We start from the raw sequence: 47,751 nt of genomic DNA on the forward strand, positions 1-47,751 counted from the left end.
CCCGTCGAGAACGCGCGCGAGCGGGACGCCGACGGCCCCGGGGATCGAGACGATCGACCGCTCGCCCGGCTCGCGCACGTCCACGAGCACGAAGTCGTCGCCGCCGCCCGCACGCACGGCCAGCCGGTCCGCGAGGGCGCGCGCCGTCGTCGTCCGCACCACCTCCGAGCCCGCCCCTCCGGCCCCGCCGCGGCCGTCGTCACCGTCGCCCCCGTCAGCGCGCGTCGCGCACGCCTGCACCGGCGTCTCCGTTCCCGCCCAGGCACCGGCCGGGCGCCCGACGAGCGGCACCTCGGTCCACCGCGCCGCGAGCGCGTCGAGCACCAGGACACGGCCGAGCAGGGGCTCCCCCGCACCCGTCAGCAGCTTCACGGCCTCGGTGGCCATGAGGGAGCCCACCTGGCCGCACAGGGCCCCCAGCACGCCTCCCTCGGCGCACGAGGGCACGCTGCCCGCCGGCGGCGGCGCCGGGAAGAGGTCCCGCAGCTGCACCGGGGCGACGCCGCTCCCCGCGGGGGGTGCCCCCCAGAACACGGCGACCTGCGCGTCGAACCGGAAGATCGAGCCCCAGACCTCCGGCAGGCCGAGGCGCACGCACGCGTCGTTCACCAGGTACCGCGTCGGGAAGTTGTCGGTCCCGTCGATCACGAGGTCGTAGCCCGCGAGCACCGCGTCGACGTTCTCCGTGCCCAGCCGCACGTGGTGGGTCACGACGTCGACGCCGGGGTCGAGCGCGTGGACGGCGTCGCGCGCGCTGTCCACCTTCGCGCGCCCGACGTCGTCCCTGCCGTGCACGACCTGCCGCTGGAGGTTGCTCAGCTCCACGGCGTCGGCGTCGACGACCCCGAGGCGCCCCACGCCCGCCGCCGCCAGGTAGAGCAGGACCGGCGCGCCGAGCCCGCCCGCACCGACCACGCACACGCGCGCGTTGCGCAGCCGACGCTGCCCCTCCTCGCCGACCTGGGGCAGCAGCAGGTGGCGCGACCAGCGCTCGACCTCCACGCGCGTCAGGGGCGGTCCGGGCTCGACGAGGGGCGGCACGGGCGGCATGCCCCCCACGGTACGTGGGCCCGCACAGCGTCGACCGTGCGGCGCCGCAGGGCACCTCGGCGCGTCCGCCCCCGAGGCACCGGCGACCGCTCGCGAGCGCGGGTGCGCGACCGCTCGCCGGCGGGCGCCGACCGCACCCGCGCCCGTGCCGCAGATGCGGCCCATCGGTCGCCTCGGTGCCGCATCTGCGTACACTCCCTGCATGCCGCAGTACCGCATCCGCGAGGCCGCCGACCTGCTCGGCGTGAGCACCGACACGGTGCGTCGCTGGTCCGACGCGGGACGCCTGACGACGGGGCTCGACGCCTCGGGACGCCAGGTCGTCGACGGACGGGTGCTCGCCGAGCTCGCGCAGGAGCTCGCCCGCGAGCCGCGCGAGCACGGTGCGCCCGGCGTCGTCGTCGGCCGCTCCGTGCGCAACCGCTTCACGGGCCTGGTGACGCGCGTCGTGCGGGACACGGTCATGGCGCAGGTCGAGATCCAGGCCGGGCCGCACCGGGTCGTCTCGCTCATCAGCCGGGAGGCCGCGGACGAGCTCGGGCTGGAGCCCGGCGTCCTCGCGGTGGCGGCGGTCAAGTCCACCGACGTCGCCGTCGAGCGCGTGGCGCCACGATGACCAGGCCTTCGCGCCGGGCGGCGCTCGTCGCGGGGCTGGCCGTCCTCGCCGCCGTCGTCGGCGTCCTGGTCTGGTCCGACGCGACCGGTCGCGGCGACGCGGCACCGTCGAGCGCACCGTCGGGCCGGCCCGACGAGAGCTCGGCCGCCACGGCCACGCGGACGCCGGAGGGCGACGACGCCGATGACGAGATCAGCGGCGAGATCACGGTCCTCGCGGCCGCGTCGCTCACGGACGCGTTCACGGTCATCGTGGACCGGTTCGAGCTCGACCACCCGGGCGTGAGCGTGACCCTCGGCACCGGCGGGAGCGCGAGCCTCGCGGCGCAGGTCGCCGCCGGTGCGCCCGTGGACGTCCTGGCCACGGCCGACGAGCGCACGATGCGGCTCGCGCTCGACGGCCTCGCGACCGCCGGCCTCGCGTCGCCGTCGACCGACGGCAGCAGCACCGGGGGCAGCGGCACCACGGGCGGCGACCCGGACGTCGAGGTCTTCGCACGCAACACGCTCGCCCTCGCCGTGCCCCTCGGCGACCCCGGTGACGTCGCCTCCCTGGAGGACCTCGACCGCGACGACGTGACGTTCGCGGCGTGCGCCGTCGAGGTGCCCTGCGGCGCCGCGGCCCGCGACGTCCTGGCCGCGGCCGGGATCGACCGTGACCCGGTCACGTACGAGAGCGACGTGACCGCGGTGCTCACCAAGGTCCTGTGGGGCGAGGTGGACGCGGGCCTCGTGTACGCGTCCGACGTGCGTCCCGGCGCCCCCGCCGTGCGCGACGGGGGCGTGCGCACCGTCCCCATCCCCGACGACCTCAACGTCACGACCTCCTACCCCATCGCGGTGCTCCCCCGCGCACAGGAGAGCCCCGCGGCGCGCGCCTTCGTCGACGCGGTGCTCTCCGACCGCGGCGTCCAGGTGCTGCGCGACGCGGGGTTCCTCGCCCCGTGACGGCGCCCGCCCGCCCCGGGACGGCGCCCGCCCGCCCCACGACGGCGCCCGACGGCGCCGCCCGTCCCGTGGCGGCGGTCGCCCGCACCGGCCGGCCCGCGGTCTCGCGCGCCGCGCTCGTGCCCGCGCTGCTCGGTCTCGCGTTCCTCGTCGGGCCGCTCGTCGGGCTGGTGGCGCGCGCGCCCTGGGCGGACCTGCCGGCGATCCTCGCGGCGCCGGCGGTGCGGCAGTCGCTCGTCCTGTCGTTGTGGACCTCGACCCTTGCCACGGCCGTCGCCGTCGTCCTCGGCGTCCCGCTCGCGTGGCTCCTGGCACGCGCCGCGCTGCCCGGCATGCGCTGGCTGCGTGCGCTCGTGACGCTCCCGCTCGTGCTGCCGCCGGTGGTCGGGGGCGTCGCGCTCCTCACGGTGCTCGGCCGCACGGGCCCGGTGGGCGGGCTGCTCGACCGCTGGCTCGGGATCACGCTGCCCTTCACGCCCGCCGCCGTCGTGCTCGCCCAGGCTTTCGTCGCGATGCCGTTCCTCGTCGTGACCGTCGAGGGCGCGCTGCGCAGTGCGGACCGACGGTTCGAGGAGGCCGCAGCCTGCCTCGGCGCGTCGCGCTCGACGGTCCTGCTGCGCGTGACGCTCCCCCTGGTCGGGCCGTCCGTCGGGGCGGGGGCCGTCCTCGCGTGGGCACGCGCGCTCGGCGAGTTCGGGGCGACCGTCACGTTCGCGGGGAGCTTCCCCGGGCGCACGCAGACCCTGCCGCTCACCGTCTACCGTGCGCTCGAGTCCGACCCGGACGCGGCGATCGCCCTGAGCGTCGTCCTGCTCGCCGTGTGCGTCGCCGTCCTCGTGGGGCTCAGGGGCCGGTGGCTCGGGCCGGGCAGCCCCACGGCGGTCGCGCGATGAGCCCGGACGCGAGGCCGGCGTGACGGCGCCGAGCGGTCTGCGCCTGGCCGGGACCGTGCGGCGGGGCGCGTTCACGGTGGACGTCGACCTCGCCGTCGGCCCCGGGGAGGTGGTCGCGCTCCTCGGCCCCAACGGCGCGGGCAAGTCGACGCTCGTGCGAACCGTCGCCGGTCTGGAGGCTCTGGCGACAGGTCGCCTGACGCACGGCGAGGAGACCTGGGACGACGCCGCGGCGCAGGTTCACCGGCCCGCGTCGCGGCGTCACGTGGGCACCGTGTTCCAGGACCACCGCCTGTTCCCGCACCTGACCGTCCTGGAGAACGTCGCGTTCGGCCCGCGCGCCCTCGGGACGCCGCGCGCGGGTGCGACGGCCACCGCGCACGCCTGGCTCGATCGTCTCGGTGTCGCGGATCTGGCCCGGCGGCGCCCCACCCACCTCTCGGGCGGCCAGGCGCAGCGGGTCGCGCTCGCGCGCGCCCTCGCGACCGATCCGGGCGTCCTCGTCCTCGACGAGCCGCTGGCGGCGCTGGACGCCGAGGCGCGCGCCCACGTGCGACGCGCGCTCGCCGAGCACCTGCGCGAGTTCGCGGGGCCGTGCGTGCTCGTGACGCACGACCTCGGGGACGCGCTCGCCCTGGCCGACCGCATCGTCGTCGTCGAGGATGGCCGCGTCGTGCAGAGCGGGGAGCCGGCCGACCTGCTGGACCGTCCCCTCACCGCGTACGTCGCGCGGCTCCTCGGGGTGAACCTGCTCCACGGGACCGCGGGTGCGGAGGGCGCGGTGGTCCTCGACGGGGCGGCCGCGCCGGGAGGACCGGCCCCGGGCGCCCGCGGCTGGGACCTGCCCACGCCGGAGGGGCTCGCACCGGGCACCGCGGTGCTCGTCGCCGTCCGCCCGTCGGCCCTGCGGCTCGCGCCGGTCCCGGGGGGCGACCGGGACGACGCGCGGGCCGACAGGCCCGACGACAGGTCGGGCGACGGACCGGGCGACGGGCGTGCCGGCTGGACGGCGACGGTCACCTCGGTCACGCCGTGGGGCGAGCACCTCCAGGTCGAGCTCGCCGCCCGGACCGGCCCGGCGGCGGAGGTCCCGATGACGGCAGAGGTCGCCGTCTCGATGCTCGGCCGGCTCAGGGTCGGCGACCTCGTGGAGGTCCGGATCGCCCCCGACGGTGCGCACGCCTACCCCGCACCGCGGGACTGAGCGCGGCGCCCCCGCGCCGGGTGCACGCATGGCCCGGGGGGGCGCCCGCCCGGTCAGTCGGTCACGTCGAGGAACCCGTGCGCGCCGCGTTCGGCGTCGACCATGAGGTGCGACACGAACGGATAGCGCCCGGCCTCGGGCAGGCTCAGCTCGACGAACCCGCCCTGGGCGGGCAGCAGGCCGAGAACCTGCGAGCCGCCCGTGCCCGTCGCGTCGCCGGCCGCCGCCCGGTCTGGCCCGCCGAGGCGGTAGGCGCCCTCGAGGTACACGGTGTCGAACTGGCCGCCCACCACGTGGAACGCGCTGGACCGGTTGGGCCCCGCGTCGAGCACCCACACGCGGACGCGCTCGCCGACGCGCGCCGCCAGCGGGGCGTGGTCGTACTGCCCCGCGTAGCCGTTGAAGGCGACGGCGTCGGGCTGCTCGGCGTTGATCTTGTCGGCGTCCGCGATGCCACCCTGCTCGCCCAGGTAGAGCTCGGACTGGACCACGAGGTACTCCCGGTCCACGGGCGCGAGGTCGGGCGGGTCGATCACGACGGCACCGAACATGCCGTTCGCGATGTGCAGGGACATCGGCATCGTCGAGCAGTGGTACATCCAGATGCCGGAGCGCGTCGCCGTGAAGGTGTACGTCAGGGTCTCGCCGGGCTCGATCGTGCGCATCGGCTCGTCAGGCGCGAGCGCCCCGGCGTGGAAGTCGATGGAGTGCCCCAGCGAGCCGTCGTTCACCAGGGTGATCTCGAACGTGTCCCCGACCCGGCCCCGCAGGGCTGGGCCTGGCGCGGTGCCGCCGAAGGTCCACAGCGTCTGCCGGACGCCCGGGGCGACCTCCTGCTCGACCTCCTGGACCTCGAGCGTGACGCGGTGCACCGTCGTGTCGTCAGCCGGGGCGAGCACCGGGTCGTACGGCTCGAAGCCCTTGCCCGGCTCGCCCATGAGGTCCATGTCCGCCGCGGCGGACGTCCCGGCGGGCGCGCCCGCGTGCCCCGCTGAGCCGTCGGGGCCGGCGTGGCCGCCCGACGTCCCGGACACGTCGCCGGCCGCGCCGTCGGCGCCGGCGTCGACGACCGCCTCGCCGTCCCCTGCCACCACCACCTCGAACACCATGCCCATCTGGCGGTGTCCGGCGACGGAGCACCAGCCCTGGAGCCCGCTCCCGACGACGCCTACCTCGACGCGTGCGGTGGCGCCGGCCGCGATCCTCCCCGACGACGCACCGCTCTCGAGCACCAGGTCGTGGACGGTGGTGTCGGTGTTCGTCACGAGGAGCACGAGCTCGTCCCCCGCGGCGACCTCGACGGATGCCGGCGTGAAGCGCATGTCCTGGGCGAGCACCTCGACCTCGACCACCCGGCCGGTCGCCTCGACGGCCGCCGCGGGCGAGCCGCCGAGCGTGCTCAGGCCGACCGCCGCGGGGTCGGCCGCGACGCCGCCCGCGACGATCAGCGCCAGGGCGCCGGCGGCCGCGAGGCCGGGGCCCATGGGCCGACGCGGCGGGACCAGCAGGTCGACGGCCGGCATGGCCGCGGGGCCGGTCTGCGGCAGTGCGCGCATGCGGCGCGACACGACGGCGGCCCGGACGAGCAGCACGGGCGTCGCGGCCATCGCGCCCAGCACGGCCATCGACGTGCCGACGCGCACGAGGCTCGGCGCGGGCAGCAGGAAGAGGGCCAGGCCCACGTTCGTCAGGACGAGGCGCGCTGTGCCGCCACGCTCGGCGACGGCCCTGGCCGCCCGGACGGCTGACGGTCCGCCGCCGAGCACCATGGGACCGAGGTGGGTGAGCGCACCGAGCAGGACCTGCGCGGCGAACCCGACGACGACGGGCACGAGCATCCCGGCGAGCCGGGCCTGCGCGACGGCCCAGCCGTCCGCCGATGCGAGGGCGACCGCCCAGAGCAGCACGGTCAGGACGAGCCAGAGCCAGGACAGGCCGACCGAGCGGGACGCGAAGGCGTCGGGCAGTCGGCGTCTCGCCTCGACGACCAGGGGCCATGAGGTCCGCAGCAGGCCGAGCAGGTACACGACGAGGCCTGCGGCGCCGAGCGGCTGCACGCCCGTGGCCGCGCCGACGAGGACCACGGCGAGCCCGGCCACGAGCACCGCGAGCCCGTGCCGGGCAGCGACGTGTGCGTCGGGCGCGAGCTGGACGCGCAGCATCGTGGGCCAGAGCGTGACCATCGTGCCCACCACCGTGAGCCCCACCCAGCCGAGCATCATGACCACGACGTGCGCGACGTAGGCACGCGCGGCGGTGTCACCTGCCGCATCGGCCCGCGCGAGGAGCGCACCGAGCGCGGCGCCGACGGGCAGCGCGAGCGCGGCAGCCACGAAGTACCAGGCCGTCCACCCGAGCCTGACGCCCAGCGCACCGCGACCCTGGTCGACCAGTGCGGCGGCGTGCCACAGCGCTGTCGCACCGACGAGCGCGGCCCCGGCGACCACGAGCGGCCACGTCCCGCCCAGCAGTCCTGCCACGACCGCGAGCGCTCCGACGGTGTGACCGGCGAGCCGCACCGCCTGCGCGCGCAGACCGCCCCGGAGCGGTCGCCGGCGCACGGCCTCAGCGAAGTGCGCGCTCCAGATGAGGACGGCCGTGCTCACGGCACCGAGCAGGAGGAGGTGCGTCATGAGCCAGGGCGCGGCCGGGATCGAGCGGTGCCCGACGGCGACGACGGCAGCCGCGACGAGCCATGCGACGACGAGGGCGTTGACGCGCACGTGCCAGCGGGCCCTCATCGGACCGGCTCCGCGACGCGCGGGGCGACGGACGCCGTCGGGACATCGGCACGCCTGGCGCGTGCCCGAGGTGCCCGAAGCTCCCGACGCCGGCCGGTGACCGACGACCACACGGCGACGAGCACGAAGGCCAGGACCGCGGCGACGTTGAGCGCGCCGCCGGTCTGCAGCGCGGCCGCCGAGCCCCACAGGTCACCGCCGACGACGCGGACGGCCAGGGACGCGTGGAGCAGCGCGACAGGGGCGTAGAACGCGGGGTGGTAGGGCAGGGGCCGGCCGAGCACCGCGGGGAGGATCACGGGGGCGTGGGCCATGATCATCGACATGGTGAAGCCGAGGAACACGGCGTGGATCACGCCGTCGTACGCTGGCCCGCCGTCCACGCGCCCGAGCAGGAGCCAGATGCCGCCGGCCACGAGGAGCCAGGCGTAGCCGCCGAGCAGGCACCAGGCCATGTACCTCGGCAGCGCCGTGGACCGGATCGTGCGGCGCGCGACGTCGTACCGCACGAGCACGAGGACGAGCGCGAGCAGCGCGAGGCCGAGCGCGGGGTGCGCGACGCGCGGCCACAGCGGGGTCACGGCGACGGCCGCGAACACGGCGACGCCCAGGGCGAGGAGGGCACGCTCGACGCGGGGTCCGAGGGCGCCGACGCGGGCGAGCTCGAGCCGCTCCCCCGCGATGGTCAGCACGAGGAAGCCGGCGAACCACGGGAGCGACGTCGCGACGGGGGCACCGCCCCACCAGAGGAGCGCCGAGCCCGTCGCGAGGAACCCGCCGAGGACCTGCAGGGCCAGGGCGCCGGACTCCTGGCGCCGCCACAGGCCGGCGTACACGGCGAGCTGCCCGGCGGCACCGAGGACGAGGACGCCCTGCCCGACGGGCAGGGGTGCGGCGCTCAGCAGCAGGAGAGCACCGAGGCCGAGCCCCGCGGGTGCGGCGTAGCCCCACCAGCGCCGGAGCGCGACGGCCCGCTCGAGTGCGACGACGGTCCCGACGAAGCCGAGCACGAGCACGGGGCCGTGGACCTGGGGCAGCCGCTCGGTGGTCACGGGCGCGGGCAGGCCCAGGAGGAGGAGGGCAGCGTCGAGGCCTGCGAGCAGGGCGAGACCGCCGGGCAGCAGCAGGGCCACCCGCGCGCGAGTTTTCACACCCTCAACCGTAGAAAACCTCGCCTCGACCGACCGGGACCTTTGTCCCAGGCTCGCGGGCGTGAGACGCTGCCGAGCGCCGACGACGCGGTCGGCAGCGAGAGGAGCCCCCCGTGCCCGCACGACGCCTCACGACGGTCGCCTGCGCGGCCTTCGGCCTGACCACGGCCGCGCACCTCGCGGCACACCTCACCGGCCGCGACGCCCTGGCCGACGCGAGCCAGTGGTTCCTCATGCCGCTCCTGGGCACGGCCGTGTGGGCCGCGACACGTCCCGACCCGACGACCGGGCGGCGTCGGCGCACGCGTCTGACGCGCCTCACGCTCGTCGCCCTCGGCTTCTCGTGGCTCGGGGACACGGCGCCGGACCTCACGACCGGCGACGGGTCCTTCCTCGTGATGGTCGGCTGCTTCCTGCTGGCCCAGGTGACCTACTCCGTCGCCTTCGTCCCGTACCGCGGCTCCGGCGCGCCCGCACGCCCCGTGCTGCTGCTCCCGTACGGCGCCGCCCTCGCCACCCTGCTCGCCCTGTGCCTGCCCGCCGCGGGCGGCCTCGCGGTGCCGGTCGTCGTGTACGGCGCATGCCTGACGACCATGGCCGCGCTCGCCACCGGCCTGAACCGGTGGGCCGGCGTCGGCGCCGCGGTGTTCCTCGTCTCCGACTCGCTCATCGCCCTGGGCGCGTTCACGTCCTGGTACGCGCCGCCCGCGCCCGGGTTCTGGGTGATGGTCACCTACACGGCGGGGCAGGCGCTCATCGCACGCGGCGTCGTCGTCGCGGACCGCGCGTCCGCGCGCGGTGAGGCGACCGCCCGGGGCACGACGACCGCCTGGGGCACGACGACCGCCGCGAGCCGCGTCGGCGACGCGCGCGTGGCTGCCACCGAGCGGTCGTGACGACCGCCGAGCGGTCGTGACGCGCGGGGGCCTCAGGCCGGCTTGACCGCGCGCACGATCGCGCCGTGCAGGCCGGGACGGACCTCGTGCGTGAACCGCACGTCCGCGTCGACGAACCCCGCCGCGGCGAGGCCCTCCAGGTACTCGCTCCGCGACAGAGCCCCCGCGATGCACCCCGCGAAGTCGCCGCGCTCGGCACGCTCGGCCGGCGTGAGGTGATCCTCCGAGACGACGTCGGAGACCCCGACCCGCCCGCCCGGGACCAGCACGCGGAACATCTCCGCGAGGACCGCGGGCTTGTCGACCGACAGGTTGATGACGCAGTTCGAGATCACGACGTCGACCGACGCGTCGGGCAGCGGCACCGCCTCGATCCGGCCCTCGAGGAACTCCACGTTGGTCGCACCGGCCTCGGCCGCGTTGGCGCGCGCGAGCTCGAGCATCTCCTGCGTCATGTCGACCCCGTACGCGAAGCCCGTGGGCCCGACGCGGCGGGCGGACAGGAGCACGTCGATCCCGCCGCCGGAGCCCAGGTCGAGCACCCGCTCGCCCTCGTTCAGGTCCGCGACGGCCGTCGGGTTGCCGCAGCCCAGGCTCGCGAGCACCGCGGACTCGGGCAGCTCCCCGAGCTGGGCGCCGGGGTAGAGGGCGCTGCCGAAGTCGGCGTCCGCCGCGGCCTGCGTCCCGGTCCCCTCGCAGCACCCGGAGGTGCCGCAGCCCGCCGCGTCGTCGGCCGGCGCGGGACCGGACGACGTCATGGGCAGGAGCGCACGCGCCTGGACCTCGCGCGCCGCGCCGGCGTACCTGCGCCGGACCTGCTCGACCGTCTCCGCCTGGTCCTCGGTGACCTCGCTCATGGCGCTCTCCTACTCGATGACGACCCGGGTCGGGTATCGATGGATCTCGATGTCCCGACCCTGACGTACACATCGACAGTTGTCAATGCGTCGGTCATACTCATGGGATGCCCGTCCACGCGCCCCTCGCCGAACGCACCGACCCGACGCCCGTGACCGGGCCGCACGCGCCCGGCACCAGCGCCTCCGGAGCCCTGGGTGCCGCCGTCGGGCCGATCCCGGCCGTCGCGTGCTGCGCGCCGCTCGTGCGCACGCCGCTCACGCCCGCCGAGGCCACGGGGTTCGCCACGGTCCTCAAGGCGATCGCCGACCCTGCGCGGCTGCGGGCCCTGTCCCTCATCGCCTCCCACGAGGGCGGCACCGCCTGCGTGTGCGACCTCGTCGAGCCCCTCGGCCTGAGCCAGCCGACCGTGTCCCACCACCTCAAGGTGCTCACCGACGCCGGCCTGCTCACGCGCGAGAAGCGCGGCGTGTGGGCCTACTTCTCGCTCGTCCCCGGCGCGCTCGACGACGTGGCCCGCGTGCTCGTCGGCACCAGGGCCTGACGCGCCGACGGCGCGCCACGAGGGTGTCGTGGCGCGCCGTCGACGCGCTGGGCCCCGGGCGCTGCGGGCCGAGGCCCGCCGTCACTCCTGAGCGGGCGGCTCGTCCTTGCCTGCGGCCTCGAGCGCGTCGGCCTCCTCCTTGGTGCGGTGCACGGCACCCTCGGCGTGGTCCGGCGGGCCGTAGACCGTGTAGAGGATGAGCGGGTTCTCCCCCACGTTGACGAAGTTGTGCGTGCGCCCCGCAGGGACGACCACGAGGTCACCCTGGGACACCTTGCGCTTCTGCCCCGAGACGATCGCCTCGCCGACCCCGCTGACGAACGTGAGGATCTGGTCGGTGTCCTCGTGCACCTCCTCGCCGATCTCCCCGCCGGGCGGGATCGTCATGATCACCAGCTGGGTGTGATCACCGGTCCACAGCACCCGGCGGAAGTCCGGGCTCTGCTCCGCGACCGTCGCGATCGTGAAGTGCTCCATGCGCACAGCTCCTCTGGTCGTCACTCGTCCCGCGGACCGCGCCGTCGGCGCCCGCGGGCCTGCACCTCTGTCATACCGCGCCGGGCAGGTCCTCGCCCGACGAGCGGCCGCGCGACCGGCCGTCCGCGCGCCGGCCCGTGGCGTCCTCAGTCGGCGGCGCGCCTGCCGTGGGTCCCCGCAGCCCGACCGTCGAGCTCGTCCGGGTCGGCGTGCTCGCCGCGGCTCAGCCGCATGGCCCGGCCCGCCTCGACGTCACGCGCGTGCTTCTCCTGCTTCTTGGCGCTTGCCTTGGTGTCCCGCGGCGGCAGCTGGATGGTCTCCTCGGCCCTGATCCCCGCCTGGAGCTCGCGGCCGCGCTCGAGCTCGGCGTCGAGCTCGGCCCCGAACAGGAGCGCGTTGTTGGTCAGCCACAGCCACAGGAGGAAGACGATGACTCCAGCGAGCGCACCGTAGGTCTCGCTGTAGCTGGCGAACCGGGCGACGTAGACCCCGAACCCGGCGGTGGCGACCGCCCAGACGAGGATCGCGACGAACGCTCCGACGCTGATCCACCGGAAGCGGGGCTGACGCACGTTGGGCGTCCAGTAGTAGAGGATCGCGATGATCAGCGCGACGAGCAGCACGATGACCGGCCACTTGGCGACGTCCCAGACGGACACCGCGACGTCGCTCAGGCCCACGACGCCGCCGATGGCCTCCGCGACCGGGCCGGACAGCACGAGGGCCGCGCACACGACCGCGACGAGGACGAGCATCACGAAGGTCACGGCGAGCATCGCGGGGCGGAGCTTCCAGATGGGCCGGCCCTCGTCGATCTCGTAGATCCGGTTCATCGCGCGGCTGAACGCGTTGACGTACCCGGACGCCGACCACAGGGCCACGAGAAGGCCGGTCGCGAGCGCGAGGCCGGCACCCTCCTGGGACGCGAGGTTCTCCACGATGCCGCGGACGGTCCCGAGCTCCATGCTCGGCGCGATGCCCTCCGCGGTCTTCATGACGTCGTCGACGATCTGCTCGCCGTCGCCGAACACGCCGAGCAGCGAGACGAGGGCGAGCGCGGCGGGTGCGACGGCGAGGACCGCCCAGTACGTGAGCGCCGCCGCGAGGTCGGTCGCTTCGTCACGCTGGTACTCACGGAGCGTCTTGCGCAGCACGTAGAACCAGGACGGCTTCGTCATGTCGGTCGGCGAGGCGGGCTTGCGCGGGTCGTCCGGCTCGGGTGCCGCGGCCTTGCTCGTCGCGTGCTCGCGGTCGGTGCCGTGGTCGTTTGTCCCGCCGCGGTGGCTCATGGTCTCTCCTCGTCAGCACGGTCCGGTCTGCGGCCAAGCCTCGCCCCGGGCGGCCCGGTGCGCACGCGGGGAGCACGCGGGGAGCACGCGGGAACACGCGGGAACACGGCCGGACGCAGGTGCCGCTAGCCCCCCGACCGACGCCCCGGCCATGCGCGCCGGGCCTCGCGGTAGGCGGGCTCGCGCAGCGCCGCGACCCACGGGTACGTGTCGAGGCCGGGCGGTGTGCGCAGCGGGTCGAACCGCACCGGCAGGTCGACACCGGGCCCGACCGCCCCGCGCACGACGAGCCGCCCGAACGATCGCCAGGGTCCGAGCGGGGCGGCGTACGCGAGGTTCAGCGTCATCGGGGACCGCGCGAGCACGACCGCGAGCGCCTCCGGAGCCGCGGGCAGCGCACGCGGCGGCTCGGGCACGGCTGCGAGCAGGACCGGACCGCGTGGGGCGCGGAACGGTACGAGCGTGGTGAACGGCCCGCTCCCCCCGGCGCGCCAGGGCCGGAGCACGTGCCTGAGCACCGGGGCCGAGCCGGTCGTCGAGAGCAGCAGGTCCACGGGGAGCGCGTCGTCGTCGCCGACCCACCGGATCGCGAGGCCGAGCACGTCCGGGAGCGCCGGGGGGAGGCCGCCGCCGCGCGAGAGGCGCACGACGACGCCGTCCTCCCCGCGGGCGTCGAGCCAGGCGATCCCCGAGCGCGCGCGGCCGTGCCGCTCGAGGGTGCCCGCGAGGACGGCTCCTGCCGGGTGGAGGGCCTTCGCACGACGCGCGCGCCCGACGACGCCGAGCGCCGCCGCCAGCCCGGCGCCCGTCGCGGCGACGGGTCCGCGCGCGGCGGGCTCCCCCCGCACGGGACCGCGTGGAGTCGTCATCGTCCGAGCATCGCGTGCGTCCCGTGCGGTGTCGCGCCGAGCGCGTGGCGCCTGCGTGACGAACGCCGACGCCGCCGCCTCGGGCCGGCTCCCGGACGAGGCGCAGGAGCGCTCCTGAGGCGGCCTACCCGTCGCGAGCACCGTCGTGAGCCGCCGCGAGAGCGCTCCCACTCCTGGGACCTGGGGCCCACGGAGGCAGTCGGACGAGGTGCCTCGACCACCCGTACGGGTGGACGCGGGGTCACGTTTCGGTCACGAGGTTTGACACGCGAGCACCCCGGGCGCGACGGTGAGACCACCGCGATGAGACCGGTCCCACCATCTGGGGCACGCCTCGGCCGCCGCAAGGTGAGACCGGTCCCATCACGAAGCCACGACCGCCCCCGGGACATCCGGGTCGCGGTCTCGATCGGGGCGGCAGTGCAGCCGCCCGAGACGACGAAGGAGTCACAGTGCGCACGACCAGGAAGCGGGCGCTCGCGCTCACCGCCGGCATCGCCGGCATCGCACTCGTCGCCACCGGCTGCAGCAGCGGCTCGGATGACGAGGGCGGCGACGACGCCGGCAGCGGCGACAGCGACGAGAAGATCACCCTCACGATCTCGACGTTCAACGAGTGGGGCTACGAGCCCCTGCTCGAGCAGTACATGGACGAGAACCCGAGCATCACGATCGAGCACAACAAGTTCGGTACCTCGAACGAGGCGCGCGACCAGTTCAACACCTCGCTCGCCGCAGGCTCCGGCCTCGCCGACGTCGTGGGCATCGAGATCGACTGGATGACCGAGGTCATGCAGTACTCCGACCAGTTCACGGACCTGGCCTCCGACTCCGTCGAGGGTCGTTGGCAGGACTGGAAGGTCGGCCAGGCCACCACGCCCGACGGCAAGCTCGTCGGCTACGGCACGGACATCGGCCCGGAGGGCATCGCCTACCGCTCCGACCTGTTCGCCGCCGCGGGCCTCCCGACGGACCGCGCCGAGGTCGCCGAGCTCTTCGGTGGCGAGGACGCCACGTGGGACGACTTCTTCGCCGTCGGCGAGCAGTTCGCCGCCGCGTCCGAGGTCCCGTTCTACGACTCGGGTGCCGCCGTCTACCAGGGCATGGTCAACCAGCTCGAGGCCGCGTACGAGACGCCTGGCACCGACGAGGTCATCGCCACGGAGAACGCGGACGTCAAGGACATCTACGACACGATCATGGCGCACACCGAGCTCTCCGCTGGTCTCCAGCAGTGGGGCGAGGACTGGAACAACAGCTTCCAGACCGACGGCTTCGCCGTGATGCTCGCACCGTCCTGGATGCTCGGTGTCATCGAGGGCCAGGCCGAGGGCGTCGAGGGCTGGGACATCGCTGACGTCTTCCCCGGCGGCGGCGGCAACTGGGGCGGCTCGTTCCTGACCGTCCCGGCGCAGTCGAAGTACCCGGAGGAGGCCAAGGCTCTCGCCGACTGGCTGACCGCTCCCGAGCAGCAGCTCGTCGCCTTCCAGACGAGCGGCAACTTCCCGAGCCAGGTCGAGGCCCAGGAGTCCGAGGAGATCAAGGCGATCACCAACGAGTTCTTCAACGACGCCCCCATCGGCGAGATCTTCGCCACCCGCGCCGCAGCGGTCACGGTCGCCCCGTACAAGGGTGCGAACTACTTCCCGATCAACGACGCGATGGCCCAGGCCATCAACCGCGTCGAGGTCGACGGCACGGACGACGCGACGTCGTCCTGGGACAAGTGGGTCGCTGAGGTCGAGGCCATCGGCTGACCTCCGCTGCCGGGCCGTCGGCACCTGCCGGCGGCCCGGCACCCCGTCCACGTCGCAACCCCGAAGGACCGTCATGGCCACCCAGACCGCGCCGACCCGTGCCCGCCCCGCCAGCGACCCGTCCCGCAGCCCGCGCCGCGTCGGGTTCAGCCAGCGGCTGGGCAAGTGGGACGTCAAGCTCTCGCCCTACCTGTACATCTCCCCCTTCTTCATCATCTTCGCCATCACGGGCCTCTTCCCGCTGATCTACACCGGCTGGGTGTCCCTGCACGACTGGGACCTGCTCGGCGGCCAGGGTGACTTCGTCGGCTTCGAGAACTTCACGCAGGTGCTCGGCCAGGCGTACTTCTGGAAGGCCCTGCGCAACACGATCTCGATCTTCCTGTGGTCGTCGGTGCCGCAGGTCATCGCCGCGATCGTCATCGCCGCGATGCTGGACGCGAACCTGCGCGCCAAGACGTTCTGGCGCATGGGCGTCCTGCTCCCCTACGTGGTCGCCCCGGTGGCCGTGGCGCTCGTCTTCTCGAAGATGTTCGCCGACGACTCGGGCCTCATCAACACCGTCCTGGAGAACATCGGCCTCAGCCCCGTCGGCTGGCACTCCGAGGCGATGCCCGCGCACGTCGCGATCGCCACGATGGTCAACTTCCGCTGGACCGGCTACAACACCCTCATCTTCCTCGCGGCGATGCAGGCCATCCCGCGCGACCTCTACGAGGCGGCCGTGATCGACGGCGCGTCGAGGTGGCGCCAGTTCATCTCGATCACGATCCCGATGCTGCGGCCCACGATCATCTTCGTGGTGCTCACGTCGACCATCGGTGGCCTGCAGATCTACGACGAGCCGCGCATGTACGACCAGATGGGCCAGGGTGGCAACGACCGCCAGTGGCTCACGGTGACGCTCTACCTGTACGAGCTCGGCTGGCGCAACACCAACCTCGGTCGCGCCGCCGCCGTCGCCTGGCTGCTCTTCATGATCATCGTCGTGTTCGCCGTCGCGAACTACCTGATCACCCGACGCATCGCCTCCGACTCCGCGCCCAAGCAGCGCCGTGTCGCCGGAAGGAACCCACGATGAGCACGACGCCGTCCATCCCCGTCATCGCGCAGACGGCCGGCCGCGGGGCCGCCCGCTCGGCCGCCCGGCGGCGCCACCAGGCGTCCGGCGCCGGCTCGGACCGCAAGCCCGGCCGCCTCACGTACGTCCTCATGTCGGTCGTGCTCCTGGCGTCCGCGTACCCGCTGTACTTCGCGCTCCAGCTCGCGTCCTCGACGTCGGCCGACATCGCGCAGAACCCGATCCCCCCGCTGCTGCCGGGCTCGCACCTGTTCGAGAACATCGGCCGCGTGCTGGCCGCGGACATCGACCTGTGGCAGGCGATGTTCAACTCGCTGCTCGTCTCGGGTGCGACGGCCCTGTCGGTCGTGATGTTCGCGACCCTCGCGGGCTACTCGTTCGCGAAGCTCCGCTTCCGCGGTCGCGGCCCGCTCCTCGTGTTCGTCATCGGGACCATGGCCGTGCCGACCCAGCTCGGCGTCGTGCCGCTGTTCATCGTCATGCGCGAGCTCAACCTCGTCGGGAGCCTGTGGGCCGTCATCCTGCCCGGCATGGTCACGGCGTTCGGCGTCTTCTGGATGACGCAGTACCTCGAGGGCGCGCTGCCCTACGAGCTCATCGAGGCCGCGCGCGTCGACGGGGCGTCGATGATCCGGACGTTCTGGCACGTCGCGCTCCCCGCGGCACGGCCCGCAGCAGCGATGCTCGGCCTGTTCACCTTCATCGCGTCGTGGACCAACTTCTTCTGGCCCTCGATCGTGCTCGGCACGACCAACCCGACCCTGCCCGTCGCGCTCCAGCTGCTGCAGGCCGGCTTCTTCAAGGACATGGCCCTGATCATGGCCGGCGTCATCGTCTCGGTGATCCCGCTCATCGCCCTGTTCGCGGTCGCCGGTCGCCACCTGGTCGCGGGCATCATGCAGGGTGCGGTGAAGGGATGAGCGCGCCCCATACGCTCACCTTCCCCGAGGGCTTCGTCTTCGGAGCCGCCACCGCCGCCTTCCAGATCGAGGGTGCGGCCCACGAGGACGGCCGCACGGACTCGATCTGGGACACGTTCTGCCGGGTGCCTGGCGCCGTCGTCGGCGGTGACCACGGCGACGTCGCGTGCGACCACTACCACCGGTGGCCCCAGGACGTGCAACTCATGTCCGACCTGGGCCTGGGCGCCTACCGGTTCTCGGTCGCCTGGCCGCGCATCGTGCCCGGGCCCGGCGTCGTCAACCGCGCGGGCCTGGACTTCTACTCGAGCCTCGTCGACGGCCTCCTCGCCCGCGGCATCACGCCGTGGCTGACCCTCTACCACTGGGACCTCCCCCAGTGGGTCGAGGACCGGGGCGGCTGGGCCGAGCGGGACGTGGTCGGGTACTTCACCGACTACTCGCTCGCCGTCCACGACGCGCTCAAGGACCGGGTGCGTCACTGGACGACGCTCAACGAGCCGTGGTGCGCGGCGTTCCTCGGCTATGCCGGAGGCCAGCACGCGCCGGGACGTCAGGACCCGCAGGCGGGTGTCTCCGCCGCGCACCACCTCCTGCTCGGGCACGGGCAGGTCACGCGCGCGCTGCGCTCGGCCGACCCGACCGCCACGCTCGGGATCACCCTGAACATGAGCGTCTCCGACCCGGCGGACCCCGCCGACGAGGCGGACGTCGCCGCGGCCGAGCGGGCCGACACCCTGCTCAACCGTCTGTTCGCGGAGCCCGTGCTGCTCGGGTCCTACCCCGCGGAGGCCGTCGAGGCCTTCGCCGCCGTCGGCACGGCGCTGCCCGTGCACGACGGGGACCTCGAGATCATCTCCGCACCCGTCGACTTCCTCGGCGTGAACTACTACCACGGCAGCGCGATGTCGGCGCACGCACCCGCGCCCGAGGTGGCGCTGCCCGACGGCGCCGAGGTCACCCGCCCCACGTCGAGCCCCAACGTCGGGCTCGGCGAGGTCTACCAGGTGTCCCGTGGCCTGCCGCGGACCGCGATGGACTGGGAGGTCCAGCCGGACGGCCTGCGTCGCCTGCTCGAGCAGCTGCACACCGACTACACCGGGCCGGCAGGCGTCGCCCTGTACGTCACGGAGAACGGTGCGGCGTACGACGACGAGGTGGGGCCCGACGGCGAGGTCACCGACCTCGAGCGCACGCGCTACGTCGAGGACCACCTGCGTGCCGTCCACGCGGCGATCGAAGCCGGGGCCGACGTCCGCGGCTACTTCGCGTGGTCGCTGCTCGACAACTTCGAGTGGGCCTACGGGTACGCCAAGCGGTTCGGCATCGTGCACGTCGACTTCACCACGCTCGAGCGCACGCCGAAGCTGAGCGCGCTGACGTACGGCCGCGCAGCACGCACGGGCGGGGTGCCGGCGACCGGTAGCGTTCCCGCGTGACCACGACCCGCGCCTCCGTGCCCAGGCGTCGGGAGGCACCCACGATCCGCCAGGTGGCGGCCGTCGCGGGTGTCTCCCGGGCCACGGCCTCGCGGGTCATCAACGGCGGCCACCTCGTGAGCGCGCAGGCGCGCGAGGCGGTCGAGGCGGCGATCGCCGAGCTGGGGTTCACGCCCAACCCTGTCGCCCGCAGCCTCGCGACACGTCGCACGGGCTCGGTCGCGCTCGTCGTGCCGGAGCCCAACTCCCGGCTGCTGACCGACCCGTTCTTCGGCGGCATCATCAACGGGCTCTCGCTCGCGCTCGAGGAGTCGGACCTGCAGATGGTCCTGCTCATCGCCCGGCCGGGCCCGAGCGTCGCACGGGCCGCGCGCTACCTCACGACGGGGCACGTCGACGGCGCCGTCGTCGCCTCGCACCACCGCGACGACGAGCTCAACCACATCCTGGTCGACTCCGGCCTCCCGTGCGTCTTCATCGGCCGGCCGCTCGACGTCGAGACCGAGCACTACGTCGACATGGACAACACGCTCGGTGCGCGCATGGCCACCGAGCACCTCCTCGCGCGCGGGTGCCGCCGCGTCGCGACGATCGCCGGTCCGCCGGACATGACGGCCGGCGTCGACCGGCTCGTCGGCTGGCGTGAGGCGCTCCTCGCCGCCGGGCGCCCCGCGGACCTCGTCGAGTACGGCGACTTCACGACGCGCGGTGGCGCGGTCGCGACCGCGAACCTGCTCGACGCGCACCCCGACATCGACGCCCTGTTCGTGGCGAGCGACCTCATGGCCTACGGGGCCCTCACGGAGCTCGCCTCGCGCGGCCTGTCGGTCCCCGACGACGTCGCGGTCTTCGGGTTCGACGACCTCGGCGTGGCCGAGACCACCGACCCTCCCCTGACGTCCGTGGCCCAACCGGTCAGCGAGATGGCCGAGCAGGCGGGCCGCATGATCCAGGAGCTCCTCGCCGGGCACGAGCCGACCGTCGAGCCGGTCCTGTTCCAGGCGCGCCTCGCGCTGCGCGAGTCGGCCTGACCCTCCCCCGGCCCTGGGCTCAGACGCGGCTCGTCAAGGGGCCGGGGCGGCCCTCACCGGTGCTGGTGCCGTTCCCGGTGCGTCAGGTCCCGGGTGCGCCAGGTCCCGGGTGCGTCAGGTCCCGGGTGCGTCACGGCTTCCCTGAGGATCAGACGACGGTGGCGCCCAGGAGCGCGCCGATCCCGAACGTGATCCCCATCGCGAGCGCGCCACCGATGATGAGCCGGACGACGGCGCGCAGGCGGTGGGCCCTGCCGAAGCGGGCGCTGATGCCGCCCGTCGCCGCGAGCGCGACGACGACGGCGGCGAACGTGACGGGGATGCGGACCGCGGGCGGCGCGAGCACGACCGCGAGCAGCGGGAGCAGCGCCCCGACGGTGAAGGCGACCGCGGACGCGATGGCGGCGTGCCACGGGTTGGTCCGCTCGTCCGGGTTGAGCCCGAGCTCCGCCGTGACGTGCGCCGCGACCGCGTCGTGCTCCGTGAGCTCGACGGCGACCCGCTGGGCGGTCGCGCGGGACAGGCCCATGCGACGGTAGATGTCCGCGAGCTCCACGAGCTCGCCCTCGGGGTCCTCCTCGAGCTCGCGGCGCTCCTGCGCGATGAGCGCGCGCTCGGTGTCACGCTGGCTGCTCACCGAGACGTACTCGCCCAGCGCCATCGACACGGCGCCGGCGACGACGCTCGCGACGCCGGCCACGAGGATGGCCGTCGCGTGGGGCGTGGCGGCCGCGACGCCGACCACCACACCGGCCGTCGAGATGATGCCGTCGTTGGCACCGAGCACGCCGGCACGCAGCCAGTTGAGCCGGGCCTGAAGGCCGTTGGCGTGCGGCTCGTCGGGGGTGAGCTGGGGCTCCAGGGCGGGCCCCACCTCGTCGTGGTCGGTGGTCACCATGCTTCGACGGTAGGCACATGAACGAGGCTCCGCCAGCAAGGTGAGGCTGGCCGTAGGAGCCCTCGGAGGGGGCCTCGGGCCCGGTCAGGGCCCGCCGCGGACCGCCGCGAGCACGACCCGATCAGGAGCAGGCGTGGGCGGATCAGGGCACCTCCGGGACCATGAGGATCGACCCGCTGGGGCACTCCTGGACGCACAGGCCGCAGCCCTTGCAGTAGTCGTAGTCGAACCGGAACCGCGCGCCGGGTCCGAGCTTGGTGACCGCGTTGTCCGGGCACACGCCGTAGCAGTTGTCGCACTCGAAGCAGCTCCCGCAGGACATGCACCGTCGCGCCTCGTACTGCGCCGTCGTGACGTCGAGGCCCTGGACCACCTCCTCGAAGCCCGAGGTCCTGCGGGCGTGCTCCAGCCGCGGGCGCACGGCGTGCGGGGCGTCGGCGAAGTACCAGGGGTTGAGCTGGTCGAACGTCGCGACGGGCGGGTTGCCCGCGGCGTCGGCGCCGGGGACCTGCGCACCCGTGAGGGGGTGCGCACCGAGCTGGCCCGGCTCCGCTCCCTCGTCGCCCCCGGACCCGACACCGTCGTCCGGCGCCGCGCCCACGTCGGACGCCGTGCCCACGTCGGCCGCCGTGTCCGCGTCCGGCGCCACTCCGGGTCGCACGTCCGCCCGCCCGAGCCACGCGTGGATCGCGCGTGCGGCACGTGTGCCGTGCCCGATCCCCACGGTCACGGTCCGCTCGGCGGGGACCACGTCGCCGCCCGCGAAGAGGCCGGGCCGCCCGGTCATCAGGTCGTCGTCGACCTCGATGACACCGTCGACGACACTCACGCCGGGGACGCCCTCGACGAGCGACAGGTCGGTCTCCTGGCCGAGGGCCAGGACCAGCGAGTCGGCCTCGAGCTCCTCGAGCTCGCCCGTCGGCTGCGGGAAGCCCGTCTCGTCGAGCACCATGCGCTCGATGAGCACGCGTCCGGCCGAGGCGTGCCTGATCGTCGACAGCCAGGTCACGCGGACACCCTCTTCGATGGCCTCGGCGACCTCGGAGTCGTGCGCGGGCATGCGGTCGCGCGTGCGCCGGTAGACGATCACGGAGTCCGTCGCGCCGAGCCGCTTGGCGGTCCGCGCCGCGTCGACCGCCGTGTTGCCGCCGCCGTAGACGACGACGCGGCGGCCCAGGTGCGGCGCCTCGCCCTCGGCGACGTCGTGCAGCATCGTGACCGCGTCGAGCACGCGCGCCGCCTCGCCGGCCGGCACGTACGCGCGCTTGCCGAGCTGCGCGCCCACGGCGAGGAGCGCGGCGTCGAACCCCTCACGCTCCGCGTCGAGCACGTCGCCGACGCGGGCGCCCAGCTCGAGGTGCACCCCGGTGGCCACGAGCCGGTCGATCTCGGCGTCGAGGACCGTGCGCGGCAGCCGGTAGGCGGGGATGCCGTAGCGCATCATGCCGCCGGGGGCCGTCTGGGCGTCACGCACCGTCACGTCGTGGCCGAGCCGGCGCAGGTGGTAGGCGGCGGACAGGCCTGTGGGCCCGGCCCCGACGACGAGGACACGCCGCCCGCTGGTCACCTCGGGCACGGGGAGCGCCCACCCCCGCTCGATCGCGAGGTCGCCGAGGAACCGCTCGACGGCGTTGATCCCGACGGCCTCGTCGAGGAAGCCACGGTTGCAGGCCGTCTGGCACGGGTGGTAGCAGACGCGGCCCATGACGGCCGGGAACGGGTTCGCCTCGACGAGCCGGCGCCAGGCCTGCTCGTAGGCGCCCTCCTCGGCGGCGTACAGCCACCGCTGCGGGTTCTCCCCTGCCGGGCAGGCGTGCGCGCACGGCGGCTCGAGCTCGACGTAGACGGGTCGTTCGACGCGCCACGCCCCGGTGTGGTTGGCGAGGCTCGAGCCGACGTCGAGCGTGATCGCGAACGGCTTGTCCATCACACCTCCCGCACGCGGGCGCCGGGCGCGGCGCCCTCCTCGATGAGCGCCCCGGCACGCCCGACGGGCCCGACCTCGAGGGCCGCGACCGGGCCGGCCAGCCCGTAGCGCTCGATGTTGCGGTCCGCGATGGCCTGCAGGCGCGCGATCACGTCGTCGCGCCGCTCGGGCCGGAACAGGTGCGCGTAGCGCCCCTGCAGACGCAGGTACTCCTCGACGGGCACGCGGTGGCGGATGTGGCGCACCGCGGTGACGACGCCGTGCTCGGCCTCGAAGACGGGGAAGAAGCCGCTCTCGGTCGCGAGCCGCGCGACCTTGACGGTGTCCGACGACGCCGTCCCCCACCCGAGCGGGCAGGGCACCAGGACGTGCAGGTAGCGGGAGCCCCGCAGGCTCATGGCGTGCGTGACCTTGGCCTCGAGGTCGCGCAGGTCCGCGACCGTCGCCGTCGCGACGTACGGCACGTCATGGGCCATCGCGATGCGCGGGACGTCCTTGCCCTGGCCGAACACGTTCCCCGGCTCCGCGCCGACGGCCTGGGTCGTCATGGTCCGCGCGGCCGGCGGCGTGGCACCGGAGCGCTGGATGCCGGTGTTCATGTACCCGCCGTTGTCGTAGCAGACGTAGAGCACGTCGTCGTTGCGCTCGAACATGCCGGAGAGCGCACCGAAGCCGATGTCGACGGTCCCGCCGTCGCCGCCCTGCGCGACGACCGTCACGTCGTCCCGCCCGAGCGCGCGCAGCCCGGCCGCGACACCCGTCGCGACCGCCGGCGCGTTGCCGAACAGCGAGTGCAGCCACGCGACGCGCCACGACGTCTCGGGGTAGGGCGTCGAGAACACCTCGAGGCAACCGGTCGCGTTGACCGTGACCATGCGCCCCTGCGAGGCGCGCATGGCGGCGTCGAGCACGTAGCGCGCGCCGAGCGCCTCGCCGCAGCCCTGGCACGCACGGTGGCCGGACGTGAGCGCGTTCGCACGCTCCTGGCCCGACTGGACGGACCGCAGCGCCGGGTCGACGAGGCGGTTGCCGACCGCGAAGCTGCCCACCTGGTAGAACTTCACGGGCATGCCCAGGCTCGTGGTGGCCATCAGATCCTCCCGAGCTCCCGGTCGACGACGGCGTGGTCCAGGTCGAGGAACGTCAGCTCCGGCAGCCGTCCGGCCACCGCGTCGCCGATCATCGCGCCGAGCGACGCCGTGGTGATCGGCCGCCCGCCGAGCCCCGCCACGACCGTGACCTGCTCGACCCCGGTGCCGACGAGGGCCGTCCGGACGTCCGCGGCGACGATGCCGCCGACGCCGACCGCGAGCGCCCGCTCGAGGACGACGACGCGGTGCGCGCCAGCGAGGGCGGTGCGGACGGCGTCGTACGGGAAGGGCCGGAACGAGGTCAGGCCGACGGCGCCGACCGCGACGCCCTGGGACCTCTGCGCGTCGACGACGTCCTGGAGCGTGCCGAGCACGGACCCGAGAGCCACGACCACGAGGTCCGCGCCCTCGGTCCGGTAGGGGTGCAGGAGGCCGCCCGACGTGCGACCGAAGTGCTGCGCGAACTCGTTCGCGACGCGCGGGATCACCGTGAGGGCGTCGAGCTGGCGGCGGTGGGCGAGGTAGCGGACCTCCGTGAACGCCTCGGGTCCGACCATCGCGCCGATCGACACGGGGGCGTCCGGGTCGAGCACCTGCCGCGGGACGAACGGCGGCAGGAACGCGTCGACCGAGCCGACGTCCGGCACGTCGACCGCCTCGGTCGCGTGGGTCAGGACGAACCCGTCCATGCAGACCATGACGGGCACGGAGAGCTCCTCGGCGATGCGGAACGCCTGCACGTGCAGGTCGGCCGCCTCCTGGTTGTCCGCCGCGTAGAGCTGGAGCCAGCCCGAGTCGCGCTGCGACATCGTGTCGCCGTGGTCGTTCCAGATGTTGATCGGCGCGCCGATCGCACGGTTCGCGACGGTCATCACGATCGGCAGACCCATGCCCGACACGTTGTACAGGGCCTCGACCATGAACAGCAGGCCCTGGCTCGCCGTCGCGGTGTACGAGCGCGCGCCGACGGCGCACGAGCCGATCACCCCGGACATCGCCGCGAACTCGGACTCGACGTTCACGTACTCGCAGCCAGGCAGCTCGCCGGCCTTCACCATCCGGCTGATCTCCTCCACGATGTGCGTCTGGGGCGAGATCGGGTAGGCGCAGACCACCTGCGGCCGGCACGCCGCGACCGCTCGGGCGACGGCCTTCGAGCCCTCAACCTGCTGCAGCATGCTGGGCCTCCTCGTGAGCGGCGGGCCCCGCCGTGCGCGAGGCCCCGCCCGGGTGCGCGTCGGCGACGAGCGTGTACGCGGCGCGTGCGGCGGCGGCGTTCCCCTGCCCGACCCGGCCACCGAAGCGCTCGTCGATCGCCGCGCACACCGACTCGAGCGAGATGAGCCCCGTGAGGGCGGCGAACGCGCCGAGCAGGGGGACGTTCGGCACGGCCCGCCCGACGTGCTCGAGCGCGAGCTCGGTGGCGGGCACGCACACGAGGTGCCCCGCCGGGAGGGCGGCCTGCGCGCCGGCGAGCCCGAGCGCCGCGGGCGCGCGCGAGGTGTTGAGCAGCAGGTACCCCCGCGGCACGAGCCCCGTGAGCACGGGGAGCCTGAGCAGGGTGACGTCCTGGACGATGAGCGCGTCGGGCGCGACGACGGGCTCCCGGACCCGGATCGGGACGTCCGCGATGCGGCAGAACGAGACGACCGGTGCGCCGGTCCGCTCCGACCCGAAGCTCGGGAACGCCTGCGCGTGCCGACCCTCGCGGAACGCCGCGACGGACAGCAGCTCGGCGGCGGTGACCACGCCTTGGCCACCTCGCCCGTGGATGCGTACCTGGAACACGGCAACCACCTCGCCCTCACCCCCCGGCCTACTCCTGGTGAGGCAGGTTGCGCTGCGGACCTTCGACCCAGAGGTCGACTCCGGGCGACCGGCAGCGTCAGGCGGTGCGCTGGGACGAGAGCCCGACCGCCACGACCTCGGGGATCCGCTCCTCGAGCGCGGTCACGATCCCCGGGATCCGCTCGGGCGACGCCGGACGGGCCAGGCCGAAGCCCTGGGCGGCGAAGCAGCGCATGTCCCGCAGCGCGACGAGCGTCTCGTCGTCCTCGACGCCCTCGGCCACGACGCTGAGGCCCAGGTGCCGGGCGAGCTCGATCGTCGAACGGACGATCGCCGCGCTCGCCTTGTCCGTCAGCACGTCGGTCACGAAGGAGCGGTCGATCTTGAGCCGGCGCAGCGGCAGCCGCTGCAGGTACGCGAGGGAGGAGTGACCCGTCCCGTAGTCGTCGAGCGACAGGAGCACGCCCAGGTCCGCGAGCGCACCCAGGACCTCGACCGACCGGTGCGGGTCGAGCATCGCCATCGTCTCGGTGACCTCGAGCTCGAGGCACCGCGCCGGGATGTGATGGCGGGTCAGCGCGCCCTCCACGTCATTCACGAACGCGGGGTCGAGCAGGTTGCGCACCGACAGGTTCACGGAGACGTTGAGCTCGCAGCCCTCGGCCCGCCACGCCGCCGCCTGGGCGAGCGCACGGTCGAGCACGTAGCGGGTGAGGCCGCCGATCAGGCCGGTCCGCTCGGCCGCCGGGACGAACGCGCCCGGCCCGAGCAGGCCGTGCTGCGGGTGCTGCCAGCGCACGAGCGCCTCGACGCCGAGCACCCGGCCCGACGCGATCTCGACCTGCGGCTGGTAGTGGACGATCACGTCGCCGTCGGCCATGGCCTGGACCAGCTCGCCCATGAGCTGCGGCGTGAGCGCCTCGTTCATCTCCATCTGCTCGGCGTACCGCGCGACGTGCTCCTGGGCCTGCCGGGCCGCGGACAGGGCGACGTCGGCGCGCGCGAGCAGGGCGGTCGCCGTCTGCGCGTCCGTCGGCGCGATCGCGATGCCGACGCTGATGTCGACCGAGACGGACATCTCCGGAAGCGCGAACGGTGTCGCGAACGCGCGGTGCAGGTCGGCGGCACGCGTGGCGGCCCGGTCGCCCGAGAGCACCCCGGGCAGCAGCACGCCGAACGACACACCGCCCATCCGGGCGACGACGCCGTCGTCGGCCACGGACTCCCGCAGGCGCTCGCCGATCGCGCGGAGCAGCTCGTCACCGGTGCCGAGACCGAGGGTGTCGTTGACCTCGCCCAGCCGCTCGACCGCGATCAGCAGGATCGCCGCGCCCGGCCGGTCGGCGTCGCGCTGCCCCGGTGGGGTCGTCAGCAGGTCGTCGATGCGTTCGCTGAAGCGGCGCGCGTTCTCGAGCCCGGTGATGAAGTCGGTGTCCGCGAGGCGTGCGAGCCGCGCTGCCTGCTCACGCATGTACCTGACCATCCCGAGCATCCGTACGAGGACCAGCCCGATCAGCAGCACGGCCGTGACCGCCACCGGGGCGATGTGCGGCGGCTGGCCGAGGGCGAGCTCGACGAGCAGGACGCCGGGCAGCACGAGCGCGCTCAGCGCGAGGAACGCGACCCGGCGCGTGGTCAGCGCCGTCGCCCGGACGCCAGGGACCTCCGTGGTCCGGTGCATCGACGGGTGCAGCGCGCACGCACCCCACAGCAGGTAGCCGACCAGCCACCCGACGTCGAGCCACGCCTCCCGCGCCCCGATCGCCGGCACGTACCCGGCCGCCTGGAACAGCACGTCCGCGACCAGCACGGCCCCGATGCCCAGGCCCAGGAGCCGCACCGACGTCGCTCGGACGACGGGCAGGGCGCCGAGGTGCAGCAGCTGCGCGACGAGCAGCACGTCGCCGATCGGGTACGCGACGCCCACGACCCTCTCGAGGAGCGTCCCTGCGGGGTCCGTCCACGTGGGCTCGATGAACCACACCCACAGCACGACGGTCGCCGCGGTCGCGGTGATGAGCGCGTCGATCACCGCGCTGACGTCACCGCGCCGCGAGGCACCGCGCGTGAACTGGTACATCGCGCCGGCGAGCAACGGGTAGGCGAGCAGGTAGAACACGTCGGCGGCGGACGGGAACGGCTCCGTCGCGGCGATGTCCGCGTAGTACGACCAGGCCGTGTCGCCGACGGCCCAGCACAAGGACCCGGCCGCCAGGAGCATCCAGGGCAGGCGTCGCCGGGGCCGGTGGACGCGCACGCCCACGAGGATCGCCAGCGGCGCGGCGTAGGCGATCGCGAGGTACAGCACGTCCCTGCCGGCGCCGACAGGCAGCACGAGCTCCACGGCGACGGCACCCAGGCCGGCCGCGAGGAACCAGCGCCACGCCGTCGTCACGCCGTCCACCCTTCGTCGATCACAGGCACGCCCCCAGACGCTCGATCATCCTCCGTGGCGCACGCATCGGCCCCCGCAGGTCTGATCGACAGGTCCGCCGCGGTCTTGAGGCCGCTGCCCGACGGCGAGGTCGCCGGGAGGGGTGAAGCGACCGCGTCCGGGGCTGCGGCACCTGCGCCACATCGAGATGCGGCGCGCCGCCGTTCGCCTTAGATGTACTCATGGCTCGCACGACCACGCGTCGCCGCCGGAGCCCTGCGCTCGCCGTCGGGCTCCTCGGCGCCCTTCTTCTCATCGCGTCGGCCGGCTGCGGAGTGACCGTGCCGACGGACCCCGACGGGACGCTCGACCGGGTGCGCGGCGGGGTGCTGCGCGTCGGCGTCTCGCCCGCGCCGCCGTGGACCGCACCGGCGTCCGACGGGAGCGCCCCCGGGCCTGGCGGCATCGAGCCCGACCTCGTCCGGGCGTTCGCCGAGACGCTCGACGCCGAGGTCGAGTGGACCTCCGGCGGCGAGCAGGCACTCGTGGACGGTCTCGAGCGGGACGAGCTGGACCTCGTCGTCGGCGGCCTCACGGCGGACAGCCCGTGGGTGGACCACGCGACGCTGACGTACCCGTACGCGCAGGCCACGGGGCCCGAGGGCGACAAGGAGCTGCACGTGATGGCGGTCCAGGTGGGCGAGAACGCGTTCCTCGTCGAGCTCGAGCGCTTCCTCCTCGACCAGGACGTGCGGCCGTGACCAAGTTCGGGCACACCGAGCTCCCCCAGGAGCAGGAGCAGGCGCTGCGGCGCGCCATCCGGCTCGCGTGGTGGACCATCGGGTTCCTCGTCACCGCCGTCACGCTCGTCTACCTGGTCATGGGCAGCTCCCAGGCGATGAAGGCCGCGTGGGCCGAGGACCTCCTGTCCTTCATCCCCCCGGTCTCGTTCCTCGTCGCGGTCCACCTCACGCGCCGCCCGCCCAGCCCACGCCACCCGTACGGGTACCACCGGGCGATCGGGGTCGGGCACCTCGTGGCCGCGACCGCGCTCGTGACGATGGGCCTGTTCCTCGTCTGGGACTCCACGTCCGGGCTCCTCGCCGCCGAGCACCCACCCGTCGGCCTCATGGTCGTCGCCGGGCAGCCCGTGTGGTCGGGCTGGCTGATGATCGCCGTCATGGCCTACACGGCGGTGCCGCCGGTGCTGCTGGGCCGCGCGAAGATGCCCCTCGCCCGCGCGCTGCACGACCGCGTGCTGCACGCCGACGCGGACATGAACAAGGCGGACTGGATGACGGCGCTCGGCGGCATCGTCGGCGTGCTCGGCATCGGGCTCGGCCTCTGGTGGGCCGACGGGGTGGCCGCGCTGTTCATCTCGGGGAGCATCCTGCGTGACGGGGTCGGCAACCTCCGGGTGGCGGTCAGTGCCCTCATGGACGCGCGCGCCGAGACCGTCGACGGGGACGAGCCCCACCCGGTGGTCGGCGAGCTCGACGCGCGTCTCGAGGCCCTGCCCTGGGTCGCCCGGGCACGGTCGAGGGTGCGCGACGAGGGGCACGTGTTCCACGTCGAGTCGTTCGTCGTCCCCGCCGACGGCCGACCGCCCACGTTCGACCAGCTGCGTGCGGCACGGGAGGCTGGCGACGCGCTCGACTGGAAGGTGCGGGACATGGTGGTGGTCCCTGTCGAAGAGCTGCCCGAGGAGCTCCTGCCGGGCCTGGACGCAGAGCCTGCGGGGCACGACGCCGGGTAGGGACTCCCCGCCGGGGCGGCGGGCCGGCCCCGGCGTGGCGGCGGGCCGGCCGCGTCGGGGCGGCAGGCTGGCCGCGCGCCGCTGCGAGCCGCCACACTGGGCCCGTGACGCCGCCCCCCGCAGGAGCCCCGACGCCCCCCGGCGGCATGCGGGCCCCGTTCGCCGTCCTCGCCGTGTGCACGGGCAACATCTGCCGGTCCCCGGCCGTCGAGCGGCTGCTCGCCGCCGGGCTCGGCCCAGGTTCGGGTGTCGTGGTCACGAGCGCGGGGACGCGGGCCGTCGTCGGGCACGGCGTGTCCGACCCGATGGCCGCTCTCCTGACGTCCGCCGGCGTGTCACCCCAGGGCTTCGCGGCCCGCCAGATCACGCGCGAGGACGTGCGCGGGGCCGACCTCGTCCTGGCCCTGACCCGGGCGCACCGGACCGCCGTCGTCGAGCTCGAGCCGTCGGTGCTGCGCCGCACGTTCACGCTGCGCGAGCTGGCGCGACTCGCCGCGGACGTCGACCCGGCCGACCTCCCGCACGGCACGCCCGCGCAGCGGCTCGCGGCCCTCGTCCCGCTCGCCGCGGCGAGGCGTGGGCGTGCGCGGGTCTCGCCCGCCGACGACGACGTGGTCGACCCGTTCCGGCGCAGCGACGCCGTGTACGCGCAGGTCTTCGACGTGCTGACGCCGGCCGTCGACGCCGTCGTGGCCGCCGCGCGCGGCTGACCGACGCGACAGGACGCTCCGGCCACCCGCCGGCCACGACGCGCGCACCGGTCACCGACCTCGCAGACTGGGGCGATGGCCAACCGCCTCGCCGCGAGCACCAGTCCCTACCTCCAGCAGCACGCCGACAACCCCGTCGACTGGTACGAGTGGGGCGAGGAGGCGTTCGCGGCGGCGCGCGCGCGTGACGTCCCGCTCCTCATCTCGGTCGGCTACGCGGCCTGCCACTGGTGCCACGTCATGGCCCACGAGTCGTTCGAGGACGACGCGACGGCCGCCTTCATGGACGAGCACTTCGTCGCGGTCAAGGTCGACCGTGAGGAGCGGCCCGACGTCGACGCCGTGTACATGGCGGCCACGCAGGCGATGACGGGCCAGGGCGGCTGGCCCATGACGGTCTTCGCGACGCCCGACGGCGAACCCTTCTACTGCGGCACCTACTTCCCTCCCCGCCCGATGGGCGGGATGCCCTCGTTCCCTCAGGTCCTCGCGGCGATGGCCGCAGCCTGGCGCACGCGGCGCGGGGAGGTGGACCGGAGCGCGGAGGGGATCCGTGAGGCCCTGGCGGACACGGGCCCCGCGCTCGCCCTGCCCCACGGTGCGGTGCTCGACGACGCCGCCGCACGCCGCGCCGTGGACACCGTGGAGGCACAGTTCGACCGCGCACGCGGAGGCTTCGGCGGTGCACCCCGGTTCCCGCCGTCGATGCTCCTCGAGTGGCTCCTGCGCCACGCGGCACGGTCGGGTGCGCTCGACGCCGACACCGACACTCCCCACGCCGCGTCGGGCCGCCGCGCGCTCGCGATGGCCGGCGCGACGCTCGAGGCCATGGCCCGCGGCGGCATGTACGACCAGCTCGCGGGTGGGTTCGCGCGGTACTCGGTGGACGCCGACTGGGTGGTCCCCCACTTCGAGAAGATGCTCTACGACAACGCCCTGCTGCTGCGGGTCTATGCGCACTGGTTCCGCGCGACCGGTTCCCCGCTGGCCAGGCGGGTCGTCGAGGAGACGGCGACGTGGCTCCTCGACGAGCTGCGCACGCCCGAGGGCGGCTTCGCCTCGGCCCTCGACGCGGACTCCCCAGGCGCCGACGGCCGCCCGAGCGAGGGCGCCTTCTCCGTCTGGTCGCCGGCGCAGCTCACCGACGTCCTCGGGCCCGACGACGGCGCCTGGGCGGCGCAGCTGTGGGACGTCACGCCGACGGGGACGTTCGAGCACGGCACCTCGGTGCTCCAGCTCCGGTCCGAGCCGGACGACGCGGTGCGGTACGCCTCCGTCCGTGCGCGCGCGGCCGCAGCACGCGGCAGGCGACCGCGCCCCGCCCTCGACGCGAAGGTCGTCGCGGCCTGGAACGGCCTCGCGGTCGCGGCCCTGGCCGACGCGGGGGTGATCCTCGAGCGACGCGCATGGGTGGAGGCGGCGACGACCGCGGCCGAGCTGCTCGTCCGGGTCCACCTCACCCGCGGGCCCGCGGGTACCCGCCTCGCACGCACCTCGAGGGACGGCGTCGCGGGTCAGGCACCCGGCGTCCTCGAGGACTACGCGGACGTCGCCGAGGGCCTGCTCGCCCTGTTCTCGGCGTCGGGCGACACGCGGTGGGTCGGTGTCGCGCAGGAGCTGCTCGACGCGGTGCTCGACCGGTTCGCCGACGGCTCGGGCGGCTTCTTCGACACCGCCGACGACCAGACCGACGCCGTGCTCGCCCGGATCCGCCGCCCCCGGGACCCCGCCGACGGGCCGACACCGTCGGGCCAGGCCGCCGCGGCGGGTGCGCTCGTCACGCTCGCGGCCCTGACCGGCTCGGCGCGTCACCGAGACGCCGCTGAGCGAGCCCTGACCGAACCGCTCCTCCTGGCCCAGCGGCACCCGCGCGCGGCGGGGTGGGCCCTGGCCGTGGCGGAGGCGCTGCTGGACGGCCCGCGCGAGGTCGCCGTCGTCGGGCCCCGGGACGACCCCGCCACGCGGGCGTTGCTCCGCGCGGCGACGCGCGCGACGGCCCCGGGCGCCGTCGTCGCGTTCGGCGACGCGCCGCCCGACGCTCGGGCGGCGCGGACCGACGCCGACACCCGTGATCGCCAGGCGGCGGTGGCGGTGCCGCTCCTCGCCGACCGGCCGACGGTGGACGGCCTGCCGACGGCCTACGTGTGCCGTGGGTTCGTCTGCGAGAGGCCCACGACGGACGCCGAGGCGCTCGCACGTCAGCTCCGCGCGGCACCCTGACCCAGGCGTCCGACCCGCGGCCGGGGCGTCCGATGCACGGCCCAGGCCTCGGGCCGCCGACCTCCCTCGCCTGCCCTCCTGCGTTCCCCCTCCCCGCGCGCGTTCTCACAGCTGCGCCGCGCGACCTGTGCGCGGATGGATCCGGCGCGGTAACAGCCGCGCACATCCGCCCGAAACACCGCCTGCCTAGCGTCGGGGCGACGCCGCAACGGCACCGACCGCCCGGGCCCCCGGCCCGCCCCGAGCCAGCAGGAGGCAGCGATGACGGCATCGACCACCGTGACCTCGCAGGACCCGGCACGTCCCGGCGCACCGACCGACGTGGCGACGCCCACGACGTCGGCCCCCACGCCGGGGGCCGTGCGCCGCGGCCGCTGGATCGATCACTGGGACCCCGAGGACCCCACGTTCTGGGCCGACGGCGGCCGCCGCGTCGCCCAGCGCAACCTCTACCCGTCGATCTTCGCGGAGTTCCTGGGCTTCGCCGTGTGGGCGTCGTGGAGCATCGTCGTGCCGCAGCTCGCGTCGGTCGGCTTCGTCCTCTCGGTCGACCAGCAGTTCTGGCTCATCGCGGTCCCCAGCCTGGTGGGCGCGACCCTGCGGATCCCGTACACCTTCGCGGTCCCCCGGTTCGGCGGGCGCAACTGGACGGTCGCATCGGCGATGCTGCTCCTCCTGCCCGCGGGTGCGCTGGCCTACGTGGCGTCCCGCCCCGAGACCCCGTTCTGGGCGCTGCTGGGTGTCGCGGCGCTCGCCGGCCTGGGTGGCGGCAACTTCGCGTCGTCCATGGCCAACATCTCCTTCTTCTACCCGGAGCGGGAGAAGGGCAAGGCGCTGGGCCTCAACGCGGCGGGGGGCAACCTCGGCACGGCGGCCGTCCAGCTCACCGTCCCCCTGGTGATCGTGACCGCCGCGGGCCTCTCGCTCGAGCGCGCCGGGCTCATGTTCGTCCCGCTCATCCTGCTCGCGGCGTTCCTCGCGTGGCGCTTCATGGACAACCTCGCCGGCGCCAGGGCGGACTACCGCGCGTTCGGCGCCGCCGTGCACAACCGGCACACGTGGGTCATCTCGTTCCTCTACATCGGCACGTTCGGCTCGTTCATCGGGTACTCGGGCGTGTTCCCCACGCTCCTCGCCGGCCAGTTCCCGGAGGTCACCGTGAGCATCGCGTTCCTCGGCGCGCTCGTGGGCTCGCTGGCACGCCCCCTCGGCGGCATCCTCGCCGACCGCTGGGGCGGCGCACGAATGACCATCGCGTCGTTCGTGGTCATGGCGTGCGGGGCCCTCGGCGCGATCACCGCCCTGAGCAGGCACAGCTTCCCGCTCTTCCTCGGCTCCTTCCTCGTGCTGTTCGTGGCGACAGGAGCGGGCAACGGCGCGACGTACCGGATGATCCCCGCGGTGTTCCGCGTCGGGGCGACCACTCCCGAGCGGGCCCAGCGTGCGCGCAAGGCGGCGGCCGGCTGCATCGGGATCGCCGGCGCGATCGGTGCGTTCGGCGGGTTCCTCATCCCCCGGGGCTTCGCGCTCTCGACGGGCGCCACCGGGTCGCTCGCCCCCGCACTGTGGGGCTTCCTCGGGGTGTACGCCGTGATGGCGGTCACCACGTGGGCGGTCTACACGCGCCGGTCCGCGCCGATGAGCGCCGCGGGGATCTGAGTGCCGCCCCGCTCACGGCTCGGCGCACCGGTGCGAGCAGCCGACGTGGACGTCGCGCCGACCCCCACGCACTGCCCGTACTGCGCGCTCCAGTGCGCGCAGACGCTCTCGGCACCCGACGACGCCGCACGTGCGCTCGGCGCCCCGGTCACCGTGGCGGGTCGCGACTTCCCGACCAACCGCGGCGGGCTGTGCCAGAAGGGCTGGACGAGCGCCCAGGTGCTCGGCGCCCCGGACCGTCTGACGTCGCCCTGGGTGCGTGGCGCCGACGGCGAGCTGCACGAGGCCACGTGGGACCAGGCGCTCGACCTCGTGGCGGGGCGGCTCCAGGAGATCCGCGCGGAGCACGGGCCCTGCGCCGTCGCGGTGTTCGGGGGCGGAGGGCTCACCAACGAGAAGGCGTACGCGCTCGGCAAGTTCGCGCGGGTCGTCCTGCGCACCCCGTTCATCGACTACAACGGCCGCTTCTGCATGGCCAGCGCGGCGGCCGGGGCCAACCGGGCGTTCGGCGTGGACCGGGGCCTCCCGTTCCCGCTCGCCGACCTGGGCGGTGCGCAGGCCGTCCTCCTGCTCGGCTCCAACCTGGCCGAGACGATGCCCCCGTCCGTCGCCCACCTCGCCGGTGCCCGAGCGTCGGGCGGTCTCGTCGTCGTCGACCCCCGGCACTCGGCCACGGCGTCCCTGACGCAGGAGGGCAAGGGGCTGCACCTGCAGCCCGTCCCGGGCACCGACCTGCCGGTGCTCCTGGGCCTGCTGCACGTCGTGTGGGCGGAGGGCCTCGCCGACACCGCGTACCTCGAGGACCGGACGACGGGCGCGGACGCGGTCCGTCGCAGCGTCGCCGCATGGTGGCCGGAGCGGGTCGAGCAGGTCGCGGGCGTCCCCGCGCAGGACCTGCGCCGCACCGCCCGGCTGCTCGCCGCCGCCTCCCCGGCACGGGGCGGCACGGGCGCGTACGTCCTGACCGGGCGCGGGGTGGAGCAGAGCACGCAGGGCACGGCGACCGTCACGGCCGCCATCAACCTGGCCCTGGCCCTGGGCCTGCCTGGACGGGTGGGCAGCGGCTACGGCGCGATCACCGGCCAGGGCAACGGCCAGGGAGGCCGCGAGCACGGGCAGAAGGCGGACCAGCTGCCCGGGTACCGGTCGATCACCGACCCCGATGCACGCGCGCACGTCGCAGCGGTGTGGGGCGTGGACGCCGCGGACCTGCCCGGGCCCGGGGTGCCGGCCGTCGAGCTCCTGCGCCGGTGCGGCACGCCCGACGGCCCGCGCGCGCTGCTCGTGCACGGCTGCAACCTCGTGGTCAGTGCGCCGGACTCCGGCCGGGTCGTCGAGCGCCTCGCGGCACTCGACCTGCTCGTGGTGTGCGACGTCGTGCCGTCCGAGACCACGCGTCTCGCCGACGTCGTGCTGCCCGTCACCCAGTGGGCCGAGGAGGAGGGAACGATGACGTCCCTCGAGGGCCGCATCCTGCGCCGGCGCCGCGCCCTGAGCCCTCCGCCGGGCGTGCGCACCGAGCTCGAGGTGCTCCACGCGCTCGCCGCCCGGCTGGGGGTGACCAGTGGTTTCCCGACCGACGCCGGCGCGGTGTTCGACGAGCTCGCGCGGGCCAGCGCGGGCGGCCGGGCGGACTACAGCGGCGTCTCGCACGCCCGTCTCGACGCGGAGCCCGAGGTCGCGGTGCACTGGCCGTGCCCCGCGGGCACCGACGTGGGCGCACGCCACCCCGGCACACCCCGCCTCTTCCTCGACGCGTTCGCGACCGTCGACGGGCGCGCCCGCATGGTCGCCGTCGACCATCGCGGCCCCAGCGACGACCTCCGACCCGAGGCACCGCTGTACCTCGTCACGGGCCGCGTCCTGCAGCACTACCAGTCGGGTGCGCAGACGCGGCGGGTCCCGGCCCTTGCCGCCGCGCAGCCCGAGCCGTTCGTCGAGATGCACCCCGCGCTCGCGGACCGGCTCGGCATAGGGGACGGCGAGCTCGCCGCCGTGACGTCGTCGCGCGGCACGGCTGTCGCGGTCGCGCGGGTGACGGACTCCGCCCGGCCGGACACGGTCTTCATGCCCTTCCACTGGCCCGGCGAGGGCAGCGCCAACCGCGTGACCACGGACGCCACCGACCCCGTCTCCGGGATGCCGGAGTTCAAGGTGTGCGCGGTGGACGTGCGTGCCGCGGGCAGCCCGGTCCCGCCGAGGCCGGCACGGGTCAGCACCCCGGAGCCGGCAGGACGCCCCTCGGCGGGCTCGACGGGTTCGCCGGTGGGGACGGCGCAGCGGTGAGCGGGTCCGAGGCCGCCGTCCTGACGGCGCTCCCCACGCCCGCGCCTCGCCCGGTGTCGCCCGCACGCCGCCTGGTCGTCGTCGGGCACGGCATGGTCGGCTCGCGCCTGGTCGAGGACCTCCTCGCGCGTGCCCCCGGTGCCTACGCGGTCACCGTGCTGGGCGAGGAACCGTACGAGCCGTACAACCGCGTGCTCCTGAGCGAGGTCGTCGCGGGGGTCGTCGACGTCGCGTCCCTCACGCTGCCGTCGGTGCCCGCCGGCGCGCCGGGCACCGCGTCCGTGGACGTGCGACGCGGGACGTGCGCCGTCGCCATCGACCGCGAGCGCCGCGTGGTCGTCGCCGACGACGGGGGCACGCACCCCTATGACGTGCTCGTCCTCGCGACGGGTTCGCGCGCCCGCGTCCCCGCGATCACGGGCCTGACCGCGCCCGAGGACCGGCGGGACCGGGACGTCGCCACCGACGGCGCCGGAGCGCCCCCGCGCCCAGGGCTCCCGGCGGGCGTGCACGCGCTGCGCACGCTCGACGACGCCAGGGAGATCGTCGCCGCCGCAGTGAACGCGCACGCCGCGGTCGTCCTCGGTGGCGGTGTGCTGGGCATCGAGGCCGCGGCCGGGCTCGCCGGCCGAGGTGTACGCGTCACGGTGGTGCACGGCGGGCCGCACCTGATGGACAGGCAGCTCGGGCCCGAGGCCGCCGCCGCGGCCGAGCGCGCGCTCGACCGCCTCGGCGTGGGCCTCCGCACGGGCGCGACGGCGCGCGAGGTGGTGCTCGAGGACGGCCACGTGCGGGCCCTGCGCCTGGGGTGCGGGACCGTCGTGCCCGCGGACCTGCTCGTGCTCACGGCCGGCACGGTCCCCGCGGCCGAGCTCGCCGCCGCCTGCGGGCTCGAGGTCCGTCGCGGCGTCGTCGTCGGCCCGGACCTGGCGACCCGGGACCCGGCGGTGCACGCGATCGGCGACTGCGCCGAGCCGCCCGAGGGGGCGACGGGCCTGATCGCCCAGGGCTGGGAGCAGGCACGCCGCCTCGCGACCCGGCTCGCACGCCAGGCGGTCCCGCCCGAGCGAGCGCCTGGTCCCGCCGAGGCCAGGACGGCGGCGGAGCCGACGGTCGCCCCGGACGCGGGCCCGTCGGCTGGGGCAGCCGCGTCGGAGCCCCCGCCGCCCACCGACGTCGTACGCCTCAAGGCGCGGGGCGTGGAGGTCGTCGCGATGGGACGCGTCGGCTCACCGCCGGACGCGCGCGCCGGGTCGGTGGAGGACCGCCCGGCGACGGTCCCGGGCCGTGAGGCCCTGCCCGCGGCGGCGCCGACGGCGCCGGCGTACCGGACCGTCCGCCTGAGCGACCCGGATGCGGGGCGGCACGTCGAGGTCACGGTGGCCGGCGGCGTGCTCGTCGGCGTCACGTGCGTGGGCGCGGGGCCCGTGGCCGCGGACCTCGTCGCGGCGTACACGCGCCGCACACCCGTGCCCGACGACCCGGCCCACCTCCTCCTGCGCCCGCCGCGCGGCGCGGCGTCGGCCACCGCCGAGCCCTCCCCCATGCTCATGCCCGACCGCACGACGGTGTGCCGCTGCAACGGGGTGACGAAGGGCGACCTGGTGGCCACGTGGCGGTCGGGCGGCAGGTCGGTGGAGGACATGGCGGCGTCGACCCGCGCGACCACGGGCTGCGGGGGCTGCACCGAGGCGGTCTGCGGCATCCTCGAGTGGCTCGGCCGCACGGACCCACCGACCGCTGCCGGCGCCGGCGTCACCTCCGGCGCGGCGACCACTCCAGGCGCAGGCGCCGGAGCCGGCGCGGGCACGGCACACGACCCTGACCCGGGTCAGACGTCCCATGTCTTGGCGGTCCGCACACGCTGAGGTGGTCATGCCGCGACTGACGCGGCAGGGTGGGTCGGGCCCGTCCGGCCGCACCCGGGCCGGGTGTCCGGCCCGCCGCCGGGCGAGCACGGACGACGCCGGGCGGTGCCGACCAGGAGCGAGTCGACCAGGAGGTCGCAGGATGCAGCAGCGCGTGGTGGTGGTCGGTGGCGGGTACGGCGGCGTCGCCCTGGCGAAGGCCCTCGACGACGTCGCGGACGTGGTCCTCGTCGAGCCCAAGGATGCGTTCGTCCACGCGACCGCCGCCCTGCGGGCCGTGGTCGACCCGACCTGGCAGGAGCGTGTCTTCTTCCCCTACGACCGGGTGCTGACGCGGGGCCGGATCGTCAAGGACTGGGCGCGGCTCGTTTCCCCGGGCGTCGTCCGGCTCTCCACGGACGAGTCGCTCGAGGCCGACCACGTGGTCCTCGCGACGGGTACCGGCTACCCCTTCCCCGCGAAGTTCCTCGAGGACGAGCGCGCCGTCGCGAGCGCCCGGCTCTCACGCATGCGCGCGGCCCTCGCCCTGTGCGACCGGGTGCTCGTCGTCGGGGCCGGTCCGGTCGGGCTCGAGCTCGCCGGTGAGCTGACCTCCGCGTTCCACGGGCTCCGGGTGACGGTCGTCGACCAGGAGGACGACATCCTCCCGCTGGGTGACTACCTGCCGGGGCTGCGGGACAGCGTGCGCGACCAGCTCCTCGCGCGTGGTGTGACGCTCGAGCTCGGCTCGCCCCTGGGCTACCTGCCCCCCGTCGACGTCGGCACGTACGAGCCGTTCGTCGTCGAGACGGCGGCGGGCAGCGAGATCAGCGCGCAGATGTGGTTCCGCTGCTACGGCTCCCGCGCGGTGACGGGGTACCTCGACGGCGAGCTGGGGCGCGACCTGCACCACGACGGCACCATCCCCGTGACGGCGCACCTCAACGTCGTCGGGCAGGACCGCGTGTGGGCGATCGGTGACATCACCGACGTCCGCGAGTCCAAGCGGGCGTCGGCGGCGCGCGACCACGCGCTCGTCGTCGCCCAGAACATCCGCGACGTGATCGAGGGCCGCGCCCCTGGCGCGACGTACGCACCCGCCCTCGAGCGCATCGTCCTCCCGCTGGGGCCCGACGGCGGCGCCTCCCAGGTCGAGCAGCCCGACGGCACGCGCGTCGTGCTCGGTCCCGAGCAGACGAGCCGGATCAAGGGGGCCGACCTGTTCAGCGGGATGATCGGCGAGATCTTCGGCCGCCGCGCGGCCCGCTGAGAAACCCCGTCGAGCTCACGGCCCACCGAGGGCCGCGGCACGCGGGCCGTGGGGCTCAGCCGATGAGCCCCACGGCGTACCCGACCAGCATGACGACGACGAGTGCCACCACGGCGAGGATCCCCACGTAGACGCCAGCGTTCGCACCCGCCGAGGGCAGGTCCGGCTGCTCGTTGGTCACGCCCGACGTCGATGCCTCACCCGGCGGCGTGTCGCCCGGCGCGACGCCGCCGCCGGGCTCGAGACCCGGCGTCTGCTCGGGCTGGGGGTCGGTGCTGGGGCTGGTCATCCGTCCACGCTAGCCACGCGGCCGCGGGCCGCAACCGGCCGCCGTCCGTCATCTCCGGCCGCCACCCCCGGTCTCGGCCGCCACCGCCGGGCGTCCGGCCGCGACGAGGCGACCACCCGCACGCCGGACGGAGGTCGGCCGGCCCGGCCGGTCAGGCGATGGCGAGCTCCGCCCGGAGCTCTGCCACGCTGGTCTGCTGGCGGGAGCGGGCCACGACCGCGCTGACGGCCAGCGCAGCGACGAGCCACGCGCCGAGGGCCGCGACGACCGCCGTCAGCGATCCCACCTCGCCGCCGAGCGTGAGGTGGGCGAGGCCGTCGACGACGAGCGGGACCGGCAGCGCGCCGTTGAGGGCCCGGAAGAACGCCGGAGCGGTCTCGATCGGGACGAGGCCCCCGAGCGCCGCCGCCTGCACGGCGAGCAACGCGATGGACACGAGCCAGCCCACCCGGCCCCACAGGGCGACGAGCGCCTGGTTCACCGCGGCGAAGACGAGGGCCGCGAGCGCGGTGAGCCCGACGGCCGCGACGGGCGACGCGAGCGAGACGCCGAAGAGCGGGAGCGTCGCGCCGACGAGGGTCGCCTGCCCGAGCGCCCACAGCGCGGCCGTGCGCCACCCCGCGAGCGCCACGCGCAGGCCGGAGGCCGGTGAGCGCAGGGCGCGCACGGGGAGCGCCTCGAGCAGCAGGTAGGCCGCGAAGGCGCCGAGCCACAGGGCGAGCGCGACGACGAGGGGAGCCGGGTCGGTCGCACCGCCGGGCGACTCGTTGATCCGCGTCGCCTCGGTCACGACGGGCTCGGCGACGACCGCGGCGAGCTCCTCGGCGTCCTGCGCCGAGGCGGGCAGCTGTGCCGCACCCGCGGCGAGCCCGTCGGCCAGGGTCGTCGCGCCCGTGGTCAGCTCGCTCGCCCCGGCGGCGAGCGCGGCCGCGCCGTCGGCGGCACCCTGCGCCCCGTCGGCGGCCGCGGCGGTGCCGTCGGTGACCTGCGACGCACCGGTGGCGAGCTCACGCGCCCCGGTGCGCAGGGTGGAGACCCCCTGCGACAGCGTCGTGGAGCCTGCCGCGAGCCCTGCGACGCCCTGGGTCAGCGCGGGGGTCTGGGTCGCGAGCGTCCCCGTGCCGGCGGCGACCTGGGCCGCTCCGGCCTGCAGGGTTCCCGCAGAGGCCGCCAGCTGGTTCAGGGAGGCGCAGAGCTCCGGCGCGCCACCCGTGCCCGGGCACATCTGGGCCAGGCCCGCGAGCCCGGTCGAGAGCTGCGTCATGCCCGTGCTCACCCCGGCCGCCCCGGTCGCCAGCGCCTGGGTGTCCTGGGGCATCGTCACGGTCTGCGTCGCGAGCGTGCCGAGTCCCGTGGCCAGGCCCGAGGCACCCGTCGCGAGCTGGGCGGTCCCGGCGGACAGCTCGGCGGCCCCGTCGGCGAGGTCGGCGGTACCGGTCGCGAGGTCGGCGAGGCCTGTGCTCAGCTCACCCGTGCCGGACGCGAGCTGCGTGGCGCCGTCGCTCACCGACGTGACGCCGGCCGCGAGCTGCGCCGCGCCGTCGGCCGCGTCACCGAGCTGGACGCCGAGCTCGGCGAACCCGCCGAGGGCGGCCGCGAGGTACGTCGTGGTCAGCTGGCGTCCCAGCGTCGTGGCCGCGGTCTGGGCGACCTGCTCGCTCAGCAGTCCGACGAGCGCGCTCGACGAGTCGTTGCTGCGCACGCTGATCCGCGCGGCCTCGGGCGTCCCGCCCGCGGCGCCACCGGACCCGGGTGAGGCGCCCGAGCCGGCGAGGCCGGCGATCGTCGCGGAGAAGTCCTCGGGGATCGTCAGCACGGCCTGGTAGGTCCCGTCGACGAGGCCTGCCTCGGCGTCGTCGGCGTCCGTGAGCTCCCAGTCCAGCGACTCCTCCTCGGGGTCCTCGGGAGAGGTGAGCGCACCTGCGAGGAGCCTCCCGGCCGCGATCGTCTGCGCGTCGTCGCCCGTGCCGGACGTCACGATCTGGTCGAGGTTCACGACAGCGGCGGGGATCCGGTCGAGGTTGTCGGTGCGACCGCTCAGGGACGCGAGCGCCACGACGCCGCACAGGGCGGGCAGCAGGATCGCGACGACACCACGTCCCAGGGCCGTCCGGTCCGGCCGGCGGATCGGGCGCATCCCGTGCGCGCTCTCGTGGGTCTCGGTCACGGGCGTGGCCTGGGTCGCGCTCACCGCGCCACCTCCTGGGTGCTGGTCGGCGCCGGGGCCGACGGGTCGACGGCGGACGTGGTCGGCCCGCCCGTAGGTGCGGCAGCGCGGCTCGGGGCCGCCTCGGGAGCACCGGAGCCGCTGGCGAGCGGGAGCGTCAGGAGGTCGTCGGGCACGATCGCGTAGGCGGCTGACGGGTCCGCGCAGCCCGCGACGACCGTCCGTCCGTCGCTTGCGAGCTCGACGAGCGCCTGCCACCGGGCGGCAGCCTCCGCGGGGTCCGCCGGCCGTCCGGGCACCGGCTGGTCCACGTCGTCGACCACGACGAGCCCCGGCCCCTTCCCCCAGCCTGGACCCAGCAGCGCCGGCAGGGCGACGCCCGACGGCCAGCGCGTGACGAAGTCCACGTTCGAGCGCAGCCACGAGGACTCGTCGGGGACGACCCGGTCGAGGACCACGAGCGTGCCACCCGACGGGCGCAGGCGGCCCGCGACGGCCGAGAGCAGCGCGCGGCGCGCGACCCGGTCCGCGCTGGTCACGACGAGCACGCGGCCCGGCGGGACCGTCGCGCTGAATGGTGCCGCGAGCGGCTCGTGGTCCTCGCCCAGCAGCACGTCCTGCGCGCGCACGGCGACGGGCCCGTGCTCGGCGACCCAGGCCTCGTGCGCCAGGTGGTGCTCGAGCGCGGCACCCTCGACGTCGAGCGACGGGAGACGACGGTCGAGCCATCGTGGCAGGGCCCAGGCCCGGTCACCGAGAAGGGCGAGGACCGCCGGGACGAGGGTCATCCGCACGAGGAACGCGTCGACGAACACGCCGACCGCGAGGCCAAGGGCGATCGGCTTGACGGTGGCCTCAGCCGCGGGGATGAACGCCGCGAAGACGCTGATCATGATGACGGCCGCGGCGGTCACCACGCGAGCACTGGCACGGAAGCCCGTCCGGACCGCGCGACGCGCATCGGCGCCGTGCACGTAGGCCTCGCGCATCCGGGAGACGAGGAAGACCTCGTAGTCCATCGCGAGCCCGAAGAGCACGCCCATGAGGATGATCGGCAGGAACGAGATCACCGGCCCCACCTTGGCGACGTTGAGGACGTCCGCGAACCAGCCCCACTCGAACACCGCCGCGACCGCTCCGAAGGCGGCCAGCACCGAGAACAGGTAGCCGACGGTCGCCTTCAGGGGCACCGCGATCGAGCGGAACACGAGAGTGAGCAGGATCAGGGAGAGCCCGACGACGAACACGCCGAACGGGAGCAGGGCGTCCGCGAGACGCTCCGACACGTCGATCGTGACGGCCGTCTGGCCGGTGACCTTGAGGTCTGTCACGCCGTAGCGCTCCTCGAGCGTCGCCCGCTGGTCGCGGATCTCGGCGACGAGGTCGGCGGTCGCCGGGTCGGACTGGCCGGTCTCCGGCACGACCTGGACGATCCCGAGGTCGGCGGTCGCGTTCGGCGTCGACAGCCCGACGGCCGCGACGCCGTCCAGGGCGCGCAGGTCGTCGGCGAGGCCCGCCATGACACCGAGGGGATCGGTCGTCCGGATGATGTCGACGGTGACGAGGAGCGGCGTGTTGAACCCTTCCCCGTAGGCGTCCGCGACGAGGTCGTAGGTCTCGCGCTGCGGCGAGCCCTCGTGCGCGGTGCCGTTGTCCGGCAGGCCGAGGGCGAGGTCCTTCGCGGGGACGGCCATCGCCAGGAGCCCGGCGACGACGAGCACGACGGTCAGGACGGGGAGGCGCGTGACGAGGACGACCCAGCGCGCGCCGAGCGTGTGGTGCACGCGACCGTCCTCGCTCGGCTCGACCCCGCTCTGCTCGGTCATCGCCCGGGCTGCGGCCCGTGAGCCTGCGCGGGGACGCAGCCGCTCCCCCACCACGGCGAGGAGCGCCGGGAGCGCGGTGAGCGCGACAGCCACCGCGACGGCGACGGCGAGCGCGGCGGTGAGACCCATCACGGTGAGGAAGGGGATCCCGGCGACGAACAGGCCACACAGGGCGATGACGACGGTCGCCCCCGCGAAGACGACGGCGCTCCCGGCCGTCGCGACGGAGCGGGCGATCGACTCGTGCACGTCCATCCCGGTCGCGAGCTGGCTGCGGTGCCGGGACAGCACGAAGAGCGCGTAGTCGATGCCGACGGCGAGGCCGATCATCAGGGCGAGGGTCGGGGCGGTGCTGCTCACGGGTGTGAAGGCCGCGATCGCCAGGACTGCGGCGAGGGCCGCGCCGATGCCGAGCACGGCCGTGAGGAGCGGCAGGCCGGCAGCGAGCAGGGACCCGAAGGTGATCGCGAGGACGACGAGCGCGACGAGGACGCCGAGGCCCTCGGTCGCCGAGACGTGGACGCTCGTCTGGGTGAACACCGACCCACCGAGGTGCACCTCGAGGCTCGAGCCTTCCGGGAGCGTCGCGGCGGCCTCGAGGGCGGGCACCGTCTGCGGCGCGAGGTCGCCGAGGTGCGAGCCCAGCTGGACCGTCGCGATCGCGTGCCGGCCGTCGTCCGACAGCGCCAGCGGGTTCGTCCCGTCGAACGGGTCCGCGACGGCGACGACGTCGTCGACGTCGGCGACCTCGTCGAGCACGGCCGTCACCTCGGCGGCGTGGTCGGCGATCGAGTCCCCCTGGGGTGCGACGAACACGAGCTGGCCGCTGGTGCCCGAGATCTGGGGGAAGCGCTGCCCGAGGACGTCGAGGCCGTCCTGCGCCTCGGTCCCGGGGATGGTCAGGTTGTCCTCGAGCTGGCCGCCCGTCGCGACGGCTGCGAGGCCGGTACCCACGAGCAGGACGAGCCAGACGAGCAGGACGACGCCCCGGCGCCGGGCCATGGTGCGCCCGAGGCGGTAGAGCTGTGAGGACATCGGGTCTCCAGTCGAGCATCCGTGACGGCCCGCGCGAGCAGAGGGCTGTGCCGTCGCGCAGGGGTGGGGAGCCCCGCCGTCGGGGCACTCGATACAGTAACGTATCCGATACAACAACGTATCCCACCGGGAGAAAGGTGCCGATACGAGCCCGCCGCTACCCTGGACAGCCGTGACCGCCGAACCCGTACCCTCCCGCCGCCGCGCCAACACGCGAGCGCGGCTGCTCGAGGCCGCCGCAGAGGTGTTCGCGGACAAGGGCCTCGGTGCCGCGACGGTCGACGACCTCGCGGGTGCTGCGGGCTTCACGCGTGGCGCGTTCTACTCGAACTTCTCCACGAAGGAGGACCTCTTCTTCGCCCTGTTCGAGGCACTCTCCGCGCGCATGGTCGACAGCGTCCGGGAGACGGTCGAGTCGGCGCCCGACTACGACCTCGGCCTCATCGGCGCGGTGCTCGAGCGCCTGCGGCCGCAGGCCCGCGCCTGGTACATCGTCCAGACCGAGTACCTGCTCCTCGCGATGCGGAACCCGGAGGTGGGGCGGCAGTTCGCGGCGCACCGCAACAAGTTCGAGGGCGAGTTCGCCGACGTGGTGATGGCGGCGCTGACCCGGCTCGGCCGGCGACCGACGCTTCCCGTCGAGCAGCTCACCGAGGCGCTCGCCTCGCTGTACATGAAGAACCTCGCGGTCGAGGCGCTCGCCGGGGACGCACCCCGGCGTGACGGCGAGCCCGGACGCTTCATCGCCGACACGCTGCCCGCCGTGCTCCTGGGCCTCTCGGAGCCCCTCGCCTGAGCGCACGCGCCCGTGGCGACCCACACTCGTCAGGCGCGCACCACGACCGGTCACCGACTCCCCCGCCGGCTGGGCACACCGGGCCAGCCGGGCACCGACCACCCGCCAGCCGGGGCCACCGGGCCAGCCGGGCACCAACCATCCGCCGGCCGGGCCCCCAGGGCCCCCTGACCACCCGCCAGCAGGGCCCCCAGGGCACCGCTCACGCGGGTTGCGCTGGCTCGAGCGCAGCGGCCACGAACCTCTCGTACATCGCGTCGTACTCACCGGCCCCGGGTCCAGGGGCACGCCTGCCTGCCGGGCGGGGCTGGTCGTCGACCGAGTCCAGCACCGGCGCCTCCCCCGAGAGCAGACGCCCGACGTCGGCCCCGAGCACGCCCGAGCGAGTCAGCGCGAGGAGCCCGGCTCCCATCGCGACAGGCTCCTCGGCGCGAACCCACCGCAGGCTCCCCGGCGTCACGCGCCGCTTCGTCTCGGCCCACAGGGGTATGGCCATCGCCGGCCCGCCGAGCACCCGGAGGGGGCTCCCGGCGCGAGCACCCTCGTGCGAAGCGCCACCACCGCGCCCGGCCAGCACTGCTTGGGCGTCGAGCATCCACCGCGCCTGCAGGCACACGCCCTCGGCGACGGCACGCACCAGCTCCGACCGCGGTATGTCGGCGGGGAAGACGCGGACACGCGCCGACGCGTCGGGAGCCGGTGTCTGCCGACCCGCGAGGTAGGGCAGCACGATCACACCCGTGGGCGTCGGATCCGCCGCATGCTGCCTGGCGGCTTCTGCGAGGGCACCTTCGAGTGCCCCGGGACCGACTCGCTCGGCGAGCCAGCCGAGCATCGCACCGGCGCTCGAGGTGCCCGCGAGGACGGCATCGTGGACCCCGGAGACCGTGCGCACCCAGCTCATGCCGGCGTCAGCCGTGCGTCGGGGGTCCGGTGGGCTGCTCAGCACCGTCAGCACGGCCTCGGCGGTCCCCACGGAGTCGGCCCGGTCACCGGGCCCGCGGACCCCGGCCGCTCACGCGCCGACCGCGTGGTCGTGCCCGGCGATCACCACAGGCGTCCGACGACTCACGCCCGCCCGCACGAACGCCTCCCTGGCATCCGCCCAGTGGTCGCCGACAGCGGGCAGGCCGGGTAGGCGCCCGCCGCCCGCGCCGCCGACGTGCCCCGAGAGCTCGGTGGGACCCGCGACTCGGGGCAGCTGGCCCGGCGTCAGCCCGACCGCCGCCAGGAGATCGGCATCGAACTCGCCGGCCATGGCCGGCGACGCGCCACCCGCACCCAGACCGCCCGCGCCAGGCGTCCTGTACGCCATCGTGCGTCCGGCGAGCGTGTGATCGGTGACGAGCTCACCCGTCAGTGCGAGGGCGACGAGGTCGGCGGCACCAGCCCAGTAGGCCATACGCGCCATGACCTCGGGATGAGCAGCACGCAACCACGCCCAGGTGGCCAGAGGGACCTTGGCGCTCGGACGCACACCGGTGGCCGCGAACAGCGCCTCGCGTCCGAAGTTCTGCGACAGTGCCGAGGCCTCGGCACCGGCCCGATGTCCGTCCCAGCGCACCAGCTCCATGAGCGGCGTGCCCGAGCGGTCCAGCGGGACGCCCGTCTCGGCCATGGAGGCGATGCCCACGGCGTGGGGCCAGACTCCTGGTGGAACGACCTCCGACACGAGCCGCACCACGCACGCCACCAACCCGTCGGCGTCGGCGGGCGTGCGCTCTGTCGCAACGGCTGCGGCACGCGGAGAGACCGCCGTAGAAGTCAGGTCGATCAATGCGACCTTGGTGTTGGTGCTGCCGACGTCGATGCCGAGCGCATGGATGTCACTCATGACGCGCAGCACACGATTGCCTTCACGGTCCCATTCTCGGCCCCCGGCCTCTCCACGGAAACCCACCGCCGGGCCTCGCCCCCGACGACACCCGCGCCGCCCACGAGGAAGCCCATCGGACGGGCCGCGCTGCGTACAGCTTGTCCGGCGGTCGTGGGTACGCAAAAGAGGGGCCACCGTGGGGTGGCCCCTCTTTTGGAAGGGTTGTTCGGCGG

At 74.9% G+C, this 47,751-nt stretch carries 38 protein-coding genes (1 of these 38 cut by a window edge); 20 read left to right on the forward strand and 18 right to left on the reverse strand.

Translation table 11 applies throughout. The annotated features are described in order from the left end of the window. On the reverse strand, positions 1–1,050 hold the 5' portion of the coding sequence (locus FZ988_RS17410; RefSeq protein WP_149205304.1) for a ThiF family adenylyltransferase. The gene continues 174 nt to the left of window position 1, outside the view; only the first 1,050 of its 1,224 coding nucleotides appear in the window; it begins with the start codon at positions 1,048–1,050; its stop codon lies off the left edge, out of view. A gap of 202 nt (positions 1,051–1,252) precedes the next feature. Here FZ988_RS17410 and FZ988_RS17415 point away from each other — a divergent pair, with 202 nt between their 5' ends. The 4 genes from FZ988_RS17415 to FZ988_RS17430 are packed head-to-tail and all read left to right on the forward strand — an operon-like array spanning position 1,253 to position 4,710. Next, complete coding sequence (locus FZ988_RS17415; protein WP_149205305.1) at positions 1,253–1,666, forward strand: TOBE domain-containing protein; 414 nt, start codon at positions 1,253–1,255, stop codon at positions 1,664–1,666. Further along, complete coding sequence (locus tag FZ988_RS17420) at positions 1,663–2,613, forward strand: extracellular solute-binding protein (protein ID WP_149205306.1); 951 nt, start codon at positions 1,663–1,665, stop codon at positions 2,611–2,613. Before FZ988_RS17415 ends, FZ988_RS17420 begins: the two co-directional genes overlap by 4 nt. After that, positions 2,610–3,506, forward strand: coding sequence for an ABC transporter permease (locus FZ988_RS17425; RefSeq protein ID WP_425458003.1), 897 nt, complete (start codon positions 2,610–2,612; stop codon positions 3,504–3,506). Before FZ988_RS17420 ends, FZ988_RS17425 begins: the two co-directional genes overlap by 4 nt. Positions 3,507–3,525: 19 nt before the next feature. Then, a complete protein-coding gene (locus FZ988_RS17430; protein WP_246169601.1) occupies positions 3,526–4,710 on the forward strand; it encodes an ABC transporter ATP-binding protein in 1,185 nt (394 codons plus the stop codon). A gap of 53 nt (positions 4,711–4,763) precedes the next feature. Here the strand turns inward: FZ988_RS17430 and FZ988_RS17435 are convergent, their stop codons facing one another. Both FZ988_RS17435 and FZ988_RS17440 read right to left on the reverse strand, forming a co-directional pair. Next, positions 4,764–7,451, reverse strand: coding sequence for a multicopper oxidase domain-containing protein (locus FZ988_RS17435; protein WP_149205307.1), 2,688 nt, complete (start codon positions 7,449–7,451; stop codon positions 4,764–4,766). Continuing rightward, positions 7,448–8,602: a hypothetical protein gene (locus FZ988_RS17440; RefSeq protein ID WP_246169602.1), complete on the reverse strand. Its 1,155-nt coding sequence runs from the start codon at positions 8,600–8,602 to the stop codon at positions 7,448–7,450. The genes FZ988_RS17435 and FZ988_RS17440 overlap by 4 nt, the downstream gene beginning before the upstream one ends. A 113-nt stretch (positions 8,603–8,715) precedes the next feature. On the opposite strand from FZ988_RS17440, the gene FZ988_RS17445 reads away from it, so the two are divergent. Then, positions 8,716–9,498, forward strand: coding sequence for a lysoplasmalogenase (locus tag FZ988_RS17445; protein WP_223145179.1), 783 nt, complete (start codon positions 8,716–8,718; stop codon positions 9,496–9,498). Between the two features lie 32 nt (positions 9,499–9,530). Here the strand turns inward: FZ988_RS17445 and arsM are convergent, their stop codons facing one another. Next, positions 9,531–10,355, reverse strand: coding sequence for an arsenite methyltransferase (arsM, locus tag FZ988_RS17450; protein WP_149205308.1), 825 nt, complete (start codon positions 10,353–10,355; stop codon positions 9,531–9,533). 107 nt (positions 10,356–10,462) lie between these two features. Between arsM and FZ988_RS17455 the strand changes: the two genes are divergently transcribed. Further along, the gene (locus FZ988_RS17455) at positions 10,463–10,900 is read left to right on the forward strand and encodes an ArsR/SmtB family transcription factor (protein ID WP_149205309.1); all 438 of its coding nucleotides are present in this window, start codon (positions 10,463–10,465) and stop codon (positions 10,898–10,900) included. Between the two features lie 81 nt (positions 10,901–10,981). On the opposite strand, the gene FZ988_RS17460 is transcribed toward FZ988_RS17455, so the two are convergent. The 3 genes from FZ988_RS17460 to FZ988_RS17470 form a co-directional block, all read right to left on the reverse strand. Beyond that, positions 10,982–11,377, reverse strand: coding sequence for a cupin domain-containing protein (locus FZ988_RS17460; RefSeq protein WP_149205310.1), 396 nt, complete (start codon positions 11,375–11,377; stop codon positions 10,982–10,984). Between the two features lie 146 nt (positions 11,378–11,523). Next, the gene (locus FZ988_RS17465; RefSeq protein ID WP_223145180.1) at positions 11,524–12,666 is read right to left on the reverse strand and encodes a YihY/virulence factor BrkB family protein; all 1,143 of its coding nucleotides are present in this window, start codon (positions 12,664–12,666) and stop codon (positions 11,524–11,526) included. A 125-nt stretch (positions 12,667–12,791) separates the two neighbouring features. Beyond that, entirely contained in the window at positions 12,792–13,535 is a 744-nt protein-coding gene (locus FZ988_RS17470; protein WP_223145181.1) for a hypothetical protein, read from the reverse strand. Between the two features lie 452 nt (positions 13,536–13,987). Here FZ988_RS17470 and FZ988_RS17475 point away from each other — a divergent pair, with 452 nt between their 5' ends. The 5 genes from FZ988_RS17475 to FZ988_RS17495 all read left to right on the forward strand — a co-directional run bounded on the left by FZ988_RS17475 (position 13,988) and on the right by FZ988_RS17495 (position 19,763). Beyond that, positions 13,988–15,292: an ABC transporter substrate-binding protein gene (locus tag FZ988_RS17475; protein WP_149205311.1), complete on the forward strand. Its 1,305-nt coding sequence runs from the start codon at positions 13,988–13,990 to the stop codon at positions 15,290–15,292. A 73-nt stretch (positions 15,293–15,365) separates the two neighbouring features. Continuing rightward, a complete protein-coding gene (locus tag FZ988_RS17480; protein WP_149205312.1) occupies positions 15,366–16,373 on the forward strand; it encodes a carbohydrate ABC transporter permease in 1,008 nt (335 codons plus the stop codon). Beyond that, positions 16,370–17,293, forward strand: a complete 924-nt coding sequence (locus FZ988_RS17485) for a carbohydrate ABC transporter permease (RefSeq protein WP_149205313.1) — start codon at positions 16,370–16,372, stop codon at positions 17,291–17,293. Before FZ988_RS17480 ends, FZ988_RS17485 begins: the two co-directional genes overlap by 4 nt. Continuing rightward, positions 17,290–18,732, forward strand: a complete 1,443-nt coding sequence (locus FZ988_RS17490; protein ID WP_149205314.1) for a GH1 family beta-glucosidase — start codon at positions 17,290–17,292, stop codon at positions 18,730–18,732. Before FZ988_RS17485 ends, FZ988_RS17490 begins: the two co-directional genes overlap by 4 nt. Beyond that, entirely contained in the window at positions 18,729–19,763 is a 1,035-nt protein-coding gene (locus tag FZ988_RS17495) for a LacI family DNA-binding transcriptional regulator (protein ID WP_149205315.1), read from the forward strand. Before FZ988_RS17490 ends, FZ988_RS17495 begins: the two co-directional genes overlap by 4 nt. Positions 19,764–19,911: 148 nt before the next feature. On the opposite strand, the gene FZ988_RS17500 is transcribed toward FZ988_RS17495, so the two are convergent. The 6 genes from FZ988_RS17500 to FZ988_RS17525 all read right to left on the reverse strand — a co-directional run bounded on the left by FZ988_RS17500 (position 19,912) and on the right by FZ988_RS17525 (position 27,862). Continuing rightward, positions 19,912–20,661, reverse strand: a complete 750-nt coding sequence (locus FZ988_RS17500) for a VIT1/CCC1 transporter family protein (RefSeq protein WP_149205316.1) — start codon at positions 20,659–20,661, stop codon at positions 19,912–19,914. Between the two features lie 142 nt (positions 20,662–20,803). Then, positions 20,804–22,588 (reverse strand): NAD(P)-binding protein, encoded by a 1,785-nt coding sequence (locus FZ988_RS17505; RefSeq protein WP_149205317.1) that lies wholly within the window; start codon positions 22,586–22,588, stop codon positions 20,804–20,806. Beyond that, the gene (locus FZ988_RS17510) at positions 22,588–23,679 is read right to left on the reverse strand and encodes a thiamine pyrophosphate-dependent enzyme (protein ID WP_223145182.1); all 1,092 of its coding nucleotides are present in this window, start codon (positions 23,677–23,679) and stop codon (positions 22,588–22,590) included. Before FZ988_RS17510 ends, FZ988_RS17505 begins: the two co-directional genes overlap by 1 nt. Continuing rightward, positions 23,679–24,857, reverse strand: a complete 1,179-nt coding sequence (locus tag FZ988_RS17515) for a transketolase C-terminal domain-containing protein (protein ID WP_149205318.1) — start codon at positions 24,855–24,857, stop codon at positions 23,679–23,681. The genes FZ988_RS17510 and FZ988_RS17515 overlap by 1 nt, the downstream gene beginning before the upstream one ends. Beyond that, a complete protein-coding gene (locus FZ988_RS17520; RefSeq protein WP_149205319.1) occupies positions 24,841–25,467 on the reverse strand; it encodes a 2-oxoacid:acceptor oxidoreductase family protein in 627 nt (208 codons plus the stop codon). Before FZ988_RS17520 ends, FZ988_RS17515 begins: the two co-directional genes overlap by 17 nt. A 97-nt stretch (positions 25,468–25,564) precedes the next feature. Next, positions 25,565–27,862, reverse strand: a complete 2,298-nt coding sequence (locus FZ988_RS17525) for a putative bifunctional diguanylate cyclase/phosphodiesterase (RefSeq protein WP_149205320.1) — start codon at positions 27,860–27,862, stop codon at positions 25,565–25,567. Between the two features lie 221 nt (positions 27,863–28,083). Here FZ988_RS17525 and FZ988_RS19090 point away from each other — a divergent pair, with 221 nt between their 5' ends. The 8 genes from FZ988_RS19090 (at position 28,084) to FZ988_RS17560 (ending at position 39,589) form a co-directional block, all read left to right on the forward strand. After that, positions 28,084–28,602, forward strand: a complete 519-nt coding sequence (locus FZ988_RS19090; RefSeq protein WP_246169603.1) for a transporter substrate-binding domain-containing protein — start codon at positions 28,084–28,086, stop codon at positions 28,600–28,602. Then, on the forward strand, positions 28,599–29,597 hold the full coding sequence (locus tag FZ988_RS19095; RefSeq protein WP_246169604.1) for a cation efflux transmembrane domain-containing protein: 999 nt from the start codon (positions 28,599–28,601) through the stop codon (positions 29,595–29,597). The genes FZ988_RS19090 and FZ988_RS19095 overlap by 4 nt, the downstream gene beginning before the upstream one ends. 104 nt (positions 29,598–29,701) lie before the next feature. Further along, positions 29,702–30,307: an arsenate reductase/protein-tyrosine-phosphatase family protein gene (locus tag FZ988_RS17535; RefSeq protein ID WP_281287206.1), complete on the forward strand. Its 606-nt coding sequence runs from the start codon at positions 29,702–29,704 to the stop codon at positions 30,305–30,307. A gap of 75 nt (positions 30,308–30,382) precedes the next feature. Continuing rightward, positions 30,383–32,527, forward strand: coding sequence for a thioredoxin domain-containing protein (locus FZ988_RS17540; RefSeq protein ID WP_149205321.1), 2,145 nt, complete (start codon positions 30,383–30,385; stop codon positions 32,525–32,527). A gap of 261 nt (positions 32,528–32,788) precedes the next feature. Then, complete coding sequence (locus tag FZ988_RS17545) at positions 32,789–34,186, forward strand: MFS transporter (RefSeq protein WP_149205322.1); 1,398 nt, start codon at positions 32,789–32,791, stop codon at positions 34,184–34,186. Positions 34,187–34,231: 45 nt separating this feature from the next. Continuing rightward, positions 34,232–36,472: a molybdopterin oxidoreductase family protein gene (locus FZ988_RS17550; protein ID WP_149205323.1), complete on the forward strand. Its 2,241-nt coding sequence runs from the start codon at positions 34,232–34,234 to the stop codon at positions 36,470–36,472. Further along, complete coding sequence (locus FZ988_RS17555; protein WP_246169605.1) at positions 36,469–38,340, forward strand: FAD-dependent oxidoreductase; 1,872 nt, start codon at positions 36,469–36,471, stop codon at positions 38,338–38,340. Before FZ988_RS17550 ends, FZ988_RS17555 begins: the two co-directional genes overlap by 4 nt. Before the next feature lie 142 nt (positions 38,341–38,482). Further along, positions 38,483–39,589 (forward strand): FAD-dependent oxidoreductase, encoded by a 1,107-nt coding sequence (locus tag FZ988_RS17560; protein WP_149205324.1) that lies wholly within the window; start codon positions 38,483–38,485, stop codon positions 39,587–39,589. A 55-nt stretch (positions 39,590–39,644) separates the two neighbouring features. Here FZ988_RS17560 and FZ988_RS17565 read toward each other — a convergent pair whose 3' ends face one another. From FZ988_RS17565 to FZ988_RS17575, 3 genes are all read right to left on the reverse strand, one after another. Next, the gene (locus tag FZ988_RS17565) at positions 39,645–39,878 is read right to left on the reverse strand and encodes a DUF6480 family protein (protein WP_149205325.1); all 234 of its coding nucleotides are present in this window, start codon (positions 39,876–39,878) and stop codon (positions 39,645–39,647) included. A gap of 151 nt (positions 39,879–40,029) precedes the next feature. Next, on the reverse strand, positions 40,030–42,069 hold the full coding sequence (locus tag FZ988_RS17570; RefSeq protein ID WP_149205326.1) for a YhgE/Pip domain-containing protein: 2,040 nt from the start codon (positions 42,067–42,069) through the stop codon (positions 40,030–40,032). Further along, the gene (locus FZ988_RS17575) at positions 42,066–44,906 is read right to left on the reverse strand and encodes an MMPL family transporter (RefSeq protein ID WP_149205327.1); all 2,841 of its coding nucleotides are present in this window, start codon (positions 44,904–44,906) and stop codon (positions 42,066–42,068) included. Before FZ988_RS17575 ends, FZ988_RS17570 begins: the two co-directional genes overlap by 4 nt. Before the next feature lie 172 nt (positions 44,907–45,078). Here FZ988_RS17575 and FZ988_RS17580 point away from each other — a divergent pair, with 172 nt between their 5' ends. After that, positions 45,079–45,702, forward strand: a complete 624-nt coding sequence (locus FZ988_RS17580; RefSeq protein WP_188079167.1) for a TetR/AcrR family transcriptional regulator — start codon at positions 45,079–45,081, stop codon at positions 45,700–45,702. 202 nt (positions 45,703–45,904) lie between these two features. Here FZ988_RS17580 and FZ988_RS17585 read toward each other — a convergent pair whose 3' ends face one another. Both FZ988_RS17585 and FZ988_RS17590 read right to left on the reverse strand, forming a co-directional pair. After that, the gene (locus FZ988_RS17585) at positions 45,905–46,678 is read right to left on the reverse strand and encodes an FGGY-family carbohydrate kinase (RefSeq protein WP_149205329.1); all 774 of its coding nucleotides are present in this window, start codon (positions 46,676–46,678) and stop codon (positions 45,905–45,907) included. Between the two features lie 39 nt (positions 46,679–46,717). Next, positions 46,718–47,536, reverse strand: coding sequence for an FGGY family carbohydrate kinase (locus FZ988_RS17590; RefSeq protein ID WP_149205330.1), 819 nt, complete (start codon positions 47,534–47,536; stop codon positions 46,718–46,720). Positions 47,537–47,751: the final 215 nt, after the last annotated feature.

The sequence above is a fragment of the Actinotalea subterranea genome, from assembly GCF_008364845.1.
Taxonomy (GTDB): domain Bacteria; phylum Actinomycetota; class Actinomycetes; order Actinomycetales; family Cellulomonadaceae; genus Actinotalea; species Actinotalea subterranea.

What these genes read in the sequence shown, in the direction of transcription:
- FZ988_RS17480 (WP_149205312.1), top strand. Translation starts at nt 15,366, where the DNA reads ATGGCCACCCAGACCGCGCCGACCCGTGCCCGCCCCGCCAGCGACCCG.
- FZ988_RS17560 (WP_149205324.1), top strand. Translation starts at nt 38,483, where the DNA reads ATGCAGCAGCGCGTGGTGGTGGTCGGTGGCGGGTACGGCGGCGTCGCC.
- arsM (WP_149205308.1), bottom strand. Translation starts at nt 10,355, where the DNA reads ATGAGCGAGGTCACCGAGGACCAGGCGGAGACGGTCGAGCAGGTCCGG.
- FZ988_RS17565 (WP_149205325.1), bottom strand. Translation starts at nt 39,878, where the DNA reads ATGACCAGCCCCAGCACCGACCCCCAGCCCGAGCAGACGCCGGGTCTC.
- FZ988_RS17590 (WP_149205330.1), bottom strand. Translation starts at nt 47,536, where the DNA reads ATGAGTGACATCCATGCGCTCGGCATCGACGTCGGCAGCACCAACACC.
- FZ988_RS17485 (WP_149205313.1), top strand. Translation starts at nt 16,370, where the DNA reads ATGAGCACGACGCCGTCCATCCCCGTCATCGCGCAGACGGCCGGCCGC.
- FZ988_RS17500 (WP_149205316.1), bottom strand. Translation starts at nt 20,661, where the DNA reads ATGGTGACCACCGACCACGACGAGGTGGGGCCCGCCCTGGAGCCCCAG.
- FZ988_RS17515 (WP_149205318.1), bottom strand. Translation starts at nt 24,857, where the DNA reads ATGCTGCAGCAGGTTGAGGGCTCGAAGGCCGTCGCCCGAGCGGTCGCG.
- FZ988_RS17455 (WP_149205309.1), top strand. Translation starts at nt 10,463, where the DNA reads ATGCCCGTCCACGCGCCCCTCGCCGAACGCACCGACCCGACGCCCGTG.
- FZ988_RS19090 (WP_246169603.1), top strand. Translation starts at nt 28,084, where the DNA reads ATGGCTCGCACGACCACGCGTCGCCGCCGGAGCCCTGCGCTCGCCGTC.
- FZ988_RS17435 (WP_149205307.1), bottom strand. Translation starts at nt 7,451, where the DNA reads ATGAGGGCCCGCTGGCACGTGCGCGTCAACGCCCTCGTCGTCGCATGG.
- FZ988_RS17540 (WP_149205321.1), top strand. Translation starts at nt 30,383, where the DNA reads ATGGCCAACCGCCTCGCCGCGAGCACCAGTCCCTACCTCCAGCAGCAC.
- FZ988_RS17460 (WP_149205310.1), bottom strand. Translation starts at nt 11,377, where the DNA reads ATGGAGCACTTCACGATCGCGACGGTCGCGGAGCAGAGCCCGGACTTC.
- FZ988_RS17505 (WP_149205317.1), bottom strand. Translation starts at nt 22,588, where the DNA reads ATGGACAAGCCGTTCGCGATCACGCTCGACGTCGGCTCGAGCCTCGCC.
- FZ988_RS17465 (WP_223145180.1), bottom strand. Translation starts at nt 12,666, where the DNA reads ATGAGCCACCGCGGCGGGACAAACGACCACGGCACCGACCGCGAGCAC.
- FZ988_RS17490 (WP_149205314.1), top strand. Translation starts at nt 17,290, where the DNA reads ATGAGCGCGCCCCATACGCTCACCTTCCCCGAGGGCTTCGTCTTCGGA.
- FZ988_RS17420 (WP_149205306.1), top strand. Translation starts at nt 1,663, where the DNA reads ATGACCAGGCCTTCGCGCCGGGCGGCGCTCGTCGCGGGGCTGGCCGTC.
- FZ988_RS17470 (WP_223145181.1), bottom strand. Translation starts at nt 13,535, where the DNA reads ATGACGACTCCACGCGGTCCCGTGCGGGGGGAGCCCGCCGCGCGCGGA.
- FZ988_RS17415 (WP_149205305.1), top strand. Translation starts at nt 1,253, where the DNA reads ATGCCGCAGTACCGCATCCGCGAGGCCGCCGACCTGCTCGGCGTGAGC.
- FZ988_RS17510 (WP_223145182.1), bottom strand. Translation starts at nt 23,679, where the DNA reads ATGGCCACCACGAGCCTGGGCATGCCCGTGAAGTTCTACCAGGTGGGC.
- FZ988_RS17575 (WP_149205327.1), bottom strand. Translation starts at nt 44,906, where the DNA reads ATGTCCTCACAGCTCTACCGCCTCGGGCGCACCATGGCCCGGCGCCGG.
- FZ988_RS17545 (WP_149205322.1), top strand. Translation starts at nt 32,789, where the DNA reads ATGACGGCATCGACCACCGTGACCTCGCAGGACCCGGCACGTCCCGGC.